This is a genomic window from Streptomyces sp. NPDC043996 (genome assembly GCF_056435225.1).
The window spans coordinates 41,253-98,449 of the sequence record NZ_JBWKEY010000017.1; the positions used below are offsets into that span (position 1 = coordinate 41,253).

General features: G+C 71.5%; 50 protein-coding genes (1 of these 50 only partly in view). 31 read left to right on the forward strand and 19 right to left on the reverse strand.

Features of this window, described 5'->3' with window-relative positions:
• Positions 1–565: 565 nt before the first annotated feature.
• A complete protein-coding gene (locus AC07A4_RS35205; protein WP_478606867.1) occupies positions 566–1,144 on the reverse strand; it encodes a methylated-DNA--[protein]-cysteine S-methyltransferase in 579 nt (192 codons plus the stop codon).
• Positions 1,145–1,211: 67 nt separating this feature from the next.
• Positions 1,212–2,108 (reverse strand): glycerophosphodiester phosphodiesterase, encoded by an 897-nt coding sequence (locus tag AC07A4_RS35210; RefSeq protein ID WP_478606870.1) that lies wholly within the window; start codon positions 2,106–2,108, stop codon positions 1,212–1,214.
• 275 nt (positions 2,109–2,383) lie between these two features.
• On the opposite strand from AC07A4_RS35210, the gene AC07A4_RS35215 reads away from it, so the two are divergent.
• The 6 genes from AC07A4_RS35215 to AC07A4_RS35240 all read left to right on the forward strand — a co-directional run bounded on the left by AC07A4_RS35215 (position 2,384) and on the right by AC07A4_RS35240 (position 10,816).
• A complete protein-coding gene (locus AC07A4_RS35215) occupies positions 2,384–3,271 on the forward strand; it encodes an MHYT domain-containing protein (RefSeq protein ID WP_478606871.1) in 888 nt (295 codons plus the stop codon).
• A gap of 41 nt (positions 3,272–3,312) precedes the next feature.
• Entirely contained in the window at positions 3,313–5,457 is a 2,145-nt protein-coding gene (uvrB, locus tag AC07A4_RS35220) for an excinuclease ABC subunit UvrB (RefSeq protein ID WP_478606873.1), read from the forward strand.
• Positions 5,458–5,604: 147 nt separating this feature from the next.
• On the forward strand, positions 5,605–6,183 hold the full coding sequence (locus tag AC07A4_RS35225; RefSeq protein WP_478606875.1) for a TerD family protein: 579 nt from the start codon (positions 5,605–5,607) through the stop codon (positions 6,181–6,183).
• 76 nt (positions 6,184–6,259) lie between these two features.
• Positions 6,260–8,266 carry a TerD family protein gene (locus AC07A4_RS35230; protein ID WP_478606878.1) on the forward strand — a complete coding sequence of 669 codons (2,007 nt, stop codon included), beginning with the start codon at positions 6,260–6,262 and terminating at the stop codon, positions 8,264–8,266.
• Between the two features lie 283 nt (positions 8,267–8,549).
• On the forward strand, positions 8,550–9,560 hold the full coding sequence (locus AC07A4_RS35235) for a TerC family protein (RefSeq protein ID WP_478606881.1): 1,011 nt from the start codon (positions 8,550–8,552) through the stop codon (positions 9,558–9,560).
• Between the two features lie 155 nt (positions 9,561–9,715).
• Complete coding sequence (locus AC07A4_RS35240) at positions 9,716–10,816, forward strand: calcium:cation antiporter (RefSeq protein ID WP_478606883.1); 1,101 nt, start codon at positions 9,716–9,718, stop codon at positions 10,814–10,816.
• Positions 10,817–10,859: 43 nt separating this feature from the next.
• Here the strand turns inward: AC07A4_RS35240 and AC07A4_RS35245 are convergent, their stop codons facing one another.
• Complete coding sequence (locus tag AC07A4_RS35245; protein ID WP_478607341.1) at positions 10,860–12,122, reverse strand: MFS transporter; 1,263 nt, start codon at positions 12,120–12,122, stop codon at positions 10,860–10,862.
• 185 nt (positions 12,123–12,307) lie between these two features.
• The gene (locus tag AC07A4_RS35250; RefSeq protein ID WP_478606886.1) at positions 12,308–13,372 is read right to left on the reverse strand and encodes a S66 family peptidase; all 1,065 of its coding nucleotides are present in this window, start codon (positions 13,370–13,372) and stop codon (positions 12,308–12,310) included.
• Between the two features lie 136 nt (positions 13,373–13,508).
• On the opposite strand from AC07A4_RS35250, the gene aroQ reads away from it, so the two are divergent.
• Positions 13,509–13,940, forward strand: coding sequence for a type II 3-dehydroquinate dehydratase (aroQ, locus tag AC07A4_RS35255; protein WP_478607344.1), 432 nt, complete (start codon positions 13,509–13,511; stop codon positions 13,938–13,940).
• Positions 13,941–13,974: 34 nt separating this feature from the next.
• Here aroQ and AC07A4_RS35260 read toward each other — a convergent pair whose 3' ends face one another.
• Both AC07A4_RS35260 and AC07A4_RS35265 read right to left on the reverse strand, forming a co-directional pair.
• Positions 13,975–14,631: an MBL fold metallo-hydrolase gene (locus AC07A4_RS35260; protein WP_478606888.1), complete on the reverse strand. Its 657-nt coding sequence runs from the start codon at positions 14,629–14,631 to the stop codon at positions 13,975–13,977.
• A gap of 9 nt (positions 14,632–14,640) precedes the next feature.
• On the reverse strand, positions 14,641–15,348 hold the full coding sequence (locus AC07A4_RS35265; RefSeq protein WP_478606890.1) for a maleylpyruvate isomerase family mycothiol-dependent enzyme: 708 nt from the start codon (positions 15,346–15,348) through the stop codon (positions 14,641–14,643).
• 229 nt (positions 15,349–15,577) lie between these two features.
• Between AC07A4_RS35265 and uvrA the strand changes: the two genes are divergently transcribed.
• Positions 15,578–18,706: an excinuclease ABC subunit UvrA gene (gene uvrA, locus AC07A4_RS35270; protein WP_478606893.1), complete on the forward strand. Its 3,129-nt coding sequence runs from the start codon at positions 15,578–15,580 to the stop codon at positions 18,704–18,706.
• Between the two features lie 127 nt (positions 18,707–18,833).
• Entirely contained in the window at positions 18,834–19,607 is a 774-nt protein-coding gene (locus tag AC07A4_RS35275; RefSeq protein WP_478606894.1) for a crotonase/enoyl-CoA hydratase family protein, read from the forward strand.
• 34 nt (positions 19,608–19,641) lie between these two features.
• On the opposite strand, the gene AC07A4_RS35280 is transcribed toward AC07A4_RS35275, so the two are convergent.
• Positions 19,642–20,208 carry a YceI family protein gene (locus tag AC07A4_RS35280; RefSeq protein WP_478606895.1) on the reverse strand — a complete coding sequence of 189 codons (567 nt, stop codon included), beginning with the start codon at positions 20,206–20,208 and terminating at the stop codon, positions 19,642–19,644.
• Positions 20,209–20,320: 112 nt separating this feature from the next.
• Between AC07A4_RS35280 and AC07A4_RS35285 the strand changes: the two genes are divergently transcribed.
• A complete protein-coding gene (locus tag AC07A4_RS35285) occupies positions 20,321–21,181 on the forward strand; it encodes a helix-turn-helix domain-containing protein (RefSeq protein ID WP_478606898.1) in 861 nt (286 codons plus the stop codon).
• A gap of 20 nt (positions 21,182–21,201) precedes the next feature.
• Here AC07A4_RS35285 and AC07A4_RS35290 read toward each other — a convergent pair whose 3' ends face one another.
• A complete protein-coding gene (locus tag AC07A4_RS35290) occupies positions 21,202–22,128 on the reverse strand; it encodes a carbohydrate kinase family protein (protein ID WP_478606900.1) in 927 nt (308 codons plus the stop codon).
• A gap of 185 nt (positions 22,129–22,313) precedes the next feature.
• Between AC07A4_RS35290 and AC07A4_RS35295 the strand changes: the two genes are divergently transcribed.
• On the forward strand, positions 22,314–22,736 hold the full coding sequence (locus AC07A4_RS35295) for a Rieske (2Fe-2S) protein (RefSeq protein ID WP_478606903.1): 423 nt from the start codon (positions 22,314–22,316) through the stop codon (positions 22,734–22,736).
• Between the two features lie 52 nt (positions 22,737–22,788).
• On the opposite strand, the gene AC07A4_RS35300 is transcribed toward AC07A4_RS35295, so the two are convergent.
• The gene (locus AC07A4_RS35300; RefSeq protein WP_478606906.1) at positions 22,789–23,736 is read right to left on the reverse strand and encodes a hypothetical protein; all 948 of its coding nucleotides are present in this window, start codon (positions 23,734–23,736) and stop codon (positions 22,789–22,791) included.
• Positions 23,737–23,965: 229 nt separating this feature from the next.
• On the opposite strand from AC07A4_RS35300, the gene AC07A4_RS35305 reads away from it, so the two are divergent.
• The 14 genes from AC07A4_RS35305 to AC07A4_RS35370 all read left to right on the forward strand — a co-directional run bounded on the left by AC07A4_RS35305 (position 23,966) and on the right by AC07A4_RS35370 (position 39,109).
• Positions 23,966–24,631 carry a papain-like cysteine protease family protein gene (locus tag AC07A4_RS35305; RefSeq protein WP_478606908.1) on the forward strand — a complete coding sequence of 222 codons (666 nt, stop codon included), beginning with the start codon at positions 23,966–23,968 and terminating at the stop codon, positions 24,629–24,631.
• A 5-nt stretch (positions 24,632–24,636) separates the two neighbouring features.
• Positions 24,637–25,512: a hypothetical protein gene (locus AC07A4_RS35310; protein WP_478606911.1), complete on the forward strand. Its 876-nt coding sequence runs from the start codon at positions 24,637–24,639 to the stop codon at positions 25,510–25,512.
• Positions 25,513–25,594: 82 nt separating this feature from the next.
• Complete coding sequence (gene uvrC / locus AC07A4_RS35315; RefSeq protein ID WP_478606914.1) at positions 25,595–27,748, forward strand: excinuclease ABC subunit UvrC; 2,154 nt, start codon at positions 25,595–25,597, stop codon at positions 27,746–27,748.
• Positions 27,745–28,680, forward strand: coding sequence for an RNase adapter RapZ (gene rapZ, locus AC07A4_RS35320; RefSeq protein WP_478606916.1), 936 nt, complete (start codon positions 27,745–27,747; stop codon positions 28,678–28,680). The genes uvrC and rapZ overlap by 4 nt, the downstream gene beginning before the upstream one ends.
• Positions 28,677–29,693, forward strand: a complete 1,017-nt coding sequence (locus tag AC07A4_RS35325; RefSeq protein WP_478606918.1) for a gluconeogenesis factor YvcK family protein — start codon at positions 28,677–28,679, stop codon at positions 29,691–29,693. Before rapZ ends, AC07A4_RS35325 begins: the two co-directional genes overlap by 4 nt.
• Positions 29,684–30,673 carry a DNA-binding protein WhiA gene (gene whiA / locus AC07A4_RS35330; protein WP_478606921.1) on the forward strand — a complete coding sequence of 330 codons (990 nt, stop codon included), beginning with the start codon at positions 29,684–29,686 and terminating at the stop codon, positions 30,671–30,673. Before AC07A4_RS35325 ends, whiA begins: the two co-directional genes overlap by 10 nt.
• A gap of 289 nt (positions 30,674–30,962) precedes the next feature.
• A complete protein-coding gene (gene gap, locus AC07A4_RS35335; protein WP_478606924.1) occupies positions 30,963–31,973 on the forward strand; it encodes a type I glyceraldehyde-3-phosphate dehydrogenase in 1,011 nt (336 codons plus the stop codon).
• 117 nt (positions 31,974–32,090) lie between these two features.
• Positions 32,091–33,302 (forward strand): phosphoglycerate kinase, encoded by a 1,212-nt coding sequence (locus AC07A4_RS35340; RefSeq protein WP_478606926.1) that lies wholly within the window; start codon positions 32,091–32,093, stop codon positions 33,300–33,302.
• A 5-nt stretch (positions 33,303–33,307) separates the two neighbouring features.
• The gene (gene tpiA / locus AC07A4_RS35345) at positions 33,308–34,084 is read left to right on the forward strand and encodes a triose-phosphate isomerase (protein WP_478606929.1); all 777 of its coding nucleotides are present in this window, start codon (positions 33,308–33,310) and stop codon (positions 34,082–34,084) included.
• A gap of 137 nt (positions 34,085–34,221) precedes the next feature.
• The gene (gene secG / locus AC07A4_RS35350; RefSeq protein WP_029181151.1) at positions 34,222–34,452 is read left to right on the forward strand and encodes a preprotein translocase subunit SecG; all 231 of its coding nucleotides are present in this window, start codon (positions 34,222–34,224) and stop codon (positions 34,450–34,452) included.
• A gap of 238 nt (positions 34,453–34,690) precedes the next feature.
• Complete coding sequence (locus AC07A4_RS35355) at positions 34,691–35,026, forward strand: RNA polymerase-binding protein RbpA (protein ID WP_003957010.1); 336 nt, start codon at positions 34,691–34,693, stop codon at positions 35,024–35,026.
• A gap of 182 nt (positions 35,027–35,208) precedes the next feature.
• On the forward strand, positions 35,209–36,471 hold the full coding sequence (locus AC07A4_RS35360; RefSeq protein ID WP_478606935.1) for an MFS transporter: 1,263 nt from the start codon (positions 35,209–35,211) through the stop codon (positions 36,469–36,471).
• Positions 36,472–36,542: 71 nt separating this feature from the next.
• Positions 36,543–38,195, forward strand: a complete 1,653-nt coding sequence (pgi, locus tag AC07A4_RS35365) for a glucose-6-phosphate isomerase (RefSeq protein WP_478606938.1) — start codon at positions 36,543–36,545, stop codon at positions 38,193–38,195.
• A gap of 173 nt (positions 38,196–38,368) precedes the next feature.
• On the forward strand, positions 38,369–39,109 hold the full coding sequence (locus tag AC07A4_RS35370; RefSeq protein ID WP_478606941.1) for a hypothetical protein: 741 nt from the start codon (positions 38,369–38,371) through the stop codon (positions 39,107–39,109).
• Positions 39,110–39,225: 116 nt separating this feature from the next.
• Here AC07A4_RS35370 and pgl read toward each other — a convergent pair whose 3' ends face one another.
• From pgl to tkt, 5 genes are read right to left on the reverse strand one after another with little or no spacing between them, the layout of a single operon-like run.
• Positions 39,226–40,047, reverse strand: coding sequence for a 6-phosphogluconolactonase (gene pgl, locus AC07A4_RS35375; protein WP_478606943.1), 822 nt, complete (start codon positions 40,045–40,047; stop codon positions 39,226–39,228).
• Positions 40,044–41,234 carry a glucose-6-phosphate dehydrogenase assembly protein OpcA gene (gene opcA / locus AC07A4_RS35380; RefSeq protein ID WP_478606945.1) on the reverse strand — a complete coding sequence of 397 codons (1,191 nt, stop codon included), beginning with the start codon at positions 41,232–41,234 and terminating at the stop codon, positions 40,044–40,046. Before opcA ends, pgl begins: the two co-directional genes overlap by 4 nt.
• A complete protein-coding gene (gene zwf / locus AC07A4_RS35385) occupies positions 41,231–42,754 on the reverse strand; it encodes a glucose-6-phosphate dehydrogenase (RefSeq protein ID WP_478606947.1) in 1,524 nt (507 codons plus the stop codon). The genes opcA and zwf overlap by 4 nt, the downstream gene beginning before the upstream one ends.
• 6 nt (positions 42,755–42,760) lie before the next feature.
• Positions 42,761–43,879 carry a transaldolase gene (tal, locus tag AC07A4_RS35390; protein WP_478606949.1) on the reverse strand — a complete coding sequence of 373 codons (1,119 nt, stop codon included), beginning with the start codon at positions 43,877–43,879 and terminating at the stop codon, positions 42,761–42,763.
• A 33-nt stretch (positions 43,880–43,912) separates the two neighbouring features.
• Entirely contained in the window at positions 43,913–46,006 is a 2,094-nt protein-coding gene (tkt, locus tag AC07A4_RS35395) for a transketolase (protein WP_478606951.1), read from the reverse strand.
• 381 nt (positions 46,007–46,387) lie between these two features.
• On the opposite strand from tkt, the gene AC07A4_RS35400 reads away from it, so the two are divergent.
• Complete coding sequence (locus tag AC07A4_RS35400) at positions 46,388–47,341, forward strand: heme o synthase (RefSeq protein WP_478607347.1); 954 nt, start codon at positions 46,388–46,390, stop codon at positions 47,339–47,341.
• 39 nt (positions 47,342–47,380) lie between these two features.
• Here AC07A4_RS35400 and AC07A4_RS35405 read toward each other — a convergent pair whose 3' ends face one another.
• Entirely contained in the window at positions 47,381–48,565 is a 1,185-nt protein-coding gene (locus AC07A4_RS35405) for an AMP-binding protein (RefSeq protein ID WP_478606952.1), read from the reverse strand.
• Positions 48,566–48,690: 125 nt separating this feature from the next.
• Here AC07A4_RS35405 and AC07A4_RS35410 point away from each other — a divergent pair, with 125 nt between their 5' ends.
• Positions 48,691–49,083, forward strand: coding sequence for a hypothetical protein (locus tag AC07A4_RS35410; protein WP_478606954.1), 393 nt, complete (start codon positions 48,691–48,693; stop codon positions 49,081–49,083).
• 100 nt (positions 49,084–49,183) lie between these two features.
• Entirely contained in the window at positions 49,184–50,275 is a 1,092-nt protein-coding gene (locus AC07A4_RS35415; RefSeq protein WP_478606956.1) for an amidohydrolase family protein, read from the forward strand.
• Between the two features lie 63 nt (positions 50,276–50,338).
• Here AC07A4_RS35415 and AC07A4_RS35420 read toward each other — a convergent pair whose 3' ends face one another.
• The 4 genes from AC07A4_RS35420 to AC07A4_RS35435 all read right to left on the reverse strand — a co-directional run bounded on the left by AC07A4_RS35420 (position 50,339) and on the right by AC07A4_RS35435 (position 54,040).
• On the reverse strand, positions 50,339–51,361 hold the full coding sequence (locus tag AC07A4_RS35420) for a COX15/CtaA family protein (RefSeq protein ID WP_478606958.1): 1,023 nt from the start codon (positions 51,359–51,361) through the stop codon (positions 50,339–50,341).
• Between the two features lie 87 nt (positions 51,362–51,448).
• Complete coding sequence (locus tag AC07A4_RS35425; protein ID WP_478607350.1) at positions 51,449–52,165, reverse strand: ABC transporter permease; 717 nt, start codon at positions 52,163–52,165, stop codon at positions 51,449–51,451.
• Positions 52,166–52,245: 80 nt separating this feature from the next.
• Positions 52,246–53,172 (reverse strand): ABC transporter ATP-binding protein, encoded by a 927-nt coding sequence (locus tag AC07A4_RS35430; protein WP_478606960.1) that lies wholly within the window; start codon positions 53,170–53,172, stop codon positions 52,246–52,248.
• Positions 53,173–53,236: 64 nt separating this feature from the next.
• Positions 53,237–54,040 (reverse strand): AAC(3) family N-acetyltransferase, encoded by an 804-nt coding sequence (locus tag AC07A4_RS35435; RefSeq protein ID WP_478606961.1) that lies wholly within the window; start codon positions 54,038–54,040, stop codon positions 53,237–53,239.
• A 161-nt stretch (positions 54,041–54,201) separates the two neighbouring features.
• Here AC07A4_RS35435 and AC07A4_RS35440 point away from each other — a divergent pair, with 161 nt between their 5' ends.
• The 3 genes from AC07A4_RS35440 to sufD form a co-directional block, all read left to right on the forward strand.
• Positions 54,202–54,960 (forward strand): helix-turn-helix transcriptional regulator, encoded by a 759-nt coding sequence (locus AC07A4_RS35440; RefSeq protein WP_478606964.1) that lies wholly within the window; start codon positions 54,202–54,204, stop codon positions 54,958–54,960.
• On the forward strand, positions 54,957–56,378 hold the full coding sequence (gene sufB / locus AC07A4_RS35445) for a Fe-S cluster assembly protein SufB (protein WP_478606967.1): 1,422 nt from the start codon (positions 54,957–54,959) through the stop codon (positions 56,376–56,378). The genes AC07A4_RS35440 and sufB overlap by 4 nt, the downstream gene beginning before the upstream one ends.
• 76 nt (positions 56,379–56,454) lie before the next feature.
• Positions 56,455–57,197, forward strand: partial view of a Fe-S cluster assembly protein SufD gene (gene sufD, locus AC07A4_RS35450; RefSeq protein ID WP_478606970.1) — the 5' portion only. 442 nt of this gene lie beyond the right edge of the window; 743 of the gene's 1,185 nt are visible here — the first part of the coding sequence; the start codon lies at positions 56,455–56,457; its stop codon lies off the right edge, out of view.

The window sequence follows — 57,197 nt, forward strand, 5'->3', positions numbered from 1 at the left end:
GCGTACGGTCTTGGTCCGCCGGGCTCCGTTTCAGCCGACCCGCCGTTCCTGCTCCCGGCTCGTCGCTCCCGCTCCCGGCTCGTCGCTTTCGGTTCCGGTCTGCCGCGTACGGTCTTGGTCCGCCGGGCTCCGTTTCAGCCGACCCGCCGTTCCTGCTCCCGGCTCGTCGCTCCCGCTCCCGGCTCGTCGCTTTCGGTTCCGGTCCGCCGCGTACGGTCCAGACTCGCCAAACGCGTTTCGACCGGCTGCCGTGCCCGACACCGGCTCGCCGCTTCCGCTCCTGCCCGCCGCCTACAGTCTCGGCCCGCTGAACGCGATTCGACCGGCCGACCGGCCGACCAGTCGGCCGACCGCTTCCGCTCGCGACCCACCGCTTCCGCAACAGGCCCGCCCCTTACGGTCCCGTCCCACCGCGCCCCGTTTCGCCTGGCCGCCCCCGATCCGCGCTCACCGCCCCTGATCCAGGCACGCAGCCTTTCCGCCCCGGACCACGGCCCCGATCCTCGTCAACTGCCCGGCCCCGGCGCGCCGCCCCCCGTTCAGGCGCCCCGCCCAACACCCCCGCTCAGAACAGCGGCTCGGGCAGGACGCCCTCCAGTGCGAGCAGGCGCCGTTTCGTCTCCAGGCCGCCGCCGAAGCCGCCGATGCCGCCGTCGCTCTCGACGACCCGGTGGCAGGGCACCACGACCGGCAGCGGATTGGCGCCCATCGCCATGCCCACGGCCTGGGCCGCGCCGGGCTGGCCGACGCGGCGGGCGAGGTCCCCGTAGCCCACCACCGAGCCGTAGCGCACGCCGGTCGCCAGTTCGCGCAGCACCTGGCGGTTGAAGCCGGAGATCAGCGACCAGTCGAGCGGCAGCTCGAAGTCCTGTCGCTCGCCGGCGAAATAGGCCCGCAGCTGGCGTATGGGCTCCGCGAGCAGCGGGGACTCGGGCGCCTCGAGCGGCTCGGCGCCCAGACGGGAGCCGAGCCGCTCGACGGCCTGGTCGCGCACGTCGTCGGTGGCGTGGAAGACGACGTTGACCAGGCCGGTGCCGGTCGCGGCGAGCAGCAGCGGGCCGATATCGCTGGCGACGACGGCCCACACCGGGCCCGGCCGCGCGGCTCCCTGCTGTTCCTGCTCGGAGTGCCCCATGGCGTTCATGCGACCACCGTACGACCGGGCACTGACAACGCCGCCCTGGCGGCCCCGCCGGGGACGGTCCGACCGGTCAGTCGATCGCCGCGCGCACCACGTCCGGCTTGTTGGTGATGATGCCGTTCACCCCGAAGCCCGCGACCCGCTGGGCCGCCGCGGCCTCGTCGACGGTCCAGGTGAAGATCTCCAGCGGCTTGCCGTGCGGCCCCTTGAGCGCGTGGATCTTGTCGACGTACCCGGCGGAGATGGACGTGTACGTGGAGTTGATCTGGTCGGCGAACTTCGCGTACCGCGGCAGGTCGGCCACCGCGGGCGTCCCCAGGAAGCCGGTCTTGATGTCGGGCCGCAGGGCGTGCACCGCGCGCACGCTGTCCGCGCTGAAGCTCTGGATGACCAGCTTGTGCTTGACGTGGTGGCGGTCCAGCCAGCCGGTCTCGCGCAGCACGCGCAGCGTGTCCCGCTCGATGCCGGGGTACAGCTCGGGCTTCTTGATCTCCAGGACGAGCCGCTGGTGGTTGTGCGAGACCCGGTTCATGTACTGCGTGAGCGTCGGCACGCGCGCGCCCTTGTACTTCGGGCCGAACCAGCTGCCCGCGTCCAGCCTGGCGATCTCCTTCGAGGTGAAGTCCTTCACCTTCCAGGGGGCGCGCCCGGGGAAGACCTCTTCCACGTTGGTCGTCCGCTTCAGGTTGTCGTCGTGCACGATGACGAGCACGCCGTCCTTGGTCCGCTGGACGTCGTTCTCGACCCAGCGGAAGCCGAGCCGGTCCGCCTTGTCGATGGCGGCGAGGGTGTTCTCGGGGGCGTAGGCGGAGGCCCCGCGGTGGGCGACGACCAGCGGCCGGTCGTGCGCGGCGGCGCGGACCCGGGTCTCCTGGACGGCGGTTTCGGCGGCGGCGGTGGAGGGGAGGGCGAGTGCGCCCGCTCCCAGGAGGACGGCGGTCGTGGCTGCGGCAGTGCGTGCGGGCACGGCTTCTCCTCGCGTCATGAGCTCAGGGGATCACTGCGAGAATGACAGTCCACGGCCAACTACAGACAGGTGCAGGATGACCACAGACTGAACACCAGCCACCCATGTGAGGACCCCGCGCGCGGATGCCGTGTTTCTTTGCCGGAAAATCGTTCGTACGTTCCGGTTAGGGCCCTACTCTCACGTCAGCCGACGCTCCGTCACCTGGCCGTCGGGCGGGGGCTGACGGGGTGTTCCGGGACATTCGCGTACTACAGGCGGAAGGGCTAGCGCTCATGGAGGGCACGGTCGACGGCTTCAGCTACGGACTCGTCACACCCGCCGTCGCGTACCTCATGGCCTGCCTGGGAGGGGCGCTCGGCCTGCGCTGCACCACCCGGTCGCTGCTCGTCGCGCACTCCTGGCGGCCCGGCTGGCTCGCCCTCGGCTCGGCGGCGATCGGCTCCGGCATCTGGACCATGCACTTCATCGCGATGATGGGCTTCACCGTCAAGCAGACGCCCGTCCACTACGACCGCGTGACGACCTTCGCGAGCCTCGCCGTCGCCATCGTCATGGTCGGCATCGGGATCTTCATCGTCGGCTACCGGGGTGCCAGGGGAGCGGCGCTCTTCACCGGGGGCACGATCACCGGCCTCGGCATCGCCACGATGCACTACCTGGGGATGGCCGGTATGCGCCTGGGCGGCAGGCTCGAGTACAACACCCTCACGGTCGCCGCCTCCGTAGTGATCGCCGTCGTCGCCGCCATCGCCGCGCTGTGGGCCGCCGGGCAGGTCAGGGGCTTTCTGTGGAGCCTCGGTGCCAGCCTCGTCATGGGGCTAGCGGTGAGCGGCATGCACTACACCGGCATGGCCGCCGTGAGCGTCCACCTGCACAGCACCCCCAGCGTCACGCCCGGGGGCTCGTCCGCCGAACTGCTCGCGCCGCTTCTGATCGGCCCCCTGGCCTTCCTGCTGCTCGCGGGCGTGATCGTGATGTTCGACCCGCTGATGGTCCTTGGCAAGGCCGACCTCAAGGCCGCCGCCCGGCCCCGCACCCCCTCCGCCACCGTGCCGCGCTCCGGCGACCGCGCGTACGGGCACGTCAGCCGCAGGACCCCGGCGCGCCTCCCGCGCCGCAGCCGACGGAGGCCGAGCGCCCGCGCCCCGCAGAAGTGGTGAGCGGAGCGGCGTTGTCAGTGCGGGGTCGTACGGTGGATCCCATGCGGCCCGTATCGAAGATCGAACGCACGGTGGCACCTTTCGAGGTCGTCAGCCCCTATCAGCCCAGCGGCGACCAGCCGGCGGCCATCGCCGACCTGGAGAAGCGCATCCGCGCGGGCGAGAAGGACGTCGTCCTGCTCGGCGCGACCGGCACCGGCAAGTCGGCCACCACCGCGTGGATGATCGAGAAGCTCCAGCGCCCCACGCTCGTCATGGCGCCGAACAAGACCCTGGCCGCCCAGCTGGCGAACGAGTTCCGAGAGCTCCTGCCCAACAACGCGGTCGAATACTTCGTCTCGTACTACGACTACTACCAGCCCGAGGCGTACGTCCCGCAGTCCGACACCTACATCGAGAAGGACTCCTCGATCAACGAGGAGGTCGAGCGCCTGCGCCACTCCGCGACGAACTCGCTGCTCACCCGGCGCGACGTCATCGTGGTCGCCTCCGTCTCCTGCATCTACGGCCTCGGCACCCCGCAGGAGTACGTGGACCGGATGGTGCCGCTCAAGGTCGGCGACGAGATCGACCGCGACCAGCTCCTGCGCCGCTTCGTCGACATCCAGTACACGCGCAACGACCTCGCCTTCACCCGCGGCACCTTCCGGGTCCGCGGCGACACCATCGAGATCTTCCCGGTCTACGAGGAACTGGCCGTGCGCATCGAGATGTTCGGTGACGAGATCGAGGCGCTGTCCACGCTCCACCCGCTCACCGGCGAGGTCATCAGCGACGACGACCACCTGTACGTCTTCCCGGCGTCCCACTACGTGGCGGGCCCCGAGCGCATGGAGAAGGCGATCAACGGCATCGAGAAGGAGCTCGCCGAGCGCCTCGCGGAGCTGGAGAAGCAGGGCAAGATGCTGGAGGCCCAGCGCCTGCGCATGCGCACCACGTACGACCTGGAGATGCTCCGCCAGATCGGCTCCTGCTCCGGCGTCGAGAACTACTCGATGCACTTCGACGGCCGCGGCCCGGGCACCCCGCCGCACACCCTGCTCGACTACTTCCCGGACGACTTCCTCCTCGTCCTCGACGAGTCGCACGTCACCGTGCCGCAGATCGGCGCCATGTACGAGGGCGACGCCTCCCGCAAGCGCACCCTCGTCGACCACGGCTTCCGGCTCCCCTCCGCGCTCGACAACCGCCCGCTGAAGTGGGAGGAGTTCCAAAAGCGCATCGGCCAGACCGTCTACCTGTCGGCGACCCCGGGACAGTACGAGCTCTCCCGCTCGGACGGGTACGTGGAGCAGATCATCCGCCCCACCGGCCTCGTCGACCCGGAGGTCGTCGTCAAGCCCACCGAGGGCCAGATCGACGACCTGGTGCACGAGATCGGCAAGCGCGCCGAGAAGGACGAGCGGGTCCTCGTCACGACGCTCACCAAGAAGATGGCCGAGGACCTCACCGACTACTTCCTGGAACTGGGCATCCAGGTCCGCTATCTGCACAGCGACGTCGACACCCTGCGCCGCGTGGAGCTGCTGCGCGAGCTGCGGGCCGGTGAGTACGACGTCCTGGTCGGCATCAACCTCCTGCGAGAAGGCCTCGACCTGCCCGAGGTCTCCCTGGTGTCGATCCTCGACGCCGACAAGGAGGGCTTCCTGCGCTCGGGCACCTCGCTGATCCAGACCATCGGCCGCGCCGCGCGCAACGTCTCGGGCCAGGTCCACATGTACGCCGACAAGATCACCCCGGCGATGGAGAAGGCCATCGAGGAGACCAACCGCCGCCGGGAGAAGCAGATCGCGTACAACAAGGAGAGGGGCATCGACCCGCAGCCCCTCCGCAAGAAGATCAACGACATCGTGTCGGCGATCGCGCGCGAAGAGGTCGACACCGAGGAGCTCCTCGGCACGGACTACCGCAAGAGCAAGGAGGGCAAGGGCGCCAAGGCCCCCGTGCCCTCGCTCGGCAAGGCGGCGGCCGCGGCGCCCGCCAAGGCGGCCAAGAAGTCCGCGAAGGGCGCGGGCACCCCCACCGACAAGCCCGCCGCCGAACTCGCCGCGCAGATCGAGGAGATGACCGAGCGGATGCGCGCCGCCGCCGCGGACCTCCAGTTCGAGATCGCCGCACGGCTGCGCGACGAGGTGTCGGAGATGAAGAAGGAGCTGCGGCAGATGAAGGAGGCGGGCCTGGCCTAGCGGAACGCGGCCCGGCGTCGCGGTGTGTTGCAAGACCGACACAATGTCCCGACCGGGCTGCGGCGGGGTGGACACGGCTGCATAGGGTGATGGGGCGACTGCTGGAAGGCGGCGGTCGCCCTGGGGAGTTCGAGAAGGGGACAGCGCGTGACGGTCAACATGACCAAGGGCCAGGCCATCAGCCTGCAGAAGAACGACGGGGGCGCCCTGACCGCGGTGCGCATGGGCCTCGGCTGGAGGGCCGCGCCGCGCCGCGGCCTGTTCGGCACCCGCACCCGCGAGGTCGACCTCGACGCGTCGGCCGTCCTGTTCGCCGACAAGCAGCCCGTGGACGTGGTGTTCTTCCGCCACCTCGTCAGCGACGACGGCTCGGTGCGGCACACCGGTGACAACCTGGTCGGCGGCGCCGGACAGGGCGGCGACGACGAGGCCATCCTCGTCGACCTGCAGCGCGTCCCGGTCCACATCGACCAGATCATCTTCACGGTGAACTCCTTCACCGGCCAGACGTTCCAGGAGGTGCAGAACGCCTTCTGCCGCCTGGTCGACGAGACCAACGGCCAGGAGCTCGCCCGCTACACCCTGGACGGCGGCGGCCAGTACACCGCCCAGATCATGGCCAAGGTCCACCGCGCGGGCTCGGGCTGGCAGATGACGGCCCTCGGCAGCCCCGCCAACGGCCGCACCTTCCAGGACCTGATGCCGACGATCCTGCCGCACCTGTAGGACCGAATCGGCCGTTCCGGTTCGGCGATCACGTACGAAGGCCCGGTGAGGGGGCCGACAAGGGGGAACGAACGCGATGACGGCCGAGCTGGTCAGGGGGCAGAACCATCCGCTTCCCGGCACCCGCGTAGAAGTGCGGGTGTCGGCCGCCCAACCGGTCGTCGCCGGAGCCACGCTCAGCGACGACCAGCACCAGGTGCGCGGCACCTCCTGGGTGGCCCACCCGGGCACACCCACCCTGCCCGGGCTCGAAGTGCCCCGGCAGGCCGCGGCCAACCACCGCCTCGCCGTCGACCTCGACGCGCTGCCCGAAGCCGCCCACCAGGTCAACGTCCTGCTCTCGCTGCCCGTCGGAGTCCCGGGACCGGCCAGCTTCGGCGCCGTCGCCGCGCCCTTCGTCGCCGTCACCGGACTCGACGGCACCGAGATCGCCAGCTACACGATCACGGATCTCGCCGCCGAGTCCGCCGTCGTCGCCCTGGAGCTCTATCGCAGGCGTGGCGTCTGGAAGGTGCGCGCCGTCGGCCAGGGATACGCGGGCGGCCTCGCCGCGATGCTCGCCGACCAGGGCCTGCCCGAAGCCCAGGAGCTCGCGGGCGCCATCAACGAGGCGGTGGCCCAGGGCCTCGCCCGCTCCGTCGCCGCCCCGCCGCCCCGCCCCGCCGACGGCGCCCGGGTGCGGGCCGCCGCCCAGGGCCACCCCGGCCCCGGCCAGCACCACCCCGCCCCGCAGGGCGAGCCCGCCACCCCTCAGCCGGTCGCGCCGGTCCCTCAGCAGCCCGTGACGCCCGCGCCGCACCAGCCGGGCACCCCCGGCCCGCAGGGCTCCGGCGACAGCGCCCCGCCGCCCCCGCCCGGCGACGGCGGCCCCGTCGACTACACCCACCCGCGCCGCCAGACCAGCGCACCCCCGCCGCCCCCGCCCACCGCACCGGCGCCCGCGCCCGGCCAGCCCGCCCAGCCCGTCGCGGGCGACGCCACCGGCTGGTCGATGGAGGAGCGCCTTTACAACCAGGTCTGGGGCATGTTCGAGGACCTGGCCCGCACCGCGGCGGCGTACCGCAGCGCGGTGGACTTCGCCGACTCCCGTATGGAGCAGGAGCTCGACAAGGTCCTCTCCGACCCGCGCAGCCGCATCGGCGGCGCGGGCGACGCGGCCCGCGACGCCGCCCGCGCCAAGCACGGCGCCCTCGTCGACCAGGCCAAGGCCGCCCTCGACCGGGACCTCACCCAGCTCGCCGCCGAGTCGGAGGTCGTCGAGCCCGCGCTGCCCCCGGCCTTCGCCGACTGGTCAAGCCCCGTCTGGCACGCGTATCGCGTCCCCATGGAGATCCCGATGGCGCTGCGCCTCGGCGGCCTCCACCTGCCCGAGCGCACGGACCTGCGCGTCCCCATGCTCGTCCGGCTGCCCCTGGAGCGCGGCCTGTGGATCGACAGCGGCCGCTCCGGCCTGGACTCGCTCGCCGACGGCGACACCGTGCGCCGCCTCGCCCTGGACACCGCCGTCGCGCACGCCGCGCGCCTGCTCGCCGTCTATCCGCCCGGCGAGTTCACCGTGCACGTCATCGACCCGGCGGGCACCGGCGCGTCCGCACTCGCCCCGCTGGTGTCGTCCGGAGCGCTCGACGAGCCGCCCGCCGCCGGAGCCGCGGGCGTCAGCGGCGTCCTCACCAAGCTCACCCAGCGGGTGGACCTGGTGCAGATGGCGGTCCGCGGCGGCGTCGCCTCGTCGCTGCCGCCGGACCTGGACACGGGCGAGCACCTGCTCGTGGTCAACGACTTCCCGCACGGCTTCGACGACCGCGCCGTGACCCAGCTGCGGTATCTGGCCGACGAGGGCCCCGCCGTCGGCGTCCACCTGATGATGGTCGCCGACCGCGAGGACGCCCGGGAGTACGGCCCGCTCCTCGACCCGCTGTGGCGCGCGCTGATGCGTCTCACACCGGTGCCCGACGACCACCTCGCCGACCCCTGGGTCGGCCACGCGTGGACATACGAGCCGCCGCTGCCCCCCTCCGGCAGCCAGGTCCTGCACCGGGTCCTGGAGACGGTGGGCACGGCCCGGCGCACAGGCAGCCGCTAGCCGTGCGGCACGGGTGAGGGATGCGCGACGTCAAGTCGACTAAGTAACCTCGTACGCCCCTGACCTGCGTACTTGAGGACGGTTTGCCGTCCCCTTTACCAAACCTTGGTCTTTCGCGTACCCTGGTGTCAGCGGAGGGGAGTACTCCCGTACGCGACGTACCCGTCAATACGGACCGCCATCGGTCCCGGGGCGTCGGCCCGCGGCGCGGTTCAGCGCCCGGGTGGAAGAGACCTCCGGCAGCGACGACGCTGATCAGTAGCCGTACGAAGCCGGAGGCGCAGTGGACGTTTCTTTGACCCTGTGGGTGACGACCGTTCTCGGTCTGTGTGCCCTGATCGCGGTCGACTTCTTCATCGGGCGCAAGCCCCATGACGTGTCGATCAAGGAAGCCGGAACCTGGACGATCGTCTGGATCGTCCTCGCGGTGCTCTTCGGCCTCGGCCTGCTGATCGCGGGCGAGAGCCAGGCGTCCGGTGAGTTCTTCGCGGGCTTCATCACCGAGAAGTCGCTCTCCGTCGACAACCTCTTCGTCTTCATCCTGATCATGGCGAAGTTCTCGGTTCCGAGCCATCTCCAGCAGCGCGTGCTGCTGTTCGGCGTGCTGATCGCCCTGGTCCTGCGAGCGATCTTCATCGCCGCCGGCGCCGCTGTCATCGCCAACTTCTCCTGGGTCTTCTACATCTTCGGCGCGTTCCTGATCTACACCGCCTGGAAGCTCATCCAGGAGGCCCGCGCCGACGAGGAGGAAGAGGACTGGGAGGAGAACCGCCTCCTGAAGTCCATCGAGAAGAAGTTCGGCGTCTCGGACCGCTACGAGGGCACGAAGCTGTTCATCCAGAAGAACGGCAAGAAGATCATGACGCCCCTGATGGTCGTCATGCTCGCCATCGGCACCACCGACGTGCTGTTCGCGATGGACTCCATCCCCGCGATCTTCGGCCTCACCCAGGACCCGTACATCGTCTTCACCGCCAACGCCTTCGCCCTGATGGGTCTGCGTCAGCTGTACTTCCTCATCGGCGGCCTGCTGAAGAAGCTGATCCACCTGAGCTACGGCCTGTCGGTGATCCTCGGCTTCATCGGTGTGAAGCTGGTGCTGCACGCCCTGCACGAGAACGGCGTGCACGTCCCCGAGATCTCCATCCCGGTCTCGCTCGGCGTCATCTGCGGTGTCCTGGTCATCACCACGATCACCAGCCTCGTCGCCTCCAAGAAGCAGCAGGAGCGCGAGGCCGCCGAGGCCGCCTCCGAGGGCAAGGACGACGCCCCCAAGGACAGCATCGAGGCCTGACGGCCCGCCACGGGGCGCCTGAGCGCCCCGTGGCGCGTGCCTGATCGCGAACCACCCGGAAGCGGTGCACGGTCGTCGACGACCGTGCACCGCTTCCGCATAGAGGGGAACGTATGAAGTCGCGGCCCTCCCGCGCGCGGGGCAGCATCAAAGACATGAATCCCAGGCTCCGGGCCCTCGCCTCACGATGGACGACCGTCGTGCCCGCGCTCGGAGTCGTTCTGCTCGCCTTCACCTGGGGGCGGGACCTGTCCGGCGTGGTCGTCGCCGTGGTGACGGCCGTACTCGCCGGAGCCGTGCTCGCCGCGGTCCACCACGCCGAGGTCATCGCCCATCGGGTCGGCGAACCCTTCGGCTCCCTCGTGCTCGCCGTCGCGGTCACGATCATCGAGGTCGCTCTGATCGTCACCCTCATGGCCGACGGCGGCGACAAGAGCGCCACCCTGGCGCGCGACACCGTCTTCGCCGCCGTGATGATCACCTGCAACGGCATCGTGGGACTGGCCCTGCTCACCAGCGCCCTGCGCCACCGCGTGGCCGTCTTCAACCCCGAGGGCACGGGCGCCGCGCTCGCGACGGTCGCCACGCTGGCCACGCTCAGCCTGGTCCTGCCGACGTTCACGACGTCGAAGCCGGGGCCGGAGTTCTCCACCGCGCAGCTCACCTTCGCCGCGCTGGCCTCGCTGGTCCTGTACGGCCTGTTCGTGGCGACGCAGACCGTGCGCCACCGTGACTACTTCCTGCCGGTCACTCGCGAGGGCGAGGTCCTCGACACCGACGACCACGCCGAGGTCCCCTCCAGCCGCACCGCCCTGATCAGCCTCGGGCTGCTCGGCCTGGCGCTGATCGGCGTCGTCGGCCTCGCGAAGGGCGTCTCGCCGACCATCGAGTCCGGGGTGGAGTCCGCAGGCCTGCCGCACGCCGTCGTCGGCGTGATCATCGCCCTGCTCGTGCTGCTCCCCGAGACCATCGCGGCCGTCCGCGCCGCCCGCCGCGACCGCGTGCAGACCAGCCTGAACCTCGCGCTCGGCTCGGCCATGGCCAGCATTGGCCTGACGATCCCCGCCGTCGCCGTGGCGTCCGTGTGGCTGTCGGGACCGCTGGTCCTCGGTCTCAGCTCCACCCACATGGTCCTGCTCATGCTCACCGTCGCCGTCAGCACGCTCACCGTCGTGCCGGGCCGGGCCACGGTCCTGCAGGGCGGCGTGCACCTGGTGCTCTTCGCCGCCTACCTGGAGCTGGCCGTCACCCCCTGACGCGGCAGGGCTCGCCGGAGGCGCCCGTCGGCCGCCGTGCCGGTCACCCCGTGACCGGCACGGCCCGGGGCGAGGGCCGCGTCTCGGGCAACAGCGCGAAACACCCGAGGCTCAGCAGCCCCACCGCCGACAGATACGCGGCCACGCCCCAGGGAGTGCCCTCGCCGCGGGCCGCCGCCGTCGCCACGAGGGGTGTGAGCGCACCGCCGAGCACCCCGGCGAGGTTGTAGCCGACCGCGGCGCCCGTGCAGCGCACCCGCGGCTCGTACAGTTCCGGCAGATACGCGGCCACCACGCCGAACATCGTCACGAAGGCGACGAGCGCCACCAGGAAGCCGACGAACATCAGCAGCGGCTCGCCCGTGGCCAGGAGCCCCACCATCGGGAACATCCACAGCATGACCGCCGCGCAGCCGAGCAGGCACAGCGGCCGCCGTCCGTAGCGGTCCCCCAGATGGGCCGCGAAGGGCGTCAGGGCGCCCATGGCGACGACGGCCGCCATGATGCACGCCAGCATGACCGTACGGCTCACACCGAGCCGCTCCACGCCGTACGCCAGCGACCACGTCGTGACGGCGTAGAAGACCGCGTACCCGACGGCGAGCGCCCCCGCCGTCAGCAGCACGAGCCGCCAGTGCCCGCGCACCACCTCGGCGAGCGGCATGCGCGCGTGCTCCTCCACCCCGAGGAAGTCCGGGCTCTCCGCCAGCGACGCGCGCAGCGCGAGACCGGCCACCGCGAGAAGCCCCGCCGCCCAGAACGGAATCCGCCATCCCCAGGAGGCGAACTGCGCGTCCGTGAGCGTCGCCGAGAGCACCAGCATGATCCCGTTGGCGAGGACGAACCCGACCGCGGGCCCGACCTGAGGGAAGCTCGCCCACAGCCCCCGCCGCTCCGGCGGGGCGTGCTCGGCCGTCAGGAGCACCGCACCGCCCCACTCGCCCCCGAGGCCGACACCCTGCACGAACCGCAGCACGAGCAGCAGCAGGGGAGCGGCCACACCGATCGAGTCGTACGTCGGTACGCAGCCGACGGCGACGGTGGCGAGGCCCGTCAGGAGCAGCGAGACCACCAGGACGGGCCGCCGTCCGTGCCGGTCGCCCACGTGCCCGAAGACGACGGACCCGAGCGGCCGGGCCACGAAGCCCACGCCGAAGGTCGCGAACGCCGCGAGCGTCCCCGCCAGCGGCGAGAACGTCGGGAAGAACAGCGGCCCGAGCACCAGCGCCGCCGCGGTGCCGTAGATGAAGAAGTCGTAGAACTCGATGGCGGTCCCCGCCAGCGACGCGGCGGCGAGACGCGGCAGCGAAGGGCCCGATGGAGAGTCACTGGTGTGCACGCTGCATGAACTACCCACCGTGATGGGCGGTTACGGGGGCGCGCGGAGGTTCGACCGCGCATCAGTACGGCACGTGCGTGCCCCTGGCCCCAGCGCGTCCCACGCGTGCGCCCGCGCCTTCGGGCGCCACGCGCGTGTGCCCGCGTACCGCCTCAGTACGTGACGGTGAGCCGCCGCTCCCGGCCGTCCACGCGCACGACCCCGCCGTACGGGATCACGTACTGCGGGTCGGTGTGTCCCAGGTCCACGTCGAAGACCGCGGGGATGTCCGGCGCGTACAGGGCCAGGGCCCGCAGCACGGCCTCCCGCTGCTCGCGCGCGTAGCGGGCCCGCTCCGGCGCGGTGGTGCGCCGCTCGAAGCTCCAGGTCTTGGCGCGGCCCATGACGAGCGCCCCGAAGCGGGCGAGCAGCCCGCGCTCACCCATGTTCCGCAGGATGCGGAACACCTCGGTGGCGGACGGGAGTTCCTCGCAGGTCTCCAGGAACAGCACATGGCCGTCGTACGCCGCTGGGTCGGCGATCTCGCGGTCGGCCATCAGGAGCCACGACAGGACCTCGAGACTGCCGCCCCAGGAGCGCCCCTCCACGACCGGCTCGGCCCCTGGAGGCAGGTGCCAGGACCAGCCGTCCGCGGGATCGGTCTCCGGCTCGGCGGCGAACGTGGCCGGGTCGTCCCAGGGGAGGTCCACGACGCGGAAACGGTCGGAGGGGACCACTTCGTAGGGGCCCGGTACGAAGAGAGCGGCCCGCAAGGAGTCGGCAGTCTGGCGGGCCATGGCTCCCGGCCGCCCCAGTTCGCACATCACCGAAGCGCCGTGGAAGCTGACGATGCCCGTCTGCCACAAGAAGGCGTGCAGGACGGTGTTGTCGCTGAACCCGAAGTACGGCTTCGGGTGGGCGCCGATCAACTCCCGGTCCAGGAACGGCAGGACGGTGATCAGGTCGTCGCCGCCGATGCTCGCGAAGAGGGCCTTCACCGTCGGGTCGGCGAACGCGGCGTGCAGGTCGTCGGCGCGCTCCCGCGGCGACGCGCCCATCTTGCGCGTCGTCGGGTACTCCACCGGCTCCAGGTGGAACCCCGTGCGCAGCCGCTCCAGGCCGAGGTCGTAGGGGAGCGGGAAGAGCTCCGGAAGACCGGCGGACGGGGACACGATCGCCACACGGTCGCCCGGCGAGGGCTTCGGAGGGTAGCGGGGCTCTTCGAAGGGCGGCGTCATGCCGGGCAGCGTACGTCCGGCCGTCCGCCGGGCGCACCGCGATAACCCGCCGGGCGCACCGTGATAAACCGTCTGTGAGCAGCAGCCCGACGCACCGGAGGTCCCTGTGCCCCACACCCTCACCACCGCCCCGATCATGATCCTGAACGGGCCCAACCTGAACCTCCTGGGCAAGCGGCAGCCGGAGATCTACGGCACCGACACCCTGGCCGACGTCGAGGCCCTGTGCGCCAAGGCGGCCGCGGCGCACGGCGGGACGGTCGACCTGAGGCAGTCCAACCACGAGGGCGAGCTGGTGGACTGGATCCACGAGGCGCGCGAGCACCACGTGGGCATCGTCATCAACCCGGCCGCCTACTCGCACACGTCCATCGCCCTCCTGGACGCGCTCAACACGTGCGACGGCATGCCGGTGGTGGAGGTCCACATCTCCAACATCCACCAGCGCGAGGCGTTCCGGCACCACTCGTACGTCTCGCAGCGCGCCGACGGCGTCATCGCGGGCTGCGGGGTGCAGGGGTACGTGTTCGGGGTGGAGCGGGTCGCCGCGCTCGCGGCACGGGGCTGACGGCGGCGCCGGCGGCCCGGCGCCGCCCGCCGGTTCACCAGCCGCGCTCGCGCCACTCCCGCAGGTGGGGGCGCTCCGCGCCGAGCGTGGTGTCGTTGCCGTGGCCGGGGTAGACCCACGTCTCGTCCGGCAGCGTGCCGAAGATCTTCGTCTCGACGTCGTCGATGAGGCTCGCGAACCGCTCCGGGTCCTCCCAGGTGTTGCCGACGCCCCCGGGGAAGAGACAGTCGCCTGTGAAGACGTGCGGATGCCCGTGCGGGTCGTCGTAGACGAGCGCGATCGAGCCCGGAGTGTGGCCCACAAGATGGCGTGCGGTGAGCGAGATCCGGCCGAATTCGATCGTGTCGCCGTCGTCGACGAGGACCTCCGTCGGCACCGGGATGCCCTCGGCGTCCTCGCGGCCCGCGTACGTCCGCGCGCCCGTCGCCCCGACGACCTCCTCCAGGGCCTGCCAGTGGTCCCCGTGCTGATGCGTGGTGACGACGGCCGTGATGCCGTCGTCGCCGATCAGGCTCAGCAGCGTCCGGGAGTCGTTCGCCGCGTCGATCAGGAGCTGCTCGTCGGTCGCCCGACACCGCAGCAGATAGGCGTTGTTGTTCATCGGTCCGACCGCGACCTTCGAGACCATCAGGTCCCGCAGCTCGTGCACGTCCGCGGGCCCGCCGACCTTCACCGCTCCGCTGTACGTCATGGAGGCAGCCTATAGCGGGGGCAGGGCGGGCAGCGGGCCGCCTTCGACGGTCAGGGAGGCGGCGAGCGCGGCCGCGTCACGGCGCCCCGCGAGCCAGCCGAGCAGGGCGGGCGCCGGGCCGCTGACCGTGACCTCCGGCTTGTCGCCGCTCTCCTGGGCGCGGCCCGTGCCCCACGCGCGCGTGCCGTCGGTGACCCGGGTCGCGGGCACGTCGGGGTGCCCGGCGAAGCGGTCCGCGAGGAAGGCGATCTCGCGCTCGGTGAACTCGGCGGACAGGTCCTCCAGCTCGTAGCCGACCCCGAGGTCCACGTGGTGCAGCTCCATCTCGACCCACCGCCGGAAGGGCACGCGGGACGCGGAGTCCGTGACGCCGTTGCGCAGCTCCACCGTCCTGGACCAGTCCGCCGGGCGGTCCGCCTCGTCCTGGAAGCGCGCCGCGGACAGCCGGACGTCCTCGATCTGCTCGGCCAGGGGGCGGGGCGCGCCCCGCTCGATGTCGCCGTCGCGGGCGTCGGCGCTCGTGTACATGGGGCGGCCCGCGAGGACGTTCACGAGCGCGTCGGCGTTCCGGGCGAGGTGGGTGAGGACGTGGCCCCGGCTCCAGCCGGGAAGCCGTGACGGCTCGGCGGTCGCGGCGTTGTCCCATGCGGAGGCCGCGCTGAGCAGCCGGTCGGTCGCGTCACGTACAGACGCCAGGTCGCGCACATGATCAATCATGGGCCTGACGATAGCCGCGCCACACGTTCGGGTGAAGGCGCTTGAGCACCCCCTCAAATCGAATGTCCGTGCTATAAGCTCGGGCGTGGCATCGGGCACTCTTGGTGGTCTGGTCTTCATCGTGGCACCGACCAGAGAATCCGTCCCGGCGTTGTCAGTGGGTCGCCCTAGTCTGTGAAGGACGGGGGCCCCGCCCCTGTCACTTCTCTCAAGAAAGGTGCGGACCGGCGTGGCCGACCGTCTCATCGTCCGTGGCGCGCGCGAGCACAATCTCAAGAACGTCTCGCTCGACCTCCCGCGTGACTCCCTCATCGTCTTCACCGGTCTGTCCGGGTCCGGAAAGTCCTCGCTCGCGTTCGACACGATCTTCGCCGAAGGCCAGCGCAGATACGTCGAGTCCCTCTCGTCGTACGCACGCCAGTTCCTCGGCCAGATGGACAAGCCGGACGTCGACTTCATCGAGGGCCTCTCGCCCGCGGTCTCCATCGACCAGAAGTCGACCTCGCGCAACCCGCGCTCCACCGTCGGCACCATCACCGAGGTGTACGACTACCTGCGCCTGCTGTTCGCCCGCATCGGCAAGCCGCACTGCCCCGAGTGCGGCCGCCCGATCTCCCGCCAGTCGCCGCAGGCCATCGTCGACAAGGTCCTCGAGCTCCCCGAGGGCAGCCGCTTCCAGGTCCTTTCGCCGCTGGTGCGCGAGCGCAAGGGCGAGTTCGTCGACCTCTTCGCCGACCTCCAGACCAAGGGCTACAGCCGCGCGCGGGTCGACGGCGAGACGGTCCAGCTCTCCGAGCCGCCCAAGCTGAAGAAGCAGGAGAAGCACACCATCGAGGTGGTCGTCGACCGCCTCACGGTCAAGGAGAGCGCCAAGCGCCGCCTGACCGACTCAGTGGAGACCGCGCTCGGCCTCTCCGGCGGCATGGTCGTGCTCGACTTCGTCGACCTCCCCGAGGACGACCCCGAGCGCGAGCGCATGTACTCGGAGCACCTCTACTGCCCGTACGACGACCTGTCCTTCGAAGAGCTCGAGCCCCGCTCCTTCTCCTTCAACTCGCCCTTCGGCGCCTGCCCGGAGTGCACCGGCATCGGCACCCGCATGGAGGTCGACCCCGAGCTGCTCGTCCCGGACGAGGACAAGTCGCTCGAAGAGGGCGCCATCCACCCCTGGTCGCACGGCCACACCAAGGACTACTTCGGCCGCCTCGTCGGCGCCCTCGCCGACGCCCTCGGCTTCTCCATGGACATGCCCTGGGCAGGCCTCCCGCAGCGCGCCAAGAAGGCCCTGCTGTACGGCCACAAGACCCAGATCGAGGTGCGCTACCGCAACCGGTACGGCCGCGAGCGGGTGTACACCACCGCCTTCGAAGGCGCCGTCCCCTTCGTCAAGCGGCGCCACTCCGAGGCCGAGAGCGACGCGAGTCGCGAGCGCTTCGAGGGCTATATGCGCGAGGTCCCCTGCCCCACCTGTGAGGGCACGCGCCTGAAGCCGATCGTCCTCGCCGTCACGGTCATGGGGAAGTCCATCGCCGAGGTCTCGGCGATGTCCATCAGCGACTGCGCGGACTTCCTCGCCGAGCTGAAGCTGACCGCCCGCGACAAGAAGATCGCCGAGCGCGTCCTGAAGGAGGTCAACGAGCGGCTGCGCTTCCTCGTCGACGTCGGCCTCGACTATCTGTCGCTGAACCGCGCCGCGGGCACCCTCTCCGGCGGCGAGGCCCAGCGCATCCGCCTGGCCACGCAGATCGGCTCCGGCCTGGTCGGCGTGCTCTACGTCCTGGACGAGCCGTCCATCGGCCTGCACCAGCGCGACAACCACCGCCTCATCGAGACGCTGGTGCGGCTGCGCGACATGGGCAACACCCTCATCGTCGTCGAGCACGACGAGGACACCATCAAGGTCGCCGACTGGGTCGTCGACATCGGCCCCGGTGCGGGCGAGCACGGCGGCAAGGTGGTGCACAGCGGCTCCCTGAAGGAGCTGCTCGCCAACGACAAGTCGATGACGGGCCAGTATCTGTCGGGCAAGAAGGAGATCGCCGTCCCCGACGTGCGCCGCCCCACCGACCCGTCCCGCCGGCTCACGGTGCACGGCGCGCGCGAGAACAACCTGCGGGACATCGACGTCTCCTTCCCCCTCGGTGTCCTCACCGCCGTCACCGGCGTCTCCGGCTCCGGAAAGTCGACGCTGGTCAACGACATCCTCTACACGCACCTGGCCCGGGAGCTGAACGGCGCCCGCTCCGTCCCCGGCCGCCACACGCGCGTGGAGGGCGACGACCTCGTCGACAAGGTCGTCCACGTCGACCAGTCGCCCATCGGCCGCACCCCCCGGTCGAACCCGGCGACGTACACCGGCGTCTTCGACCACGTCCGCAAGCTCTTCGCGGAGACCACCGAGGCGAAGGTCCGCGGCTATCTCCCCGGGCGCTTCTCGTTCAACGTCAAGGGCGGCCGCTGCGAGAACTGCTCCGGCGACGGCACCATCAAGATCGAGATGAACTTCCTCCCGGACGTGTACGTCCCGTGCGAGGTCTGCCACGGCGCGCGCTACAACCGCGAGACGCTGGACGTGCACTACAAGGGCAAGTCCATCGCCGAGGTCCTCGACATGCCGATCGAGGAGGCCCTGGGCTTCTTCGAGGCGGTCCCCGGCATCGCCCGCCACCTGAAGACCCTCCACGACGTGGGCCTCGGGTATGTGCGCCTCGGCCAGTCCGCGCCCACGCTCTCCGGCGGCGAGGCCCAGCGCGTCAAGCTCGCCAGCGAGCTCCAGAAGCGCTCCACCGGCCGCACGGTCTACGTCCTGGACGAGCCGACCACCGGCCTGCACTTCGAGGACATCAGCAAGCTGATCAAGGTCCTGTCCGGCCTGGTCGACAAGGGCAACACGGTCATCGTCATCGAGCACAACCTCGACGTGATCAAGACGGCCGACTGGGTCGTCGACATGGGCCCCGAGGGCGGCAGCGGCGGTGGCCTCGTCATCGCCGAGGGCACCCCCGAGCAGGTCGCCTCGGTGCCCGCCAGCCACACCGGCAAGTTCCTGCGGGAGATCATCGACGCCGACCGCATCAGCGACGCGAGCGCGCCTCCGGCGCGGGGCACGAGGAAGAAGACGGCCGTGGCGGCCACCTCCGCCCCGGCAAAGAAGACGGCGACGGCCAGAACCGCCAAGACGGCTGCCGCCAAGAAGACGGCCGCGGCGGAGGAGACGGCCGCAGTCAAGAAGACAGCCGCTCCCAAGAAGGCAGCGGCCGTCAAGAACACCGCCGCTGCCAAGAAGACCGTCGCCGTCAAGAAGACCGCTGCCAAGAAGGCACCGGCCAAGAAGGCGACGCGGAGCCGCACGGCCTAAGGGCGCACCCGGCGCTCACCCGGCGCCCACCCGTCCGTCCGCCCCACCCGGGGCGGACGGACCCGGGCCGACGACGGGCCCGAACCACCCTTGTCCACCGGGCCCCGCCCATGGTCGGCTTGCCCCCATGCCCGTACGCATCGAGCGCCAAGGCCCCGTCACCACCGTCGTCCTGTCCCGCCCGGACGTGCGCAACGCCGTCGACGGCCCCACCGCCCGCGCCCTCGCCGACGCCTTCCGCGCCTTCGACGCCGACCCGGACGCGTCCGTCGCCGTCCTGTGGGGCGAAGGCGGCACCTTCTGCGCGGGCGCCGACCTCAAGGCCATGGGCACCCCGGACGGCAACACCATCGCCGAAGTGGACGGCGAGAGCGACGGCCCGATGGGGCCCACCCGCCTGGAGCTGTCCAAGCCCGTCATCGCCGCGGTCTCCGGATACGCCGTCGCGGGCGGTCTGGAACTCGCCCTCTGGTGCGACCTGCGCGTCGCCGAGGACGACGCCGTCCTCGGTGTGTTCTGCCGCCGCTGGGGCGTGCCGCTGATAGACGGCGGGACGGTGCGGCTGCCACGCCTCATCGGCGAGAGCCGCGCCATGGACCTGATCCTCACCGGGCGCCCCGTGGCCGCCGCCGAAGCCCTCGGCATGGGCCTGGTCAACCGCGTCGTGCCGCCGGGCACCGCCCGCGCGGCCGCCGAACAACTGGCCGCCGAGATCGCGGCGTTCCCCCAGACCTGCCTGCGGCACGACCGCCTCTCCGCCCGCGAACAGCACGGCCTGTCCGAACGCCAGGCACTCGAAGGCGAGACGCGCCACGGGCTGCACGCGCTCGGTGAAGCCGTCGAAGGCGCCGCCCGCTTCGCCGCCGGAGCAGGACGGCACGGAGCCTTCGGCGACGCCTGAAGGGGCCGCACGGCGGCTGTGGCGGCCCCGGCGGCTACGCCTCGCCCTTGCCCGGCTCCAGGAACTGCATGTCCAGCTGGATCTTGACGACCTCGCCGAGCATCCCGGGAGCGAAGGTCAGACCGAACTCGCCGCGCCGGATCTCGCCCGTCGCCTCGAACCCCGCGTGCCGGATGTCACCGAACTCGCCGAGCCCGCCGAACTCCACGGCGAGCGTCACCGGACGCGTCACGTCGCCGATGGTCAACTCGCCCTCCATCGACCAGTCCTCGCCCGCGCCCTGGATGCGCGTCGAACGGAACACCATCGTCGGGCGGCGCTCCACGTCCAGCAGATCGGACGCGCGGACGTGCGCGTCCCGGTCCGCGTTGCCCGTGTCGATCGACGCCAGCTTGATCGTGGCGGTCACGGAGCTGGTCTCCGGCGTCTCACCCACGACGAGCTCCGCGTCGAACTCGGCGAAACGGCCCCGCACCTTGGAGATGCCCAGGTGACGGATCGTGAAGTTCACCGCGGAGTGGAGGGGATCGAGGGTCCAGCGGCCCGCGGGCAGCGGAAGAGGGGTCGTGACGGTGGTGGCATCAACGGATTCATAGGTCATGCCGACCACTGTGGAACGCCGTGGGAAGCCGAGGAAGGCCGGGCTGAGGCTGGTAGTGACAGGGCCACGATCAGGGCTCAGGATCGCTCCAGCGCCCTGATACGTTCGAATGGTGAGCGACAACGAGCTGGGAGCGTTTCTGCGTACGCGCCGCGAGGCCGTCACGCCCGCCGAGGCGGGCCTGCCGAGCGGACCGCGCCGCCGCACCCCCGGACTGCGCCGCTCCGAGGTCGCCATGCTCGCCGGCATCAGCGTCGAGTACCTCACGCGCCTGGAACAGGGCCGCGACCGCCACCCCTCGCCGCAGGTCCTCGGCGCGCTCGCGGACGCCCTGCGGCTCAGCGTGGAGGAGCGGCTGCACATGCGCCGCCTGCACAAGGTGAGCAGCAGCGACGGCGACCCCTGCTGCACGGGCGCGCCCCCGCCGTCCCTGGACGTACGGGCCACCGTCCGCGACCTGGTGCACCGCCTCGAACCCACCCCGGCGGTCCTCCTCAACCGCCTCAGCGACATCCTCGCGTACACGACAGGCTACGAACGGATCGCCCGCCCCCTCGGCCTGCTCGACGGGCAGCGGCCCAACATCGTCCGGTTCCTGTTCACCGACGAGCGGGCCCAGCGGGCCTTTCCCGAGTGGGACCGCGTCGCGGACGAGCAGATCGCCCACCTCAGAAGCGAGTCGCCGCTGGTCGACCCGCATGTCCGGGAGTTCGCCGACGAGTTGACCGTCCTCGCCGGAGCGCCGTTCGCCGACCGCGTCGCCGCCGTCCCCGGCGTGCCGCGCCGCAGCGGCGTCCAGCGCCTCGCGCATCCCGAGGCGGGCGAGCTGCGCCTGTCGTACGAGACGCTGGCGCTGCCCGACATCGACGGCCAGCGCCTGCTGGTCCACCTCCCCGCGGACGACGCCACGTCGGCCGCCCTGGACCGCCTGAACGGCCGTCAGCCGGGCGGCCTGCGCGCGGTCAGCGGCTGACCCGAGAGCGGCCGGAGCGGCTACGCCTCCGCCAGCTCACCGGCGTACGGCGGCTCCGCGCCCGCCCGCGAGCAGGTGACGGCCGCGGCCCGCGCCGCGAAACCCAGGACGGCCGCCCACGCGTCGCCGCCGAGCCCCGCCACGGCGGCCGCCGACAGCGCCTCACGCGCCGCCAGGCCGTGCAGCAGCGCGGCGTTGACGGTGTCGCCCGCGCCGATGGTGTCCACGACGTCGACGCGGACGCCCGGCACGGCGATCTCGCCGCACGCGCGCGTGAAGACCGAAAGGCCATCGCCGCCGCGCGTGACCACGACGGCCGCGGGCCCAGCCGCCAGCCACTCCTCGGGCGAGCCGCCCAGCCAGCGCGCGTCGTCCTCCGACAGCTTCAGGAGCGCCACCGACGGCAGCCAGCTCTTGAACCGGGCGCGGTAGGCGTCCGCGTCGGGGATGAGACCGGCGCGGATGTTCGGGTCGAGCGCCGTGAACACGCCGTCCGCCGCCGCGCGCCGCATCAGCTCCTCGTACGCGCTCGCGCCCGGCTCCAGGGCCAGCGAGCAGGTCCCGAAGACCATGGCCCGTACGCCGTCGGGGAGCCGCGCCGGCGCGGTGAAGAGCCGGTCGGCGGTGCCCTCGACGTAGAAGGAGTAGCCGGCCGAGCCGTCCGCGCCGATCGAGGCCACCGCGAGCGTCGTCGGCTCGGTGCCGCGCTGCACGCACGAGACGTCGACGCCCGCCGCCCGCAGCCGCGCGAGCAGGGCCTCGCCGAACGCGTCGTACGAGACGCGGGAGAAGAAGGCGGCGGGGGAGCCCAGACGGCCGAGCGCGACCGCGGTGTTGAAGGGGCCGCCGCCGAGCCGGGGCGCGAGCGGGGCGAGGGCGCCGTCCGTGGCCGGCCCTGAGTCCTGGGGAACGAGGTCGATGAGGGCTTCACCTGCGGCGACTATCACTGATGGTTCCTTTCCCGCGCTCCGCTTGCGCCCAGGCTAGAGCCTGCGCCGGGGCCCGGCCGGAGCGGGCGGGACTCGGGCACGGCACGGGCCGACACGGTCAGGCCCGTGCCGGACGCGGTCCCGAAGGTCCGTAACGGTAGGGTCTGCCCCGTCGCCAAACCCTCCTGACCTGTGGAGACCTCATGTCCGGCACCTCCCACGCCCGTCGCGCGGTGCTGCGCGCCGCCGCGCTCGCCCCGGTCGCCGGGCTCGGTCTGACGGCCTGCTCATCCGGTGACGGCAACGGCAACCGCTCGGCGCCGACGGAGCCGGTGGACCTGGGCGGCGCCGACGAGGTGGCGGTGGGCGCCTCGAAGCTGTACACCGACCACAACGTGGTGGTCAGCCGGATCGCGGACGACGAGTACAAGGCGTTCAGCACGATCTGCACGCACGCGCGGTGCCCCATCAACAAGCTCCAGGGCAGCAAGCTGATCTGCCAGTGCCACGGCAGCCAGTTCGACGCGAAGAACGGCAAGGTGCTGAAGGAGCCCGCCGTCGCGCCCCTGGAGGAGCTGCCCGTGAAGGTGGCGGGCGGCAAGATCGTGGCGGGCCCCGGAGCCTGAGCGGACCCCGGAGCCTGAGCGGCCGCCGGGGCCAGAGCGGGCCCCGGGCCGGTCACTCCCAGTCCCACTCGATCCCGATGATCCCGGCCCGTACCTGCGGCTCCACGAGGTGCACCGAGCGGTGGCTGCCGCTCAGCGTGAGCTCCCGGCGTGCCGCGCGCGGGGCGGCGGCCGAGTGCTGGGTGAAGCGGTGGCAGCGCACGGGCAGGGCGTCCTCGGCGAAGCCGACCTGCAGCGCGTACTGACCACCCGCGAAGCTGAACCCCCTGAAGTACTCGCTGCTCGGCCCGGCCGTGCCGTCCTCGAAGCCGTAGCGGAACATGTGCGTGTCGCCCGCGCGCAGCCGGGCGTCGAAGAGCAGCTCGGCGACCAGGACGCCGGTGTCGTGGTGCCAGCGCACGCGCCCGGCACGGCAGTTCTCCAGGGCGAGCACCCGGGTGTGTTCCGGAGCGCAGCCGGGGTCGCCGTGGTGGATGGCGACGTAGCGGTCCACGCCGTCGCGGTGCGCGCGCACGATGTGCTCCGAGTCGCGGCCGAGGAGCTCGCGTGCGGCACCGATGCGGACGCGCTCGTGGTGGCCGATGGTGTGCAGCCCGCCGTCGAGCGGAGAGCCGAGCTCGCCCAGCAGGCCCTGCAGGACGTCGGCGGCCTCCACCAGGGAGCGGTAGGAGCGGGCGGCGGGCCGTTCGCCGCAGGGTGCCTCGTCGGCGCGGGCGAGCAGGCGGATCAAGGACTCTTCGGGGAGGTCGAGTATCTCCTCCAGGGCGCGCACGGCGCGCAGGGACTCGGCGCGCTGCGGGCGGCGCGCGCCCTGTTGCCAGTAGCTGAGGCTTGTCACGCCCACGCTCACGCCGTGGCGCGCGAGATGGTGGCGCACGCGCTGCAACGGCAGCCGCCGGGCGGCGATCGCGGCGCGCAGGGCGACGTGGAAGGGGCCGGTGCGCAGGGCTGAGGCGAGTTCGTCCGGAGCGTTGTCCACGGGGGAGGGGGCGTGCCGCACCGCGGGTCCTTTCTGTGAACGTTCACACCGGCTGTGGGGTGTACGCGCCGGTCGGAGCGGTCGGCCAGGTGAGCGTACGGCCGGTGTTCACAGGGGTGGGGGGTTGTTCACGGTTCCATTAACCCCGCATTGAAGCGTGTTGACCGGAAGTCAACAAGCCTTGATGCTCAACCCAGCGTCCGGACGCGTTCCTCCACCTCAAACCCCCACTGTGCTCGGGAGGACCGCGATGCGCTCCAGAACCAGCAACTCCAGCCGCCGCAGACGGCTGTGTGCCCTCGCCGTCGCCGCGACGGCCCTGTTCGCCGTGCCGACGGCCACGGCGGCCGCCACGCCGCCGCCCGCCCCGGCGTCCATAGCCGCCCCGGCCGCCGTCGCCCCGACCGCGGCCGACCCGTCCGGCGCCTCCGCCCTCGCCGCCAAGCGCCTGAACATCACCATGCAGGCGCAGCAGAAGACCAACTGGTGCTGGGCCGCGGCGGGCAACACCATCGCCACCTACCTGGGCAAGAACTACTCCCAGAACCAGTTCTGCAACGCCGCCTTCAACCGCAGCCAGAACACCGAGTGCCCCAACAACCAGGCCACCTTGGGCAATGTGCAGACCGCCCTGAGGTGGGCGGGCATCAACTCGGGCTCGTACGTCACCGGCTGGCTGCGCTACGACACCGTGCAGAGCGAGATCAACGCCAACCGTCCCGTCGAGACCCGCATCCAGTGGTCCAACGGCGGCGGCCACATGCACGTCATCTACGGCTACGACACCGCCAACAGCTGGGTGTACTGGGGCGACCCGTGGCCGTCGAGCGACCGCTACAACTGGGCGTCGCACTCCTGGTACGTCAACAACAACACCTTCTCCTGGACCCACTCGCTGTACCGGATCGGGGCGTGAGAGCGATGACCCGTCACCTGCCCCGCGTCTACGTAGAGCGCGATTCCCGCAATCGCCGTCTCCTGAAGGCCACGCTCGCCGGTTCGGCCGCCGCGCTGCTGCTCGGGCTCGCGGCGCCGCACGCCAGCGCCGACTCCGGCCCGTCGGCGCCTCCCGCGCCGTCGGCACCCTCCGAGGCCACCCGGGGCGCCGCGCACGACGCGGCCGAGGCCCCGAAGACCCTCGACACGCTCGCCCGCTTCTTCGCCCGCGACAACGCCGTCTCGAAGGCGAAGGCCGACCCGCGCGTGCAGGGCGAGCGCGCCGTACCCGTCTACTACGTGTCGCCCGACTTCGTCGCGGGCAAGCCGGGCGCGCCGATCGCCCGCATGGAGTTCCTCGCCAGCGCGGCGGTCTCCTCCGACGGCCAGAAGGCGTCGCTGTGGACCGTCAAGCAGTCCGGCTCCTGGCAGGTCGTGAACATCGCCACCGGGGACGACGAGACCCGCTACGCGCGCGTGGGCGCCGCCAAGCTCCCCGGCGGCACCGTCTTCCACGAACCCCAGATCAACGCCTGGTACGTGCAGAAGGGCGAGCGGATCCTGCCGCTCGACAAGGACGCGGTGCGCGCCGTCGGCGCCGACGGCACGACGGCCGCCGCCTACCAGAAGCGGGTGCACAAGGCGTACGGGGACAAGCTGCCGGGGTCGGCGTACGCGAAGTCCGGCAAGGCGGGCGGCTTCGGCCCCCAGCAGGGCGGTGCCGCTGAGGCCGCGTCCACGGCGGAGTCCACCGACGCGACGGTGACCGTGGTCTCGTCCGTGGCCGCCGTCGGCGCCGCCGTCGCGCTCGGGCTCTCCGGGGCCGCGCTGGTCCGGCGCCGGTCGCGCCGCTTCGGCTGAGGCGACCCCGGCCCGCGGCCGCCGCGTTCGCCGCCCCGGCCGCGACGCGGTGATGTCACACCCCGCCAGTAGGCTGTCCGCCATGGCCGACCCTTCCAGCTACCGTCCCAAGCCGGGACAGATCCCCGACTCGCCGGGGGTCTACCGATTCCGTGACGAGCACCGCCGTGTGATCTACGTCGGGAAGGCCAAGAGCCTGCGCCAGCGCCTGTCGAGCTACTTCCAGGACCTGGCGAACCTGCACCCCCGCACGGCCACGATGGTGACGACGGCGGCCTCCGTGGAGTGGACGGTCGTGGCCACGGAGACGGCCGCGCTCCAGCTGGAGTACACCTGGATCAAGGAGTACGACCCGCGCTTCAACGTCAAGTACCGCGACGACAAGAGCTATCCCTACCTCGCGGTGACGATGAACGAGGAGTTCCCGCGCGTGCAGGTGATGCGCGGTCAGAAGAAAAAGGGCGTGCGCTACTTCGGCCCCTACGGCCACGCCTGGGCCATCCGCGACACCGTGGACCTGCTGCTGCGCGTCTTCCCCGTGCGCACCTGCTCCGCCGGCGTCTTCAAGAACGCCGCCCGCACCGGCCGCCCCTGCCTCCTCGGCTACATCGGCAAGTGCTCCGCGCCCTGCGTGGACCGCGTCTCCCCCGAGGAGCACCGGCAACTGGCGGAGGAGTTCTGCGAGTTCATGACGGGCCGCACGGGGACGTACATCCGGCGCCTGGAGCGCAAGATGACGGACGCGGCCGAGGAGATGGAGTACGAGCGGGCGGCCCGCCTCCGCGACGACATAGAGGCCCTGAAGAAGGCGATGGAGAAGAGCGCGGTCGTCCTCGCCGACGCCACCGACGCCGACCTGATCGCCCTCGCCGAGGACGAGCTGGAGGCCGCCGTCCAGATCTTCCACGTCCGCGGCGGACGCGTGCGCGGCCAGCGCGGCTGGGTCACCGACAAGGTCGAGGCCGTCACCTCCGCGGACCTCGTCGAGCACGCCCTCCAGCAGCTCTACGGAGAGGAGAGCGGCGACGCGGTCCCCAAGGAGGTCCTCGTCCCCGCGCTGCCCGACCCCGTGGAGCCCCTCCAGGAGTGGCTCACCCAGCGCCGCGGGTCGAACGTGTCGCTGCGCATCCCCCAGCGCGGCGACAAGAAGGACCTCATGGAGACCGTCGCGCGCAACGCGCAGCAGTCGCTCGTCCTGCACAAGACCAAGCGCGCCTCCGACCTCACGACCCGCTCCCGCGCCCTGGAGGAGGTCGCCGCGGCCCTGGAGCTCGACAGCGCCCCGCTGCGCATCGAGTGCTACGACATCTCGCACCTCCAGGGCGACGACGTCGTGGCCTCCATGGTCGTCTTCGAGGACGGCCTCGCCCGCAAGAGCGAGTACCGCCGCTTCCAGATCAAGGGCTTCGAGGGCCAGGACGACGTCCGGTCCATGCACGAGGTGATCACGCGCCGCTTCCGGCGGTATCTCGCGGAGAAGGAGAAGACGGGCGAGTGGAGCCCGGAGGAGGCCCAGGAGAGCCTCACCGAGGAAGACGGACGCCCCAAGAAGTTCGCCTACCCGCCCCAGCTCGTCGTCGTGGACGGCGGCCAGCCCCAGGTCGCCGCCGCCCAGCGCGCCCTGGACGAGCTCGGCATCGACGACATCGCGGTCTGCGGCCTCGCCAAGCGCCTGGAAGAGGTCTGGGTGCCGGACGAGGACGACCCGGTGATCCTGCCGCGCACCAGCGAGGGGCTCTACCTCCTCCAGCGCGTACGAGACGAGGCGCACCGTTTCGCGATCTCGTACCAGCGGACGAAGCGGACCAAGCGCTTCAAGGCATCCCCGCTGGACGAGGTGCCCGGTCTCGGTGAAGCCCGCAAGCAGACGCTGATCAAACACTTCGGGTCGGTGAAGAGGCTGCGGTCCGCGACCCTCGACCAGATCCGCGAGGTCCCGGGCGTCGGCCAGAAGACGGCGGAGGCCGTCCTCGCGGCCTTCGCCCGAGCGGCGCCGGTGGCGCCCGCCGTGAACACGGCGACTGGAGAGATCATGGAAGACGAGGACCCCGTGGGGGCGGGAGACTCGGACCAGGAAGGGGAGCCCGCACCACCGGGCGCCCCGGACGGCGAGCGGCCCGCCCCGGCGGCAGACTCGGAGCACGACGAGGGGCCCACACCGACCGAGGCCCCGCGTGACAGCGAGGCACCCACACGCGTGGGCGCCTCAGAACGACGACGGGGGATGGAGACATGAGCGAGCACGACGAAGGCGGCACCCAGGTGAGTACGGGCACGACCATCGAGGCGGGTGAGGCCGCGGAGGCGGCCATTCCCGAACTAGTGATCATCTCCGGCATGTCCGGCGCCGGGCGCAGCACGGCCGCCAAGTGTCTGGAGGACCTCGGCTGGTTCGTCGTCGACAACCTGCCCCCCGCGCTGATCCCCACCATGGTCGAGCTCGGCGCCCGCTCGCAGGGCAACGTCGCCCGCATCGCGGTCGTCGTCGACGTGCGCGGCCGCCGCTTCTTCGACAACCTCCGCGAGTCCCTCGCGGACCTGGAGTCCAAGCACGTCACCCGGCGCATCGTCTTCCTGGAGTCCTCGGACGACGCCCTGGTGCGCCGCTTCGAGTCGGTGCGCCGCCCGCACCCCCTCCAGGGCGACGGCCGCATCGTGGACGGCATCGCCGCCGAGCGCGAGCTCCTGCGCGAGCTGCGCGGCGACGCCGACCTGGTCATCGACACCTCCAGCCTGAACGTGCACGAGCTGCGCGCGAAGATGGACGCCCAGTTCGCGGGCGACGAGGAGCCCGAGCTGCGGGCCACGGTGATGTCCTTCGGCTTCAAGTACGGCCTGCCGGTCGACGCGGACCTCGTCGTCGACATGCGCTTCCTGCCCAACCCGCACTGGGTCCCGGAGCTGCGCCCCTACACCGGCCTGAACGAAGAGGTGTCGGCGTACGTCTTCAACCAGCCCGGCGCCAAGGAGTTCCTCGACCGCTACACCGAACTGCTCCAGCTGATCGCCGCAGGCTACCGCCGCGAGGGCAAGCGGTACGTGACCATCGCCGTCGGCTGTACGGGCGGCAAGCACCGCTCCGTCGCCACGTCCGAGAAGCTCGCCGCCCGGCTTTCCTCCGCCGGCATCGAGACGGTCATCGTCCACCGGGACATGGGGCGCGAGTGAAGCCCAACCGCCGGGTGCTCCGTCTGAACCGCCTGGGCCGCAAGCGGGGCACCCAGCCCAAGGTCGTCGCCCTCGGCGGCGGCATGGGCCTGTCCGCCTCGCTCGCGGCCCTGCGCCGCATCACCGGAGACCTCACCGCCGTCGTCACCGTGGCCGACGACGGCGGCTCCAGCGGCCGCCTGCGCCAGGAGCTCGGCGTGCTCCCGCCGGGCGACCTGCGCAAGGCGCTCGCCGCGCTGTGCGGCGACGACGACTGGGGCCAGACCTGGGCGCGCGTCATCCAGCACCGCTTCCAGTCCCGCGGCGACCTGCACGAGCACGCGGTCGGCAATGTGCTGATCGTCGCCCTGTGGGAGCAGCTCGGCGACCACGTCCAGGCCCTGGACCTGGTCGGCAAGCTGCTCGGCGCGCACGGGCGCGTGCTGCCCATGTCCGCCGTGCCCCTGGAGCTCCAGGCCCTGGTCAAGGGGCACGACCCCGAGCGCCCGGACGACGTGGACACCGTCCGCGGTCAGGCCACCGTGGCGCTCACCCCCGGCGAGGTGCAGTCCGTGCACCTCGTCCCGCAGGACCCGCCCGCCGTCCCGGAGGCCGTCGCCGCCGTCCTGGACGCCGACTGGGTGGTCCTCGGGCCCGGCTCCTGGTTCTCCTCCGTGATCCCGCACCTGCTCGTCCCCGAACTCCTTGACGCGCTCACGCAGACCAAGGCCCGCCGGATCCTCTCGCTGAACCTCGCGCCGCAGCCGGGAGAAACAGAAGGGTTCTCTCCGCAGCGTCATTTGGAGGTTTTGGCCCGACACGCCCCTAAACTCGCCCTGGACGTGGTGCTGGCCGACGAGGCCGCCGTGCCCGACCGTGGGTCCCTGACCGACGCCGCCAAGCGGCTCGGTGCCACGGTGGAGCTGGCGCCGGTGGCCCGCGAGGACGGCAGCCCCAAGCACGACCCGGAGCTGCTGGCCGCCGCGTACGACCGTATTTTTCGGATGCATGGAAGGATCGGCCCATGGCGATGACGGCAGCGGTGAAGGACGAGATCTCCCGGCTTCCCGTCACCCGGACCTGCTGCAGAAAGGCGGAGGTCTCGGCGATCCTGCGGTTCGCGGGTGGACTGCACCTGGTCAGCGGCCGCATCGTGATCGAGGCGGAGCTGGACACGGCGATGGCGGCCCGCAGGCTGAAGCGGGACATCCTGGAGATCTTCGGCCACGGCTCCGAGCTGATCGTGATGGCCCCGGGCGGGCTGCGCCGCGGCTCGCGCTACGTGGTCCGCGTCGTCGCGGGCGGCGACCAGCTGGCCCGCCAGACCGGCCTGGTGGACGGCCGCGGCCGCCCCATCCGGGGGCTGCCGCCGCAGGTGGTCTCGGGGGCCACCTGCGACGCGGAAGCCGCCTGGCGCGGCGCCTTCCTCGCGCACGGCTCGCTCACCGAGCCGGGCCGCTCCTCTTCTTTGGAAGTGACCTGCCCGGGTCCCGAGGCCGCCCTCGCGCTCGTGGGCGCCGCCCGCCGACTGCAGATCGCGGCCAAGGCCCGCGAGGTGCGCGGCGTGGACCGCGTCGTCGTCCGTGACGGTGACGCCATCGGCGCCCTCCTGACGCGGCTCGGCGCCCATGAGTCCGTGCTCGCCTGGGAGGAGCGGCGGATGCGGCGCGAGGTCCGCGCCACCGCCAACCGCCTGGCCAACTTCGACGACGCCAACCTGCGCCGCTCGGCCCGCGCCGCCGTCGCCGCCGGTGCCCGGGTGCAGCGCGCCCTGGAGATCCTCGCCGACGACGTCCCCGAGCACCTCGCGGCCGCCGGGCGGCTGCGCATGGAGCACAAGCAGGCCTCCCTGGAGGAGCTCGGCGCCCTCGCCGACCCGCCGCTGACCAAGGACGCCGTCGCGGGCCGCATCCGCCGCCTGCTCGCCATGGCCGACAAGCGGGCGCAGGACCTGGGCATCCCCGGCACGGAGTCCAACCTCACGGAGGAGATGGCGGACAACCTCGCCGTGTGATTTCCCCGGCCGCCGCCTGAGCCCCCGGTCCCCGTCTGAGCCCACGGTTCGCCATCTGAGCCCCCGGTGACGCCGGAATCCGGGGGTTTTGCGCTCACCCGTGCACCCCTGTGGAACGGGTGAGCGCAGTGACGTGCGTGGCGATTATCACTACCGGACAGTATTGCCTCCGCGCGGCCTCTCGATGTCACTTCGGGGCATGGGGAGAGGTAGGGTCGGAGGCGGTCGGGGACATCCCAATACAACTCGCCGGCGTCTCAGACCGGCGTACCAACGAGGAGATCGGTTCGTGACGATCCGCGTAGGCATCAACGGCTTTGGCCGCATCGGTCGCAACTACTTCCGCGCGCTCCTTGAGCAGGGTGCGGACATCGAGATCGTGGCTGTCAACGACCTGGGTGACACCGCGACCACCGCTCACCTGCTGAAGTACGACACCATCCTGGGCCGCCTCAAGGCCGAGGTGTCGCACACCGAGGACACCATCACCGTCGACGGCCACACCATCAAGGTGCTGTCCGAGCGCAACCCCGCCGACATCCCCTGGGGTCAGCTGGGCGTCGACATCGTGATCGAGTCCACCGGTATCTTCACCAAGAAGGCGGACGCCGAGAAGCACATCGCCGGCGGCGCGAAGAAGGTCCTCATCTCGGCTCCGGCCAAGGACGAGGACATCACCATCGTGATGGGCGTCAACCAGGACAAGTACGACGCGGCGAACCACCACGTCATCTCCAACGCCTCCTGCACCACCAACTGTGTGGCGCCGATGGCCAAGGTTCTCGACGAGAACTTCGGCATCGTCAAGGGCCTGATGACGACGGTGCACGCGTACACCAACGACCAGCGCATCCTGGACTTCCCGCACTCGGACCTGCGCCGCGCCCGCGCCGCCGCCGAGAACATCATCCCGACCACGACCGGTGCCGCGAAGGCCACCGCCCTGGTCCTGCCGCAGCTCAAGGGCAAGCTCGACGGCATCGCCATGCGCGTGCCGGTCCCGACGGGCTCCGCCACCGACCTGGTCGTCGAGCTGCAGCGCGAGGTCACCAAGGACGAGGTCAACGCCGCGTTCAAGAAGGCCGCCGACGACGGCGACCTCAAGGGCATCCTCTTCTACACCGAGGACCCGATCGTGTCGTCCGACATCGTCAGCGACCCGGCCTCCTGCACCTTCGACTCCTCCCTGACCATGGTCCAGGAGGGCAAGTCGGTGAAGATCCTCGGCTGGTACGACAACGAGTGGGGCTACTCCAACCGCCTCGTGGACCTCACGGTCTTCGTCGGCGGCCAGCTCTGAGGCGCTCGGGCGCTTAGAGCAGGCACCCAGATGTGAGCAGCAGGGTCCGGACCGTTAACGTCCGGACCCTGCTGTACGTCAAGCCCCTCTGACCAGTCTGACCAGGAGTCCTTCTCAATGAAGACGATCGACGAACTTCTCGCCGGCGGTGTCGCGGGCAAGCGGGTCTTCGTCCGCGCGGACCTGAACGTTCCGCTCGACGGCGCCAAGATCACCGACGACGGCCGCATCCGCGCCGTCCTGCCCACCGTCAAGGCGCTCGCCGAGGCGGGCGCCCGCGTGGTCGTCGCCTCGCACCTGGGCCGCCCCAAGGGCGCCCCGGACCCGGCCTTCTCGCTCGCCCCCGCCGCCACCCGTCTCGGTGAACTTCTGGGCGCGGACGTCCGGTTCGCCACCGACACGGTCGGCGCGTCCGCCAAGGCCACCGTCGCGGAGCTGGCCGACGGCCAGGTCGCCGTGGTGGAGAACCTCCGCTTCAACGCCGGTGAGACGTCCAAGGACAACGCCGAGCGCGGCGCCTTCGCCGACCAACTCGCCGAACTCGCCGACGTCTACGTGGGCGACGGCTTCGGCGCCGTGCACCGCAAGCACGCCTCCGTCTTCGACCTGCCGGGCAAGCTGCCGCACTACGCGGGCTACCTCATCGCCACCGAGGTCGATGTCCTCAAGAAGCTCACCGAGAACGTGCGGCGCCCGTACACCGTCATCCTCGGCGGCGCCAAGGTCTCCGACAAGCTCGCCGTCATCGACGAGCTGCTCGGCAAGGCCGACCGGCTGCTGATCGGCGGCGGCATGGCCTACACCTTCCTCAAGGCCAAGGGGTACGAGGTCGGCATCTCCCTCCTTCAGGAGGACCAGATCCCGGTCGTCACGGAGTACATGGAGCGTGCCGAGAAGAACGGCGTCGAGCTCGTTCTCCCCGTCGACGTCCTGGTCTCCACGGACTTCCCCGACCTGAAGACGAAGGCCCCGGCCGACTTCGAGACGGTCGACGCCGACAGCATCCCGGCGACCATGGAGGGCCTGGACATCGGCCCTAAGACCCGCGAGCTGTTCGCCGAGAAGATCGCCGACGCCGAGACGGTCTTCTGGAACGGGCCGGTGGGCGTCGCCGAGCACCCCGACTACGCCGGTGGTACCGCCGCCGTCGCCCGGGCCCTGCTCAACTGCGACGGCTTCACCGTGGTGGGCGGCGGCGACTCCGCCGCGGCCGTCCGTAACCTGGGCTTCGACGAAAACGCATTCGGCCACATTTCGACCGGCGGCGGCGCCTCCCTCGAGTACCTCGAGGGCAAGACGCTCCCCGGCCTCGCCGCACTGGAGGACTGACCTTAATGAGCACGCGCACGCCGCTGATGGCGGGCAACTGGAAGATGAACCTCAACCACCTCGAGGCCATCGCGCACGTCCAGAAGCTCGCCTTCGCCCTGGCCGACAAGGACTACGAGACCGTCGAGGTCGCCGTCCTGCCGCCCTTCACCGATCTGCGCTCGGTGCAGACCCTGGTCGACGGCGACAAGCTCAAGATCAAGTACGGCGCCCAGGACATCTCGGCGCAGGACTCCGGTGCCTACACCGGCGAGATCTCGGGTCCGATGCTCTCCAAGCTGAAGTGCACGTACGTGGCCGTCGGCCACTCCGAGCGCCGTCAGTACCACCAGGAGACGGACGAGCTGTGCAACGCCAAGGTGAAGGCGGCCTTCAAGCACGGCATCACGCCGATCCTGTGCGTCGGTGAGGAGCTGGAGGTCCGCGAGGCGGGCAACGCCGTCGCGCACACGCTCGCGCAGGTCGAGGGCGGCCTCAAGGACGTCCCGGCCGAGCAGGCCGAGTCGATCGTGATCGCCTACGAGCCGGTCTGGGCCATCGGCACCGGCAAGGTCTGCGGCGCCGACGACGCGCAGGCGGTCTGCGCGGCCATCCGCGGCAAGCTCGCCGAGCTGTACACGCAGGACGTCGCCGACAAGATCCGCATCCAGTACGGCGGCTCCGTGAAGTCCGGCAACGTCGCCGAGATCATGGCGAAGCCCGACATCGACGGCGCCCTGGTAGGCGGCGCCAGCCTGGACACGGACGAGTTCGTCAAGATCGTTCGTTTCACCGAGCAGTGAGCCTCCGCTTCCGTAACCAGTGAGTATGCGGTAGCGGAGATCCGTCGTACCCTTGCGGGGCCGGGCCGCGTCTCTTGGAGCGCGCGCCCCGGCCCCGTCGTCATCCAGAATCCGAGGAAGTTGGTCCAGCCGTGGTTATGGGGTTCTCGATCGCCCTGATCGTCTTCAGCCTGCTGATGATGCTGCTGGTGCTGATGCACAAGGGCAAGGGCGGCGGCCTTTCTGACATGTTCGGTGGCGGCATGCAGTCGTCGGTCGGCGGCTCCTCGGTCGCCGAGCGCAACCTCGACCGCATCACCGTCGTGGTCGGTCTGCTGTGGTTCGCGTGCATTGTCGTGCTCGGCATCCTGATGAAGGTGAACAACTGACAGCGGGCCCTGCCCGCTTGCTCCGTCACCGGAGCGCCACTCAAAGCCCCATGTTCCGTACGCGCCCGCGCGCGCGGCTTATCATGGGGCTTGCGTGTCGGGGTGGGGTGTAACTCCCAACACTGGACGCGCGTTGGGCCTTACGTAGACTGAGGCGCCCGCAGCGGAGCCGGCAGTCGACCCCGCGGCGCAGCCGCCGTTCGACACAGGCAGCACCATCACGCAGGGAGTTACGACCGTGGCAAGTGGCAACGCGATCCGAGGCAGTCGGGTCGGGGCGGGGCCGATGGGCGAGGCCGAGCGCGGTGAGTCCGCGCCGCGACTGCGCATCTCCTTCTGGTGCTCCAACGGGCATGAGACGCAGCCGAGCTTCGCCAGCGACGCGCAGGTCCCCGACACCTGGGACTGCCCCCGCTGCGGCTTTCCGGCCGGTCAGGACCGGGACAACCCGCCGGACCCGCCGCGCACCGAGCCGTACAAGACGCACCTCGCGTACGTCCGCGAGCGGCGCAGCGACGCGGACGGCGAGGCCATCCTCGCCGAGGCGCTCGCCAAACTGCGGGGCGAGATCTAGGCAGGGCGATCCGGCCGGGCACCGAAGGGTGCCCGGCCGGACCCGTCTCGCCCCGCCCCGGTGACGACGCAGGTCCGTGATGACGCAGGTCAGTGACCGCTTCCCGGCGATTGTCAGTGGTGTCCTCTACGGTTTTCCCAGTGGACGGATGATCGTGAACCACGTGACGGGCGGGGGGAGTTGTGACGGCTGCGGGTGCGGTGGAGGCCGGGGTCGGCGGGGCGCGGAGCCTCGCCTGGCGCGGTGGGTTCGGGCGGCTGTGGAGCGCGGCCGTGCTGTCCAGCTTCGGTGACGCGCTGCGCAAGGCCGCGCTGCCGCTGCTCGCCGCGTCGCTCACCGACGACCCGCTGCTCATAGCTTCCGTCACCGCCTGCGGTTATCTGCCGTGGCTCGCCTTCGGGCTGTTCGGCGGCGCGATCGCCGACCGGGTGGACCAGCGGCGCGCCATGTGGCTCGTGGACGTGGCGCGGGGTCTGATCGTGGCGGGCTTCGCCCTCGCCGTTGCGCTCGGCCACGCCTCGATCGGGCTGCTCATCGCGCTGGCCCTGGTCCTTACGACCCTCCAGACACTGTTCGACAACGCGGCGACGGCCCTGCTGCCCGCGCTGGTGGACCGCGCGACGCTGGGCAGTGCGAACGCGCGACTGCTGACCGGGCAGCAGTTCGCGGGCGGCCTCCTCGCCGCGCCCGCGGTGCCCTTCCTGATAGCGGCGGGCCCCGGCGTTCCGTACGCGGCGGACGCGGCGACGTATCTGGTGGCGGCCGCCCTCGTGGCCTCCCTACGGGTGCCCGTGCCCGAGCACCCGCCCAGATCCGCCGGGGCCACGCTGCGGTCCGACATCGCGCACGGCCTGCGGGCCCTGTGGCGGGACCGGACGCTGCGGAGGCTGTGCGCGGCGACCGCGGTGGGCAACGTCGGCATAGGCGCGCTCCTGGCCACCCTCGTCGTCCTCGTCACCGGCTGGCTGCACGCGGGCCCGGGCGCCTACGCGGCCGCCACGACGGCGTACGCGGCCGGGAGCCTGGTCGGCGGCGCGCTCGCCGGATGGCTCGCACGGCGGTTCGGGCGCGTCCGCGGTGTCCTCGCCGCCGGAACGGCCCAGATCGCGGCGCTCGTCGCGATGGGCACGGTCCGTGACGTCGCCGCCCTGGTGGTGAGCATGACGCTGTTCGGAGCCATGGGCATGGTGTGGAACGTCAACACCCACACCCTCATGCAGGAGCGCGCGCCCGCCGCCATGCTGGGGCGCATCAGCGCGGCGTTCCGGACGCTCGCGGTCGCCGGGGCGCCGCTCGGGGCGATGCTCGGCGGGGGCGCGGCCGCGCTGTGGGGCCCGAACACGCCGATGCTGCTCGCGGCCGTCCTGTTCGCGCTGTCGGTCATCGCGCTCACCCCCGCGCTTAAGTCGGCCGACAGCGGACAGACAGCTCAAACCGCACGCTGATCAACTAGGTTGGGAGAGCAGCGGGGCGTACGCACGGTACTCAGGTTGCACGAGAGAGGGCTGAAGTCCAGATGAACGCAGTTGGCCGCACCAGGCTCCACCAGATGGCCGAGTGGACGGCCCTGGCCAAGCACCGGGAGCAGGTGGGGGAGGTGCGGCTGCGGGAGCTGTTCGCGACCGACCCGGGCCGCGCGGAGCGTTACACCCTCCAGGTGGGTGATCTGTACCTCGACTATTCCAAGCATCTGGTGACGGATGAGACGCTCGCGTTGTTGCGTGATCTCGCTGTGGCGACTGATGTGTTCGGGTTGCGGGATGCGATGTTCCGTGGTGAGCGGATCAACAGCACGGAGGACCGTGCCGTGCTGCATACGGCGTTGCGGGCGCCCGTTGGTGCGGTGGTCGAGGTGGATGGCGAGGACGTGGTGCCGGGTGTGCACGCGGTGCTCGACCGGATGGCTGTGTTCGCGGAGCAGGTCCGCTCCGGGGCGTGGACGGGTCACACGGGTAAGCGCATCAGGAACATCGTGAATGTCGGTATCGGCGGGTCGGATCTCGGTCCGGCGATGGCGTATGAGGCGTTGCGGGCGTTTGCCGACCGTGATCTGACGGTGCGTTTCGTGTCGAATGTGGATGGTGCTGATCTGCATGAGGCGGTGCGGGATCTGGATGCGGCGGAGACGCTGTTCATCATCGCCTCCAAGACGTTCACGACGATTGAGACGATCACGAATGCCACGTCTGCGCGGGAGTGGCTGCTGACGGAGTTGCGGGCTGATCAGAGTGCGGTGGCCAGGCACTTCGTGGCGTTGTCGACGAATGCCGGGAAGGTCGCGGACTTCGGGATCGACACGGCGAACATGTTCGAGTTCTGGGACTGGGTGGGGGGCCGGTATTCGTTTGACTCCGCGATCGGCCTGTCGTTGATGATCGCGATCGGTGCGGACCGGTTCCGGGAGATGCTGGAGGGCTTCCGTCTGGTTGACGAGCACTTCCGGACGGCGCCGGCTGAGGCGAATGCGCCGTTGCTGCTGGGGTTGTTGGGGGTGTGGTACGGCAATTTCCATGATGCGCAGTCGCATGCGGTGCTTCCGTATTCGCACTACTTGTCGAAGTTCACGGCGTACTTGCAGCAGCTGGACATGGAGTCCAATGGCAAGTCCGTGGACCGGGACGGCGAGGCGGTGGCGTGGCAGACCGGTCCGGTGGTGTGGGGGACGCCGGGGACGAACGGGCAGCATGCGTACTACCAGTTGATCCATCAGGGCACGAAGGTGATTCCGGCGGACTTCATCGGCTTCGTGAAGCCGGTCGGCGATCTGCGGCCGGGTCTGGTGGCCCAGCATGATCTGCTGATGGCGAACTTCTTCGCGCAGACGCAGGCGCTGGCGTTCGGCAAGACGCCGGAGGAGGTGCGGGCGGAGGGTGTGCCGGAGGAGCTGGTGGCGCACAAGACGTTCCGGGGTGACCATCCGACGACGACGATCCTCGCGCGTGAGCTGTCACCGTCGGTCCTGGGCCAGCTGATCGCGCTGTATGAGCACAAGGTGTTCGTGCAGGGGGCGATCTGGAACATCGACTCCTTCGACCAGTGGGGTGTGGAGCTGGGCAAGGTCCTTGCCAAGCGCGTCGAACCCGCCCTCACCGAGGGCGCGGACGTGCCGGGTCTGGACGCGTCGACCACGGCCCTGGTCGCCAAGTACCGGGAGCTGCGCGGGCGTTGAGTCACACGCGGGAGCCCCCGGGCCGTGCGAAGGGCTCGGGGGCTCCCGCAACCCGCAGCGTGTGGCGCTCGGGGGATTCCCGTAGGGACCGGAGCATTCCGGCGCGCCCACCGGGCGCCGTCGCCTACGATCCGGGCATCGACTGCTCGCAGTGCCATCGGGGGAGGCATCGCATGCGCCGCACCGGAACCATGAACAGGGAGCACTCGCCGCTGTGGCCCAAGGAAGCGGCGCAGTGGGCCTTCGCCCCCGCCTGGCTTCCCGACCCCGTCGACCCGCTGGTGGAGGACCTCAAGCGCTACCGGGTCATCGCGGGCCTGATCGCGGCGTGCGGCGTCTACACCGTCGTGGCCGGGGGCTTCGACATCTCGGAGGCGCTGGAGAACCTGGTCGTGGCCTCGCTGGTGCTGCTGATCGTCACGCCCCTGACCGTGGGCGGGATGCTGTTCGTCTGGCGCCGCAGCGGCCCCCTGGCCACCCTCAAGGGTCCGCTGCTCGCGTCGCTGCGGCTGCTGCTCGGGTTCATCGCGGCCGTCATCGGCACCGTGCTGCTGCTCGGTCAGGGAGCCGGTATCGCGGGCCCCGCCCTCTTCGTCGTGGCGCCCGTCGTCTTCTGGCTCATGGCCTTCGTCGTCCGCGCCGCCGTCCAGATCAACCGCAACTTCTTCGGCACCGCGGCCGTCCACCGCTGTCTGCCGCCCCTGCTCGCGACGGTCACGACCTGGCTGATGGCCCTGCCCGACCTCGTCACCGGCGATCTGCACGGGCTCGGCCTGACCATGGGGGCGGTCTTCATCCTGGGGGCACCCGTGACGGTCACCGGCATCGCCCTCTTCGAGGTGCGTCGGCTGCGCCGCTTCCACGGCATCCGGCTGCTCGCCCACCCTCATGTGCGGGGCAACCCCTCGGGGTGACACGAGCCGGGGTGACGAAAAGGGGCTCCCGCACCGGTGAAGGATGCGGGAACCCCTTGACGAGAGAGCCGCGAGCGGCCTGGGAGCCGCGCGAGTCGCGCGTGGTCCGGCGTGGGTCAGGGCGACGCCGGGGGATAAAGGTCCCTCGGCAGTTGCGACGCCGCTGCCGCGTCCAGGAGCCACAGGGTGCGCGAGCGGCCGTACGCGCCCGCTGCCGGGGCCTGGATCTCGCCCGCGCCGGACAGGGCGATCGCCGCCGCCTTCGCCTTGTCCTCGCCCGCCGCGAGCAGCCACACCTCGCGGGCCGACCGGATCGCGGGGAGGGTCAGCGAGACACGGGTGGGCGGTGGCTTCGGCGCGCCGTGGACTCCCACGACCGTGCGCTCGGTCTCGCGGACCGCGGGCAGCTCCGGGAACAGCGAGGCCACGTGCGTGTCCGGACCGACGCCCAGCATCAGGACGTCGAACGCGGGCACCCGGACACCCCCGGTGGCCGCCGACTGATAGTGCTCGGGGCCCGCGGCCGCGGCGAGCTCCGCGGCGTAGGCCGCCGCTGCCGCGTCCGCGCCGTCCCCGTCGGCACCCACCGTGTACGGCCCGTCGGAGGCGGGCATCGGGTGCACGCGCGCCGGATCGAGCGGCACCGAGTCGAGGAGCGCCTCGCGGGCCTGCGTGTAGTTGCGCTCGGGGTCGCCCTCCGGCAGGAACCGCTCGTCGCCCCACCACAGGTCGAGCCGCGACCAGTCCACGGCGTCGCGCGCCGGGGCCGAACGCAGCGCCGCAAGGAGGCCGTTGCCGTTGCGGCCGCCCGTGAGGACCACGGAGGCGAAGCCGCGGGCGGCCTGGGCGTCGACGATCTTCGTGATCAGGCGGGCCGCGGCGGCCTGCGCCATCAGTTCCTTGTCGCGGTGGACGACGAGCTGCGGAGCCGTACTCACTTCGCGGCCGCCTTCTTGGCCGGGGACTTCTTGGCGGGAGCGGCCTTCTTCGCCTTGGAGTTCGAGCCGCGGTCCGCGCCCGACCGGCCAGAGGCGGACTCCGAGGCGCCCGACGCGGAGCCACTCGACGCGGAGGCGTCCGGTCCAGCGGCGCCCGATCCCGAAGCGTCCGAAGCGTCCGCCGAAGCGCCAGCAGCGCCCGACGCGCCCGCAGCGCCCGCCCCGGTTTCCGGTGCCTCCGCGGGCACCGTCGTCCGTGCCGTCTCCCCGAGGCGGTCCACGCCGAACCGCAGCGCCGACGCGTACGTGTCGTCCGGGTCCAGGCGCCGCAGTTCCTCCGCGATCAGCTCGGACGTCTCGCGGCGCTTGAGCGCCACCGCGCGGTCCGGCTGCCCCTGGATGGAGAGCGTGGCCAGCGAGCCGTCCGCGCGGTCGAGCACGATCGGGCCGCAGTTGGTCTCCATGCGGACGCCGGTCAGGCCCGGGCCCACCGACCGCGTGCGCTTCACCGGCACGGAGAGCCGGTCGGCGAGCCACATCGCGAGCAGTTCGACGCTCGGGTTGAACTCCTCGCCCTCCACCTCGGCGGCGGTGACCTCGCAGGTGACCTGGTCAAGCGCGGCCGCGAGCATCGAGCGCCACGGGGTGATCCGGGTCCACGACAGATCCGTGTCACCGGGGTGGTAGGCCTCGGCGCGCGCGGTCAGCTCCTCGATGGGCTGCTCGGCGGCGTAGGTGTCGGTGACGCGGCGCCGGGCCAGCGCGCCCAGGGGGTCCTGGGCGGGGTCCAGCGGGGCGTTCACCGGCCACCACACGACCGTCGGGGCGTCGGGAAGCAGCAGCGGCAGGACCACCGACTGGGCGTGGCCCAGGACCTCGCCGTACAGCCGGAGCACCACCGTCTCGCCGGTGCCCGCGTCCGCGCCGACCCGCACCTCGGCGTCCAGGCGCGACTGGGTGCGGTCGCGGGGCGAGCGCGAGACGCGCTTGATGACGACGAGCGTGCGCGACGGGTGCTCCCGCGACGCCTCGCTCGCCGCCTTCAGGGCGTCGTACGCGTTCTCCTCGTCGGTGACGATGACGAGGGTGAGGACCATGCCCACGGCCGGGGTGCCGATCGCGCGGCGGCCCTGGACGAGCGCCTTGTTGATCTTGCTGGCCGTGGTGTCCGTGAGGTCGATCTTCATGGCCGACGCCAGCTCCGTCCGTCTCGTGCGAGCATTTCGTCCGCCTCGACCGGGCCCCAGGTGCCGGCCGGGTACTGCGCGGGCTTGCCGTTGGTGTCCCAGTACTCCTCGATCGGGTCGAGGATCTTCCAGGACAGCTCGACCTCCTCCGTGCGCGGGAAGAGGTTGGCGTCGCCGAGCAGGACGTCGAGGATGAGCCGCTCGTACGCCTCCGGGCTGGACTCCGTGAAGGACTCGCCGTACGCGAAGTCCATGGACACGTCGCGGATCTCCATGGACGTGCCCGGGACCTTCGAGCCGAAGCGGACCGTGATGCCCTCGTCGGGCTGGACGCGGATCACGATCGCGTTCTGGCCGAGTTCCTCCGTCGCCGTGTGGTCGAACGGGGAGTGCGGGGCGCGCTGGAAGACGACGGCGATCTCGGTGACGCGGCGGCCCAGGCGCTTGCCGGTGCGCAGGTAGAAGGGGACGCCCGCCCAGCGGCGGTTGTCCACCTGCAGCTTGATCGCGGCGTAGGTGTCGGTCTTCGACTGGGGGTCGATGCCGTCTTCCTGGAGGTAGCCGACGGCCTTCTCGCCGCCCTGCCAGCCCGCGGAGTACTGCCCGCGCACGGTGTCCTCGCCCAGGTCCTTGGGCAGCCGCACGGCGCCGAGGACCTTGGCCTTCTCGGCGACCAGCGCGTCCGCGTCGAAGGAGGCGGGCTCCTCCATGGCGGTGAGGGCCATCAGCTGGAGCAGGTGGTTCTGGATGACGTCACGGGCGGCGCCGATGCCGTCGTAGTAGCCCGCGCGGCCGCCGATGCCGATGTCCTCGGCCATGGTGATCTGCACGTGGTCGACGTACGACCGGTTCCAGATCGGCTCGAACATCTGGTTGGCGAAGCGCAGCGCCAGGATGTTCTGGACGGTCTCCTTGCCGAGGTAGTGGTCGATCCGGAACACCTGGTCCGGGTCGAAGACCTCGTGCACGATCGCGTTCAGCTCCCGGGCCGACTGCAGGTCGTGCCCGAACGGCTTCTCGATGACCGCGCGCCGCCAGGAGCCCTCAGGCGCGTCCGCGAGGCCGTGCTTCTTCAGCTGCTGGACGACCTGGGGGAAGAACTTCGGGGGCACCGAGAGGTAGAAGGCGAAGTTGCCGCCCGTGCCCTGGGCCTTGTCCAGTTCCTGGATCGTGGCCTTGAGCTGCTCGAAGGCCGTGTCGTCGTCGAAGTTGCCCTGGACGAAGCGCATGCCCTGGATGAGCTGCTGCCAGACCTCCTCGCGGAAGGGCGTGCGCGCGTGCTGCTTGACGGCGTCGTGCACCTCCTGCGCGAAGTCCTCGTCCTGCCACTCGCGGCGGGCGAACCCGATGAGGGAGAAGCCCGGCGGGAGCAGGCCGCGGTTGGCCAGGTCGTACACGGCGGGCATCAGCTTCTTGCGGGACAGGTCGCCCGTGACGCCGAAGATGACCAGGCCCGACGGCCCCGCGATGCGCGGGAGCCGTCGGTCCGCGGCGTCACGCAGCGGATTGCTGCTCGACACAGTGGGTCAGCCTTCCGAGGGGGTGAGGCGCTTCAGCTCCGCCTCCGTCGACTTCAGCAGGTCGTTCCAGGACGCCTCGAACTTCTCGACGCCCTCGTCCTCGAGGAGCTGCACGACCTCGTCGTAGCTGATCCCGAGCTTCTCGACGGCCTCGATCTCGGCGCGCGCCTGGTCGTACGTGCCGGCGATCGTGTTGCCCGTGATCCGGCCGTGGTCGGCGGTGGCCTCCAGGGTGGCCTCCGGCATCGTGTTGACCGTGCCCGGGGCGACCAGGTCGTCCACGTACAGCGTGTCCTTGTACGCCTTGTCCTTCACGCCCGTCGACGCCCACAGGGGGCGCTGCTTGTTGGCGTGCGCCTTGTCCAGGGCGGCCCAGCGGTCCGAGGCGAAGACCTCCTCGTACGCCTCGTAGGCGAGCCGGGCGTTGGCGAGGGCGGCCTTGCCGCGCGCGGCCTTGGCCTCGTCGGTGCCAAGGGCGTCGATGCGCTTGTCGATCTCGGTGTCCACGCGGGACACGAAGAACGACGCCACCGAGTGGATCTTGGCCAGGTCCAGGCCGCGCTCCTTGGCCTTCTCCAGGCCCGCCAGGTAGGCGCCCATGACCTCGCGGTAGCGCTCGAGCGAGAAGATCAGCGTCACGTTGACGCTGATGCCGAGGCCGATGACCTCGGTGATCGCCGGGAGGCCCGCCTTGGTGGCCGGGATCTTGATCAGCGTGTTCGGCCGGTCCACCAGCCACGCCAGCTGCTTGGCCTCGGCGACGGTCGCTGCCGTGTTGTGCGCCAGGCGCGGGTCGACCTCGATGGACACCCGGCCGTCCTGGCCCTCGGTGGCGTCGAAGACCGGGCGCAGGATGTCGGCGGCGTCGCGGACGTCCGCCGTCGTGATCATGCGGATGGCTTCCTCCACGGTCACCTTGCGCGCGGCGAGGTCGGCGAGCTGCTGCTCGTAGCCGTCGCCGGACGAGATGGCCTTCTGGAAGATCGACGGGTTGGTCGTGACGCCCACGACGTGCTGCTGGTCGATCAGTTCGGCGAGGTTGCCGGACGTGATGCGCTTGCGCGACAGGTCGTCCAGCCAGATCGCGACGCCTTCGTCGGAGAGGCGCTTGAGTGCGTCTGTCATGGAATTACATCTCCTACTAGTCGTATGGGGGCGTCAGCGCTGCGCGGCGGCGAGCGATTCCCGGGCCGCCGCGGCCACCGCGTCGGCGGTGAAACCGAACTCGCGGAACAGGACCTTGCCGTCCGCCGAAGCGCCGAAGTGCTCCAGGGACACGATGCGGCCCGCGTCACCGACGTACTTGTGCCAGGTCAGCCCGATGCCCGCCTCGACGGCCACGCGCGCCTTGACGGACGGCGGCAGGACGCTGTCGCGGTACCCCTGGTCCTGCTCCTCGAACCACTCCACCGACGGCATCGAGACGACCCGCGTGGGCACGCCCGCGGCCTGCAGCTGCTCGCGCGCCTCGACGGCGAGCTGCACCTCGGAGCCGGTGCCGATGAGGACGACCTCGGGGCTGGCGCCCTCGGCCTCGAACAGCACGTAGCCGCCCTTGGCCGCGCCCTCGGTGACCTCGCGGTCGTACGTCGGCACGCCCTGACGGGTCAGCGCGAGGCCGTGCGGGGCGCCCTTGCCGAACACCTTGGTGTAGCGCTTGAGGATCTCGCGCCAGGCGACGGCCGTCTCGTTCGCGTCGGCCGGGCGGACCACGTTCAGGCCCGGGATGGCGCGCAGCGTGGCCAGGTGCTCCACCGGCTGGTGGGTGGGGCCGTCCTCGCCCAGGCCGATCGAGTCGTGCGTCCACACGTACGTCACCGGCAGGTGCATCAGGGCCGACAGGCGTACGGCGTTGCGCATGTAGTCGGAGAACACCAGGAACGTGCCGCCGTAGATACGGGTGTTCCCGTGCAGCGCGATGCCGTTCATCTCCGCGGCCATGGAGTGCTCACGGATGCCGAAGTGGATCGTGCGGCCGTACGGGTCCGCCTCCGGCAGCGGGTTGTCCGCAGGGAGGAACGACGACGTCTTGTCGATCGTGGTGTTGTTCGAGCCCGCGAGGTCGGCGGAGCCGCCCCACAGCTCGGGGACCACCGCGCCGAGCGCCTGCAGGACCTTGCCGGACGCGGCACGCGTCGCGACGCCCTTGCCCGCCTCGAAGACCGGGAGCTTCTCCTCCCAGCCCGCGGGCAGCTCACCGGCGGCGATCCGGTCGAACTCGGCCGCGCGCTCGGGCTGCGAGGTGCGCCAGGCGGCGAAGCCCTTCTCCCACTCGGCCTTGGCCTCGCGGCCCCGGTCGAGGGCCTCGCGCGCGTGGGCCAGGACCTCGTCGGCGACCTCGAAGCTCCGCTCCGGGTCGAAGCCGAGGACGCGCTTGGTGGCCGCGACCTCCTCGTCGCCGAGCGCCGAGCCGTGCGCGGCCTCGGTGTTCTGCGCGTTCGGGGCGGGCCAGGCGATGATCGAGCGCATCGCGATGAAGGACGGCTTGTCGGTGACCGCCTTGGCGCGCTGGATCGCCTCGTACAGCGCCCGCGGGTCGAGGTCGCCGTTCTCCTTGGGCTCCACGCGCTGGACGTGCCAGCCGTACGCCTCGTAGCGCTTCTCGGTGTCCTCGGAGACCGCGGTCTCCGTGTCGCCCTCGATCGAGATGTGGTTGTCGTCCCACAGCAGGACCAGGTTGCCGAGCTTCTGGTGCCCGGCCATCGACGACGCCTCCGCGGAGATGCCCTCCTGGAGGCAGCCGTCACCGGCGATGGCGTAGACGAAGTGGTCGAACGGGGACGTGCCGGGGGCCGCGTCCGGGTCGAAGAGGCCGCGCTCGTAGCGCGCGGCCATCGCCATGCCCACGGCGTTGGCGACGCCCTGGCCGAGCGGGCCCGTGGTCGTCTCGACGCCGACCGTGTGGCCGTACTCCGGGTGGCCCGGGGTCTTCGAGCCCCAGGTGCGGAACGCCTTGAGGTCGTCGAGCTCCAGGCCGAAACCGGCGAGGTAGAGCTGGGTGTACAGCGTCAGGGACGAGTGGCCCGCGGAGAGCACGAACCGGTCGCGGCCCGTCCAGTCGGCGTCCGCGGGGTCGTGCCGCATCACCTTCTGGAAGAGGGTGTACGCGGCGGGCGCGAGGCTCATGGCCGTACCCGGATGGCCGTTGCCGACCTTCTGTACGGAGTCCATGGCGAGGACGCGGGCGGTGTCAACGGCCCGCTCGTCCAGATCGGTCCACTCGAGGTCTGTGGTGGTCGGCTTGGTGCTCACCCTGAGTCAGGGCTCCTCTCCACATGTCGAATGCCGGCGGCGTACGCATCACACCGGCCGCTGTCGAGCCTACCCCTGTGAGAACGTGCATTTTTTCGAGTCATTCCAGACTGCCGGGAGCGCTCGGTATCCGCCTCCTGAACGGGTGATAGCGCATTCACCATGTGAATGCGGGACCGCTCATCTGGTCGTGTCCTCCGGGTGCCGTAACGCGCCCCGCGCCCCCTCGGGAACACCCCTCGTCTGGCCCCTCAACACGAACCCACCCCCGCGAAGGGCGAGGTATGGGCAACGTCTACAGTGGCGTGGTACGCGCGAGCCTTTACCGGATCTTCATGTCCGAACGTCTGCGGTGGGCTCGCTGGGATGTCTCTGTCAGGGGTGTGCGTGACGGCCGTTGAATCCCGTCCAGTGGGGACGCTCGGGACGAGCCAGAGCCCGAGCCACCGGCCGTTCGGGGCCCGAGTCAAGGCGTTCGTGGCGCTGACCAAGCCGCGGATCATCGAGCTGCTGCTGATCACCACCGTTCCGGTGATGTTCCTCGCCGAGCAGGGGGTGCCCGACCTGACGCTGGTGTTCATCACCTGCCTCGGCGGCTACCTGTCCGCGGGCGGCGCCAACGCGCTGAACATGTGGTACGACCGCGACATCGACGCCCTGATGGAGCGCACGTCGCAACGCCCCCTCGTGACGGGGATGGTCAGCCCGCGCGAGTGCCTGGTCTTCGGCATCACGCTGGCCGTCGTCTCCACGCTGCTCTTCGGCTTCGCCGTCAACTGGCTGTCGGCCTGGCTCTCGCTCGGCGCGCTGCTCTTCTACGTGGTCGTCTACACGATGATCCTGAAGCGGCGCACCTCCCAGAACATCGTCTGGGGCGGCATCGCGGGCTGTCTGCCCGTCCTGATCGGCTGGTCCTCGGTGACCAACTCGATGTCGTGGGCGCCCGTCATCCTCTTCCTGGTGATGTTCTTCTGGACCCCGCCGCACTACTGGCCGCTGTCGATGCGCGTCAAGGAGGACTACGCGCGCGTGGGCGTGCCGATGCTTCCGGTCATCGCCTCGAACAAGGTCGTCGCCCGGCAGATCGTCCTCTACAGCTGGGTGATGGTCGCCGTCTCCCTGCTGCTGCAGCCGCTCGGCTACACCGGCTGGTTCTACACGGCCGTCGCCCTCGCCACCGGCGGCTGGTGGCTGTGGGAGGCGCACGCGCTGCAGAACCGCGCCAAGGCGGAGTCCACCGGCGCGAAGCTCAAGGAGATGCGCCTCTTCCACTGGTCCATCACCTACGTGTCGCTGCTGTTCGTGGCGGTCGCGGTGGACCCGTTCCTGCGCTGAGGCGCTGAGGCGCTGAGGCGGCGCCCCCCGGTTCACGGCTCAGCCCCCGTCGCCCGCGAGGCGGCGGGGGCTTCGTGCTGTCCTGGCGGCCCGGCCGTCCCGGAGTTTCAGGTCCTGGAGATTCAGGTCCTGGAGGTACAGGTAGCCGTCCGTGTCGGTGCTGGCCCGCCGTCCGGTGCGGAACCAGCCGTCCCGCAGCACCGCGTCCGTGGCCCGCTTGTCCCTGAGGTACCCGTCGAAGAGCTGGGGACCGCGCACCCACAGCTCGCCGCGCGCGACGCGGACGTCCGCGTCGGGGGCGGGCACGCCGCAGGTGTCCGGCCTGGCGCGGATGTCGGCGTGGTCCAGGGCCGCGATGTCACCCGCCTCGGGCGTACTGAGGAAGGCGCGGACCCGGGCGCCCGGAGTGACGGTGCGGATCGCCTCCAGGAGCCGTGGCGGCGCCGCGGGCCCCGGCGTCTCGGTGTCGGCGAGGCGCAGGGTGGCCAGGTGGTGCGGCGCCGCGTCGAGGACGCCCTGCCACGTCGCGGGCGGGCACACCAGCCGCTCCGCGCGGTGCTCCCGTACGGCGGCGCACAGGGCCGGGGGGTCCGGGCGCGCGGTGAGCACCACGGTTCCCCGGGCCCGCCACTGCCTAAGGACCGCCGTCCACATCGCCCAGTGCCCCGCGGGGAACCCGCACACCAGGACGCCGGGCGGCTCGGGGCGGCACCCGGGATGGGCGCGCGACACGCTCGCGCGGTGTGACAGGACGACGCCGCGCGGGCGCCCCTCGCCGGTGTAGAGCACCACATGGGGGTCGTGCTCCTCCGGGGCGCGCCGCGGCGCTTCCCCCGGCGCGCCGGTCATCAGGTCGGGCAGTACGACGTGACGTGTCTCCGAAGCGGCGGCGCACCGCTCCCGCTCGGCGTCGGTCACCAGGAGCCGGGGCCGGGCCGCGCGCACGATCCCGGCGGCCGCGGCGCCCGGAGCGACGGGGACGAACACCATCCCGGCGCGCGCGGCCCCGGCGAACAGGGCCAGGGCGTCGAACGAGGCCCCCGCCAGGCAGGCCACGCGGTCGCCGCGCCGGACTCCGCGCGCCGCAAGACCCGCGGCGGCCCGGTCGGCCGCGGCGTCGAGCTCGGCGAACGCGTGCGCGCGCCCGTCGAGCACCGCGGCCGCGCGGCGCGGGGCGGCACGGGCGGCGGACCGCAGGACCTCGCCGACCAGCAGACCGGGCATGCGCTCGTCCTACCACGGGGCGCCGCGCGGGGGAACGGCCGCGCGGCGCCCACCGTGCGACCGTGGCCGAGACCACGCCCCCCAGGCGTCGCCCCACGATCTACCCGTCGGTAGCATCCTGTGCCATGGCAGACACGGAGCAGGGCACCCCCGAGACGGCCGGATCCGGCGAGCGGACGGCCGAGGCGGCCACGGCGGCCAAGGACGCCGCGCGCGCCGAGCGCAAGGCCGCCAAGCTGGCCAAGCTGATCACCGCGTTCGCGCGGGCCCACGGCGGCGCCGAGGGACAGGTCGCGTACCTCGGGCAGGAGGGGGCCCGGATCGTCCTCGTCGGCGCGGACGGCGGCTGGGGCGACCTCGTGGCGCCGACCCACGCGATCGCCCTGAGCGCCGTGGAGAAGTCCGGGATCACCGTCCACGACGACTTCGACGGCGAGTTCGCCGCCAAGGTGACGACGGGCCCGTACGAGTGGAAGCGCATGGCGGGCATCCAGATCGGCGGCCGCGCGGGCGGATGAGACGCGCCCGGGGCGGGCACGGAGTGACAAGGCGAGCAACACCTGACGCCACGGTCACCCGTTAGGACCGTAGGAGCACGGTCCACGCAGGGGAGCCAGGATGATCGAAACGCCGTCCCTGGTGGACCAGCACTGCCACGGCGTCCTGCGCACGGAGCTGGGGCTCGGCACCTTCGAGGCCCACCTCGGCCGGGGCGAGGGCCCGCCCGCCCCCGGCACCACCTTCTTCGACACCCAGACCGGCTTCGCCGTGCGCCGCTGGTGCCCGCCGCTGCTCGGGCTCGAACCGCACTGCCCGCCCGCCCGCTATCTGGCCCGCCGCCGCGAGCTCGGGGTCCTGGAGTCCGGGCGGCGCCTGCTGCGCGGCAGCGGCATCACCACCTACCTCGTCGACACCGGCCTTCCGGGTGACCTCACCGGGCCCGGCGAGCTGGCCACCACGGGCGCCGCCGACGCGCACGAGATCGTCCGCCTGGAATTACTCGCCGAGCAGGTCGCCGACACCTCCGGCACCGTCGACTCCTTCCTCGCCAACCTCGCCGAGTCCGTGCACGGGGCCGCGGCCGGGGCCGTCGCCTTCACCTCCGTCGCGGGCGGGCGCCAGGACGACCCGCTGCCGCCCGAGCCGCCGGGGCCCGGCGAGGTCCGCGGCGCCGCGGACCGCTGGCTGGCCGGGCGCCAGGTGGGCGGCGAACTCGCCGACCCGGTGCTCCTGCGGCACCTGCTGTGGATCGCTGTGGCCTCCGGGCTGCCGCTCCAGCTCCACACCGGCGCCAGTGACCCGCAGCGCTCCTTCGGGGGCTTCGCCCGCGCCACGGCCGGGCTCGGCACCGACCTGATCCTCCTGCACGGCTACCCGCACCACCGCGCGGCGGCCCACCTCGCGGGCGTCTTCCCGCACGTGTACGCGGACCTCGGCCCCGCCCTCGTGCGCACCGGCGCCCGCGCGGCCGCCGTCCTCGCCGAGATCCTGGAGCTGGCCCCCTTCGGCAAGCTCCTGTTCTCCAGCGGCGCGCAGGGCCTGCCGGAGCTGCACGTGGTCGGCGCCCAGCTGTTCCGGGAGTCGCTGGGGCGCGTGCTCGGGACGTGGGTGGCCGAGGGCGCGTGGTCCCTCGCGGACGCGCAGCGGGTGGCGGGGATGATCGCGGCGGGCAATGCGCGGCGGGTGTACGGGCTCACCGGCGCGGACTGAGGGCGCGGGTCCGGAGGCCGAGCCCGGCGGGCGGGCTCGGCGGTGAGGCGGAGCGGGCCGCCCTCAGACTCCGGCGCCGACGGCCGACGCGGGCTGCGCCGGGACCTCCGCCGATCCCTCGGGCCGCTCGCGCAGCGCGAGGAGCACCCGCAGGGTGCCGATCCACACCAGGCACGAGCCCAGCATGTGCGAGGCGACGAGCACCTCCGGCAGGTCCGTGAAGTACTGGATGTAGCCGACCCCACCCTGCGCGAGCAGGATCAGGAACAGGTCGCGCGTCCGGTCCAGCGGGCCGCGCGGGGCGTCCACCGCCTTAAGGACGAACCACAGCGCGAAGGCCAGCGTCACCACGATCCAGGCGAGGACGGCGTGCAGCTTGCTGACGCCCTCCCAGTCGAGGCCGAGGGCGCCGACGTCCATGCGCGGCACGTCGCTGGAGTCGCCCGCGTGCGGGCCCGCGCCCGTGACGACCGTGCCCACCGCGATCAGCAGCACGGTGACCCCGGTCAGCACCCACACGAGCTGCGCCACCGCCTTGCCGACCAGCGGCCGGGGCTCCGCGTCGCCCTCGCGGGTGCGCTGCCACGTCGCCGTGGCGACCGCGATCAGGGCCGTGGACAGCAGGAAGTGCGCGGCGACCGTGTACGGGTTGAGGCCGACGAGGACCACGATGCCGCCGAGCACCGCGTTGCCCATGACGATCCAGAACTGCGCCCAGCCGAGCCGGGTCAGGCTGCGCCGCCACGGCTTCTGGGAGCGGGCGGCGATGATCGCGAAGCCGACGGCCGCGCACAGCACGTACGTCAGCATGCGGTTGCCGAACTCGATGACGCCGTGCAGGCCCATCTCGCTGGTGGCGGTGAGGGACTCGTCGGTGCACTTGGGCCACGTCGGGCAGCCGAGGCCGGACCCGGTCAGGCGGACGGCTCCGCCGGTGACCACGATGACCACCGCCATCACCAGGGCGACGAGGGCCGCGCGCTGGACGGTCCGGGGTGTCGGAGTCCAGCGTTCCGCGATGAAGGCGAGCGGGTTGCGCGCGGCTTGAGCCACGTCGGCTCGGGTCACTTTTGGCACGGGCCCCATCGTAGGGGGCCGCTTGTGCACGGCTTCACGAGGGGGACGTATCCGCTGAGACTGTGATGCCGATTACGCCCCACCGGGCCCCCTGGCTCACTCCCAGCGGAAGAAGCGCGCCGCCGCGCCGAGCCCGAGCACCGCCCACACCGCGAGGATCAGGGCGTCGCCCCACGGCATCGCGGCGCCGTCCTGGAGCACGTCGCGCAGGCCGCCTGAGAGGGCGGACACGGGCAGCAGTGCGAGCGCGGACTCCACGCCCGCGGGGAACTTGTCCAGCGGCACGATGACGCCGCCGCCGACGAGCAGCAGCAGGAAGACGAGGTTCGCCGCGGCCAGCGTCGCCTCCGCCTTCAAGGTGCCCGCCATCAGCAGGCCGAGGCCGGAGAACGCGGCCGTCCCGAGCAGCAGGAGGGCTACGACGGCGAACGGGTTGCCGTGCGGCGACCAGCCGAGCGCGAAGGCGATCGCCGTCAGGAGCGCGATCTGGAGCACCTCGGTGACCAGCACCGACAGCGTCTTCGCGGTCATCAGCCCCCAGCGGGGCAGCGGCGAGGCGCCGAGCCGCTTGAGCACCCCGTAGCGCCGCTCGAAGCCCGTCGCGATGGCCTGCCCGGTGAACGCCGTCGACAGGACGGCGAGCGCCAGGACGCCCGGGGTGAGGAAGTCGACCGCCTTCCCCTCACCGGTGTCGACGACGTCGACGGCGCTGAAGAGCACCAGCAGCAGGGTGGGGATCACGACGGTGAGCAGCAGCTGCTCGCCGTTGCGCAGCAGCATCTTCGTCTCGAGGACGGCCTGTGCGCCGATCATGCGGGGCAGCGGCGCCGCGCCCGGCCTGGGGGCGTACGTCCCGGGCGTACCGGCGGTGTCGGTGGTGTTGGGGGCGCTCGTCACGACCGCAGCTCCTTACCCGTGAGCTCCAAGAAGACGTCCTCCAGGGTGTGCCGTTCGACGGAGATCCGGTCCGGCATGACGCCGTGCTGGGCGCACCAGGAGGTGACGGTGGCCAGCAGCTGGGGGTCGACGGTGCCGCTCACGCGGTAGACGCCCGGGGTGAGCTCGGCGGCGGCCGAGTCCGGCGGCAGGGCCTTGAGGAGCGAGCCGACGTCGAGACCGGGCCGGCCGGTGAAGCGCAGGGTGTTCTCGGCGCCGCCGCGGCACAGCTCCTCGGGGCTGCCGTGGGCGATGACCCGGCCCGCGTCGACGATGGCGACGTCGTCGGCGAGCTCCTCGGCCTCGTCCATGTGGTGGGTCGTGAGGATCACGGACACGCCGTCGGCGCGCAGGTCGCGGACGAGGCCCCAGGTGGCGTGGCGGGCCTGGGGGTCGAGGCCCGCGGTCGGCTCGTCCAGGAAGACAAGATCGGGGCGGCCGACGACGGCCAGGGCGAGGGCGAGGCGCTGCTGCTGGCCGCCGGAGAGGCGGCGGTAGCTGGTGCGGCCGCAGGACTCCAGGCCGAGGCGGGCGATGAGGGCGTCGACGTCGAGCGGGTGGGCGTGCAGCTTGGCGACGTGCCGCAGCATCTCGTCGGCGCGGGCGCCGGAGTAGACGCCGCCGGACTGGAGCATCACGCCGATGCGCGGGCGCAGCGCGGCGGCCTGGGTGACCGGGTCGAGGCCGAGGACGCGGACGGTCCCCGCGTCCGGGGCGCGGTAGCCCTCGCAGGTCTCGATGGTGGTGGTCTTCCCGGCCCCGTTCGGGCCGAGCACGGCGGTCACGGTGCCTGCGCGGACGTCCAGGTCGAGGCCGTCCACCGCGGTCTTCGTCCCGTACCGCTTGACCAGGCCGTGGACCTGGACGACGGACTCAATTCCCATGACGGGAAGTCTAGAGAGGGCCACAGGGGCCCCGGCCCCCGGCCCCGAAGGCCGGGGTCCGCGCTCAGGCGGTGGGCGGCCGGTGCTCCGCGAGCCAGCCCTCGGCGTACGCGACCGCGTCCGGCAGCGAGAAGAGGCGGGCCGTGGCGGCCCCGACCCGGCCCCGCGTCACCGGGCGCTCCTTCTCGAAGGCCGCGCCCAGCTCGTCGAAGCGCTCTTCGGAGATGGCGGGTTCGCGCACCGTCAGCCAGCGGCGCCCCTCGTCCGTCATGAGCGCGAAGGAGTTCTCGACCAGCGGCGCGGGCAGGCGGTACTCGGCCAGGTGGAAGGCCGTGCACGCCTCGAACCCCGCCCCCAGGAGCAGCACGCGCGCGCCCGCCGCCTCCAGGGCGGCCAGCGGGCTGCGCTCGCCGAGGCGGCAGTCCAGGGCGTGCTCGGCGAGGAGCTCTCCCGCGCGCGGGCCGACGGCCGCGAAGGACGTCTGCGGGTGGGCGCTGCGCACGACGCCGGGCCAGGTGCGCACGGTGTCGGGGACGGCGCCGACGCCGCGCAGGCGCGCGGTGCGCGGGTCGTAGGCGGGCATGGCGTCGCGGATCGCGGGCCACCACTCCTTGGGCACGGGCGGGTCTTGCCACTCCGCGGGGTCGGAGTTGTCCGAGGAATGGGTGGGCACCACCAGAGTGCCCTCGTCGCCGAGGGCGTCGAGCAGGGCGAGGACGACGGCTTCGGCGCCGCCGCAGACCCAGCCGAGCGAGCTGAGCGAGGTGTGGGTGAAGAGCGTGTCGCCCCGCCGCACGCCGAGCGCGCGCAGCTCGTCCGCGAGGGTGTCACGCGTGCACAGAGGGCCGGTCAGAGGGGGTTTCACCATGCCTCAGGAGTGTTCTGGAAACTGTTCGGAAGTGCCACTGATTTGATCGGCCGGTGATCGTTTTCGCAGGTCAGCTTAGGTTTACCTAAGTGATGCATGGCACCGTCGAGTGATCCGGACGCGGCTTGTCAGGCTCTGAGGAATTACGCAACAATGGCGTTGTGAAAAACGTTGGCGAGGCTTCGGAGGTCCCCCAGGGGGCCCCTCAGGAAGAGCTCGCGACCGGTGAGCGGTCCACGCGCAACCGGGTCGCGCGCTCCATCCTGGACCACGGCCCGTCCACCGTGGCCGATCTCGCGGCCCGCCTCGGCCTGACCCAGGCGGCCGTCCGCCGCCACCTCGACGCCCTGGTCCAGGAGAACGTGGTCGAGCCCCGCGAGCAGCGGGTGTACGGCGCGCGAGGGCGCGGCCGCCCCGCCAAGGTCTTCGCCCTCACCGACTGCGGCAGGGACGCCTTCGACCAGTCGTACGACCAGCTGGCCGCCGACGCCCTGCGCTGGATCGCCGAGCGGCACGGCGAGGAGGCGGTCGCCGACTTCGCCCGCGCCCGCATCGCCGAGCAGGCCGAGGCCTATCGCGCGGCCGTGGACGCGGCGCCCCCCGAGGCCCGCACCCAGGCGCTGGCGAAGGCCCTGAGCGCGGACGGGTACGCTGCTACGGCGCGTAGCGCCCCGGTCGGCGAGCAGCTCTGCCAGCACCACTGCCCGGTCGCCCACGTCGCCGAGCGGTATCCGCAGCTGTGCGAGGCGGAGACGGAGATCTTCTCCCAGCTGCTCGGGACCCACGTCCAGCGGCTCGCCACCATCGCCCACGGTGACGGCGTCTGCACGACGTTCATCCCGCGCGGAGACCTTCCGCACAGCACCCCACAGACCACCAACCACGCATCAGCAAGCACGGCCGGGAGGAACCCCGCATGACTCTCCCCACGGAGACTGCCCACCCTGAGCTCGAGGGCCTGGGCAATTACGAGTACGGCTGGGCCGACTCCGACGCGGCCGGTGCCGCCGCCAAGCGCGGTCTGAGCGAGGACGTCGTCCGGGACATCTCGGCCAAGAAGTCCGAGCCGGAGTGGATGACCAAGCTGCGCCTGAAGGGCCTCCGGCTCTTCGACAAGAAGCCCATGCCGAACTGGGGCTCGGACCTCTCCGGCATCGACTTCGACAACATCAAGTACTTCGTGCGCTCCACGGAGAAGCAGGCGGAGTCCTGGGAGGACCTGCCCGAGGACATCAAGAACACGTACGACAAGCTCGGCATCCCCGAGGCGGAGAAGCAGCGCCTGGTCGCCGGCGTCGCCGCGCAGTACGAGTCCGAGGTCGTCTACCACCAGATCCGCGAGGACCTGGAGGAGCAGGGCGTCATCTTCCTGGACACCGACACCGCCCTGAAGGAGCACCCGGAGCTCTTCAAGGAGTACTTCGGCACGGTCATCCCCGTCGGTGACAACAAGTTCGCGTCGCTGAACACCGCCGTCTGGTCCGGCGGCTCGTTCATCTACGTCCCCAAGGGCGTGCACGTCGAGATCCCGCTCCAGGCCTACTTCCGCATCAACACGGAGAACATGGGCCAGTTCGAGCGGACGCTGATCATCGTCGACGAGGACGCCTACGTCCACTACGTCGAGGGCTGCACGGCGCCGATCTACAAGTCGGACTCGCTGCACTCCGCCGTCGTGGAGATCATCGTCAAGAAGGGCGGCCGCTGCCGCTACACGACGATCCAGAACTGGTCGAACAACGTCTACAACCTGGTCACCAAGCGCGCCGTGGCCTACGAGGGCGCGACCATGGAGTGGATCGACGGCAACATCGGCTCCAAGGTGACGATGAAGTACCCCGCCGTCTACCTGATGGGTGAGCACGCCAAGGGCGAGACCCTCTCCATCGCCTTCGCGGGCGAGGGCCAGCACCAGGACGCCGGCTCCAAGATGGTCCACATGGCGCCGAACACGTCCTCCAACATCGTCTCCAAGTCGGTGGCCCGAGGCGGCGGCCGCACCTCCTACCGCGGCCTGGTCGAGATCGGCGAGGGCGCGCCCGGATCGAAGTCCAACGTGCTGTGCGACGCGCTTCTGGTGGACACCATCTCCCGCTCCGACACGTATCCGTACGTCGACGTCCGCGAGGACGACGTGTCCATGGGCCACGAGGCGACCGTCTCCAAGGTCTCCGAGGACCAGCTCTTCTACCTGATGAGCCGCGGCCTCACCGAGTTCGAGGCGATGGCGATGATCGTGCGCGGCTTCGTCGAGCCGATCGCCAAGGAGCTCCCCATGGAGTACGCCCTGGAGCTCAACCGGCTGATCGAGCTGCAGATGGAGGGCGCGGTCGGCTGACCCGCCGCCGTTCCAGCAGCTAGCGGCCCAGCGGGCCGAGGATCGCAACACGCAGAGAGAGAGCACGACGACAGCCATGGCTGAGGCTCAGAACAACCCCGTGGGGTCCACCACAGCGGGCTCCATCGCGGTGGCGGCGGAGTCCACCGTCGCCACCCGGATGAGCGCCCCGCCCTCCTTCGACGTGGCGGACTTCCCGGTGCCGCACGGCCGCGAGGAGGAGTGGCGGTTCACCCCCCTGGAGCGCCTGCGCGGGCTGCACGACGGCACGGCCGTCGCGACCGGCGAGGGCGTCACGGTCGAGGTGGAGGCCCCCGAGGGCGTCACCGTCGAGACCGTCGGGCGCGACGACGCCCGGCTCGGCAAGGCGGGCACCCCGGTGGACCGCGTCGCCGCCCAGGCGTACTCGGCCTTCGAGAAGGCCTCGGTCGTCACCGTCCCCAAGGAGACGGTGCTCAGCGAGCCGATCCGCGTCGCCGTGCGCGGCGAGGGCGGCATCGCCTTCGGCCACCAGGTCATCGAGCTCGGCGCGTTCGCCGAGGCCGTCGTCGTGATCGACCACTCCGGTGACGCGGTCCTCGCCGCCAACGTGGACTACGTCCTCGGTGACGGCGCGAAGCTCACCGTCGTCTCCGTGCAGGACTGGGACGACAAGGCTGTGCACGTCGCGCAGCACAACGCGCTCGTCGGCCGCGACGCCTCCTTCAAGTCGGTCGTCGTCACCTTCGGCGGCGACGTCGTGCGCATCCACCCCCGCGTGGCCTACGCGGGCACGGGCGGCGAGGCCGAGCTGTTCGGCCTGTACTTCACGGACGCCGG

Excerpts from the sequence above, each read along its gene's own strand:
- AC07A4_RS35205 (WP_478606867.1), bottom strand. The coding sequence starts at position 1,144 with ATGAACGCCATGGGGCACTCCGAGCAGGAACAGCAGGGAGCCGCGCGG.
- AC07A4_RS35215 (WP_478606871.1), top strand. The coding sequence starts at position 2,384 with ATGGAGGGCACGGTCGACGGCTTCAGCTACGGACTCGTCACACCCGCC.
- uvrB (WP_478606873.1), top strand. The coding sequence starts at position 3,313 with ATGCGGCCCGTATCGAAGATCGAACGCACGGTGGCACCTTTCGAGGTC.
- AC07A4_RS35230 (WP_478606878.1), top strand. The coding sequence starts at position 6,260 with ATGACGGCCGAGCTGGTCAGGGGGCAGAACCATCCGCTTCCCGGCACC.
- AC07A4_RS35240 (WP_478606883.1), top strand. The coding sequence starts at position 9,716 with ATGAATCCCAGGCTCCGGGCCCTCGCCTCACGATGGACGACCGTCGTG.
- AC07A4_RS35250 (WP_478606886.1), bottom strand. The coding sequence starts at position 13,372 with ATGACGCCGCCCTTCGAAGAGCCCCGCTACCCTCCGAAGCCCTCGCCG.
- aroQ (WP_478607344.1), top strand. The coding sequence starts at position 13,509 with ATGATCCTGAACGGGCCCAACCTGAACCTCCTGGGCAAGCGGCAGCCG.
- AC07A4_RS35260 (WP_478606888.1), bottom strand. The coding sequence starts at position 14,631 with ATGACGTACAGCGGAGCGGTGAAGGTCGGCGGGCCCGCGGACGTGCAC.
- AC07A4_RS35265 (WP_478606890.1), bottom strand. The coding sequence starts at position 15,348 with ATGATTGATCATGTGCGCGACCTGGCGTCTGTACGTGACGCGACCGAC.
- AC07A4_RS35275 (WP_478606894.1), top strand. The coding sequence starts at position 18,834 with ATGCCCGTACGCATCGAGCGCCAAGGCCCCGTCACCACCGTCGTCCTG.
- AC07A4_RS35280 (WP_478606895.1), bottom strand. The coding sequence starts at position 20,208 with ATGACCTATGAATCCGTTGATGCCACCACCGTCACGACCCCTCTTCCG.
- AC07A4_RS35295 (WP_478606903.1), top strand. The coding sequence starts at position 22,314 with ATGTCCGGCACCTCCCACGCCCGTCGCGCGGTGCTGCGCGCCGCCGCG.
- AC07A4_RS35305 (WP_478606908.1), top strand. The coding sequence starts at position 23,966 with ATGCGCTCCAGAACCAGCAACTCCAGCCGCCGCAGACGGCTGTGTGCC.
- AC07A4_RS35310 (WP_478606911.1), top strand. The coding sequence starts at position 24,637 with ATGACCCGTCACCTGCCCCGCGTCTACGTAGAGCGCGATTCCCGCAAT.
- uvrC (WP_478606914.1), top strand. The coding sequence starts at position 25,595 with ATGGCCGACCCTTCCAGCTACCGTCCCAAGCCGGGACAGATCCCCGAC.
- rapZ (WP_478606916.1), top strand. The coding sequence starts at position 27,745 with ATGAGCGAGCACGACGAAGGCGGCACCCAGGTGAGTACGGGCACGACC.
- whiA (WP_478606921.1), top strand. The coding sequence starts at position 29,684 with ATGGCGATGACGGCAGCGGTGAAGGACGAGATCTCCCGGCTTCCCGTC.
- AC07A4_RS35340 (WP_478606926.1), top strand. The coding sequence starts at position 32,091 with ATGAAGACGATCGACGAACTTCTCGCCGGCGGTGTCGCGGGCAAGCGG.
- tpiA (WP_478606929.1), top strand. The coding sequence starts at position 33,308 with ATGAGCACGCGCACGCCGCTGATGGCGGGCAACTGGAAGATGAACCTC.
- secG (WP_029181151.1), top strand. The coding sequence starts at position 34,222 with ATGGGGTTCTCGATCGCCCTGATCGTCTTCAGCCTGCTGATGATGCTG.
- pgi (WP_478606938.1), top strand. The coding sequence starts at position 36,543 with ATGAACGCAGTTGGCCGCACCAGGCTCCACCAGATGGCCGAGTGGACG.
- AC07A4_RS35370 (WP_478606941.1), top strand. The coding sequence starts at position 38,369 with ATGCGCCGCACCGGAACCATGAACAGGGAGCACTCGCCGCTGTGGCCC.
- opcA (WP_478606945.1), bottom strand. The coding sequence starts at position 41,234 with ATGAAGATCGACCTCACGGACACCACGGCCAGCAAGATCAACAAGGCG.
- tal (WP_478606949.1), bottom strand. The coding sequence starts at position 43,879 with ATGACAGACGCACTCAAGCGCCTCTCCGACGAAGGCGTCGCGATCTGG.
- AC07A4_RS35405 (WP_478606952.1), bottom strand. The coding sequence starts at position 48,565 with ATGCCCGGTCTGCTGGTCGGCGAGGTCCTGCGGTCCGCCGCCCGTGCC.
- AC07A4_RS35410 (WP_478606954.1), top strand. The coding sequence starts at position 48,691 with ATGGCAGACACGGAGCAGGGCACCCCCGAGACGGCCGGATCCGGCGAG.
- AC07A4_RS35415 (WP_478606956.1), top strand. The coding sequence starts at position 49,184 with ATGATCGAAACGCCGTCCCTGGTGGACCAGCACTGCCACGGCGTCCTG.
- AC07A4_RS35420 (WP_478606958.1), bottom strand. The coding sequence starts at position 51,361 with ATGGGGCCCGTGCCAAAAGTGACCCGAGCCGACGTGGCTCAAGCCGCG.
- AC07A4_RS35425 (WP_478607350.1), bottom strand. The coding sequence starts at position 52,165 with ATGATCGGCGCACAGGCCGTCCTCGAGACGAAGATGCTGCTGCGCAAC.
- AC07A4_RS35430 (WP_478606960.1), bottom strand. The coding sequence starts at position 53,172 with ATGGGAATTGAGTCCGTCGTCCAGGTCCACGGCCTGGTCAAGCGGTAC.
- AC07A4_RS35435 (WP_478606961.1), bottom strand. The coding sequence starts at position 54,040 with ATGGTGAAACCCCCTCTGACCGGCCCTCTGTGCACGCGTGACACCCTC.
- sufB (WP_478606967.1), top strand. The coding sequence starts at position 54,957 with ATGACTCTCCCCACGGAGACTGCCCACCCTGAGCTCGAGGGCCTGGGC.